The following is a 57,258-nucleotide window of genomic DNA, read 5'->3' as shown; positions in this document are numbered from 1 at the left end:
CGAGGCGTCATCGCGGATGCCGCCGGAGAGCTCGACCTTGATGTCCATGGTGCGCACGACCTCGGCGATCCGCTCACGGTTGTCGCCGGTGCCGAAGGCCGCGTCCAGGTCCACCAGGTGCAGCCACTCGGCGCCGGCCCGCTGCCAGGCGAGGGCGGCCTCCAGCGGGTCGCCGTAGGACGTCTCGGAGCCGGACTCGCCGTGGACCAGGCGTACGGCCTGGCCGTCGCGGACATCGACGGCGGGGAGGAGTTCGAGGCGGTGGGTGCTCATGGGAGACCTTACGGTGAGGTGCGGGCGGGTACGGGAAGGCCTGGCCAGGGCGGGGCGTGCCGCCGGTCAGAGCGTGTCGAGCCAGTTGCGCAGCAGCTGCGCTCCGGCGTCACCTGACTTCTCGGGGTGGAACTGGGTGGCCCACAGTGGTCCGTTCTCGACCGCGGCGACGAACGGCTCGCCGTGAGTGGCCCAGGTGACCTTGGGGGCGCGGATGTTCGGGTTGGTCACTTCGAGCTCCCAGGTGCGGACCGCGTAGGAGTGCACGAAGTAGAAGCGGGCGTCGTCGTCCAGGCCCGCGAAGAGCTGGGAGTCCTCGGGCGCCTCGACCGTGTTCCACCCCATGTGGGGGACGACGGGGGCCTTCAGCTGCTCGACGGTGCCGGGCCACTCGTCCAGGCCCTCGGCCTCGACGCCGTGCTCGATGCCGCGCCCGAAGAGGATCTGCATGCCCACGCAGATGCCCATGACCGGGCGCCCGCCGGACAGCCGGCGCCCCACGATCCAGTCGCCGCGGGCCTCGCGCAGCCCCTTCATACAGGCGGCGAAGGCGCCGACGCCGGGCACCAGGAGGCCGTCGGCGGCGGTGGCGCGGTCGTAGTCACGGGTGATCTCGACATCCGCGCCGACATGGGCGAGGGCCCGCTCGGCGGACCGTACGTTGCCGAAGCCGTAGTCGAAGACGACGACCTTCTTGGCGCCGGCCGTCAACTCCACACCTCCAGCCGAAGGATTCCGGCCGTGAGCGACATCGCCGCGCCGATGCCGAGCAGCACGATGACGCTCTTGGGCAGGCCCTGCTTGACGAAGGAGTAGACCCCGCCGAGCAGAAACAGACCGAGAACGATGAAGACAGTGGAAAGACCGCTCACAGGGCGCCCTTCGTGGAGGGGAGAATTCCGGCGGCCCGGGGGTCGCGCTCGCTCGCGTAGCGCAGCGCCCGCGCCAGCGCCTTGAACTGGCATTCGACGATGTGGTGGGCGTTCCGCCCGTACGGGACGTGGACGTGGAGGGCGATCTGCGCCTGCGCGACGAAGGACTCCAGGATGTGCCGGGTCATCGTCGTGTCATAGCTGCCGATCATCGGCGCCATGTTCTCCGGCTCGGTGTGCACCAGGTACGGGCGGCCCGAGAGGTCGACGGTCACCTGGGCCAGCGACTCGTCCAGCGGCACCGTGCAGTTGCCGAAGCGGTAGATCCCCACCTTGTCGCCGAGCGCCTGCTTGAAGGCGGCGCCGAGCGCGAGGGCGGTGTCCTCGATGGTGTGGTGGGAGTCGATGTGCAGGTCGCCCTCGGTCTTGACGGTGAGGTCGAAGAGACCGTGGCGGCCGAGCTGGTCGAGCATGTGGTCGTAGAAACCGACACCCGTCGATACGTCGACCTTGCCGGAGCCGTCGAGGTCGATCTCGACGACGACCGAGGTTTCCTTGGTGGTGCGCTCCACACGGCCCACGCGGGTCATGCGCTTCTCTCCTTCATCAGCTCGCGGACCGCGTCGAGGAACGCGTCGTTCTCGGCCGGGGTACCCGCGGTGACCCGCAGCCTGCCCGGCACTCCGTTGTCACGGACCAGAACCCCCCGGTCCAGCAGGGCCTGCCACGCCGTGTGGGCGTCCTCGAAGCGGCCGAACTGCACAAAGTTGGCGTCCGAATCGGTCACCTCGCAGCCGAGTGCGCGCAACTCGCTCACCAGCCGGTCCCGCTCGGCCTTGAGCGCCTCGACGTACCCGAGCAGGGTATCGGTGTGCTCGAGGGCGGCCAGCGCGGTGGCCTGGGTGACGGAGGACAGGTGGTAGGGCAGGCGGACCAGCTGGACGGCGTCCACCACCGCCGGGGCGGCGGCGAGATAGCCGAGGCGCAGCCCGGCAGCGCCGAAGGCCTTGGACATCGTCCGGGAGAGGACCAGCCGGGGCCGTCCCTCGATCAGCGGAAGCAGCGAGGGGCGGTGGCTGAACTCGCCGTACGCCTCGTCGATCACCACCAACGCCCCGGCCGCGTTCGCCCGCGCCGCCTGGGCCGCGTCGTGGAGGGCCAGGACGGTCTCGGCCTCGACGGCGGTGCCGGTCGGGTTGTTCGGCGAGGTGATGAAGACGACGTCGGGGCGGTGCTCGGCGATGGCCGCGCGGGCCGCGTCGACGTCGATGGTGAAGTCGGCGTTCCGCGGGCCGGAGATCCAGCGGGTGCCGGTGCCGCGTGAGATCAGCGCGTGCATCGAGTACGAGGGCTCGAAGCCGATGGCCGAGCGCCCGGGCCCGCCGAAGGTCTGGAGCAGCTGCTGAAGCACCTCGTTGGAGCCGTTGGCGGCCCACAGGTTGGCCACGCCGACCTCGTGCCCGGCGGTGCGGGTCAGATACTTCGCCAGCTCGGTGCGCAGCTCGATCGCGTCCCGGTCCGGGTAGCGGTTGAGGTGGCGGGCCGCCTCGGTGACCCGCTCGGCGATCCGGGCCACCAGCGCCTCGGGCAGCGGGTACGGATTCTCGTTGGTGTTCAGCCGTACGGGGACGTCCAGCTGAGGGGCGCCGTACGGGGACTTGCCGCGCAGCTCGTCCCTGATGGGGAGTTCGTCCCAGCGGGACGTAGAGGGGTTCCCGGTCACTTGTCCCCTGGCACCTTCCAGTCGAACCTTGCCTTCACCGCGGCGCCGTGGGCGGGCAGATCCTCCGCCTCGGCGAGCGTCACCACATGGCCGGCCACTTCCGCCAGCGCCTCCCGCGTGTAGTCCACGACATGGATGCCGCGCAGGAAGGACTGCACCGAGAGCCCCGAGGAGTGACAGGCGCAGCCGCCGGTGGGCAGCACATGGTTGGACCCCGCCGCGTAGTCGCCGAGGCTGACCGGCGCGTACGGGCCGACGAAGATCGCTCCGGCGTTCCGCACCCGGGCCGCGACCGCCGCCGCGTCCCTCGTCTGGATCTCCAGGTGCTCGGCGGCGTAGGCGTCCACGACCGCGAGCCCTTCGTCGACGCCGTCGACCAGCACGATGCCGGACTGGCGCCCGGACAGCGCCGGGCGGATCCGGTCCTCGACGTGTTTGGTGGCGGCGACCTGCGCGTCCAGCTGCTTCTCGACCGCCGAGGCCAGCTCCTCGGAGTCGGTGACCAGCACCGAGGCGGCCAGCGGGTCGTGCTCGGCCTGGCTGATCAGGTCGGCGGCGACATGGACCGGGTCGGCGGTGGCGTCGGCGAGGATCGCGATCTCGGTGGGGCCGGCCTCGGCGTCGATGCCGATGCGCCCCTTGAGCAGCCGCTTGGCGGCGGCCACAAAGATGTTCCCCGGCCCGGTGACCATGGAGACCGGGCGGCACTCCTCGGTGCCGTACGCGAACATGGCGACCGCCTGGGCGCCGCCCGCCGCGTACACCTCGTCCACGCCGAGCAGCGCGCAGGCCGCCAGGATGGTGGGGTGCGGCAGCCCGCCGAAGTCACGCTGGGGCGGCGAGGAGACGGCCATCGAGCCGACCCCGGCCTCCTGCGCGGGCACCACGTTCATCACTACGGAGGACGGGTAGACGGACCGCCCGCCCGGCACATAGAGCCCCACCCGCTCGACCGGCACCCAGCGCTCGGTGACCGTGCCGCCCGGCACGACCTGCGTGGTGTGGTCGGCGCGCCGCTGCTCGCGGTGGACCAGCCGGGCCCGGCGGATGGACTCCTCCAGGGCCGCCCGCACGGCGGGGTCCAGCTCCTCAAGGGCGCTGGTCAGCGCCTCCTGGGGGACCCGCACCCGCTCGATCGTCACACCGTCGAACCGCCGCGCGTAGTCGATCAGCGCCGCGGTGCCGCGATGGCGCACGTCGTCGCAGATCGGCCGCACCTTCTCCAGGGCGGCCTCGACGTCGAGCTCGGCACGGGGCAACAGGTCGCGGTCGATCCCGCCCTCCGGGAAGGCGGCACCGCGCAGATCGATACGGGAGATCACGCGATCAATTGTCTCAGACCCGCACCAGCGGCCCGCCCCCCGTATCAGTGAGTGATACGTACCGTTCCTCGACAGTGAGCGGAGTGCCCCCACACTGGCACGCCCCGAACGGTGCTGGGCGCTCCCCCAGCTACCGCTGGGAGGTGCCCCCTGGTCGTCCGCTTTCGCAACCGGGCGGCGACACGGATCCTGTCCGTGGTCCGATCCCGGAAGGGCGGAGTCCCTGACGACCTGGCCATGTGGATACAGCCAGAGGCGACGGGGAGGCCCTGAACCATCTCTCTGGTGGAGCAGGGGCCCCGCACGCTGGCACTGCACCCGGCGTCCCAGATCGCACAGCCAAGCTACCCCTGCCTGCCCCGAAGAGCACAAGCCCACAAGCAGCACATCACACGATCGAGCTAAGCCGATCCCATACTCCCCCACCCGAGTGAACATGTGCCGCCCCCTACAGTTTGGCTCTGACCGCAAGCGTTCAAGCGGTTACTCAGCGGGAATGGGGATCCGTACGGGGGTACGGAGAACAGGAGGGGACACGGCTGTGACCGAGCCACGCGATGGCGATCCACCCCCGGGGCTCGACCTGACCACCGCGGAGTGGGGCATGTGGCAGGCGTTCCGCAACGGCAGCACCCACGATCTGCGCACCGCCCACCCCCAGCGCAACGACCCCTCCGGCCCCTACGCCTGGGGACCCGAGCGCAGTGTGCGCGCCCGGGTCGTCGCCCTCCTGCTGCTCGACGGCCCTCCCCCGCAGCCGGGCCGGGTGGCCGCGCTCAAGCTCAACGGGGTGCACATCACGGGCCAGCTGGACCTGGCCGGCGGCTCCATCGAGCCGTATGTGGAGATGAAGAACTGCCGCTTCGAGCAGGAGGTGCTGCTCCCCGAATCCCACTTCACCACCCTCCGCCTGGTCGGCTGCGCCCTGCCGCGGCTGGAGGCGGCCCGGCTGCGCACCGAGGGCGATCTGCATCTGCCGCGGTGCATCGTGGAGCACGGCATCCGGCTCACCGACGCCCATATAGGCACGGATCTGCTGCTCAACCAGTTAGTGGTGCGCCGGGACCGCCGGGGCCAGTCGATCACCGCGGACGGGCTGACCGTAGGCCAGGATCTCCAGGCCGAGATGATCGAGTCGCACGGCGAGCTGAGCATGCGCGGCGCGCAGATCGGCGTGTCGCTCAGCCTGCGCGGCGCCCAGCTGCGCAATCCGTACGGCCGCCGGGCGCTGAACGCCCCGCAGCTGACCGTCGAGCGCAGCCTCTACCTGACCGCCGCCGGGGTGAGCAGCTACGGCAGCTCCACCCCGCCGTACGGCACCAGCAACACGCCGACGCGCGGGACGCGCATCCAGCGCTTCGAGTGCGAGGGCGGCATGCGCCTGGACGACGGGCGGTTCAACGACGCGGTCGACTTCGACCAGGCCCGCTTCATCATGGAGAACGACCAGGAGCTGTCGCTGCGCCGCATCCAGACGCCGGAGCTGCGGTTCGTCGGGGAGCGGCCGCAGCGCGGGCGGGTGATCCTCTCCGGCGCGCGGGTGGTCAACCTGGTCGACAAGTCGGTCAGCTGGCCGGGCCCCGGCGGGCTGGCCATGGCGGGCTTCTCCTACGAGTGTCTGATCCCGGTCGGCCACTTCCCGCTCTCCCGGCGGCTGGAGTGGGTGGCGGCCGCGACTCCGGAGTTCTCCCGGGGGCCGTACGAGACGCTCGCCACGGCCATGCGCACCAGCGGCGAGGACGCGGAGGCGCGCGAGGTGCTGCTCGCCAAGGAGCGGCGGCGGCGCGAGACGCTGCCGCCGGCCGGAAAACTCTGGGGATATCTCCAGGACTGGACCGTGGCCTACGGCTACCGCCCCGGCCGGGCGGCGGTGTGGATGGCGGTGCTGTGGGCGATCGGCTCGGTGTTCTTCGCCCACAACCGGCCGGATCCCATCAAGCCGGGCGAGTCGCCGAACTGGAACGCCTCGCTGTACACCCTCGACCTGCTGCTTCCGGTGATCGACCTGGGCCAGGACGGCTACTGGAAACCCGACGGCGCGGTGCAGTGGGCGGCCATCGTGATGGTCATGCTCGGCTGGATACTGGCCACCACGGTCGCCGCCGGCGCGTCCCGGCTGCTGCGCCGCCAGTGATCGGAGCGCGCGGGGCCATTAGGCTTAACGCCCGTGACCTCCGCGCGCCTTCCGCTCTTCCCGCTGAACACGGTGCTGTTCCCGGGGCTCGTCATGCCCCTGAACGTCTTCGAGCAGCGGTATCGCGCCATGATGCGCGATCTGTTGGCGCTCCCCGAGGACGCGCCGCGCCGCTTCGGCGTCATCGCCATCCGGGACGGCCGCGAGGTCGCGGCCACCGCGGTCGGCCTCCCGGACCCCACCGCCGAGCCCGAGCGCGGCGCGGCGGCCGGGTTCGGGCCCGACCCGATGAAGTCCTTCCACGCCGTCGGCTGTATCGCGGACGCGGCCACCATCCGGAAGCAGAAGGACGGCACCTTCGAGGTGCTCGCCACCGGCACCACCCGCTTCGAGCTGCGCTCGGTCGACTCCTCCGGCCCGTATCTGACGGCCGAGGTCGACGAGCTCGACGAGAAGCCGGGGGACGGCGCCGGGGCGCTGGCCTCGGGGGTCGTACGCGCCTTCCGCACCTACCAGAAGCGGCTCGCGGGGGCCCGCGAGCGCACCCTGGCCGCCCAGCAGGAGCTGCCGGGCGAGCCGTCCGTGCTCTCGTACCTGGTCGCGGCCGCCGCCGTGCTCGACACGCCCGCCAAGCAGCGGCTGCTCCAGGCTCCCGACACCGCCACCCGGCTGGCCGAGGAGCTGAAAATGCTGCGCGCGGAGAGCGCGGTCATCGGTAAGCTCCCGTCGCTGCCGGCGGTCGATCTGACCCGCCACCCCACCAGCCCCAACTGAGCACACCACCGGATATGGCCAAGAAGAAGTCCTCCGCCGGTACCCCGGCCACCACCGCCCTGACCGCGGCGGGCACCGACTTCACGGTGCACGCCTACGAGCACGACCCGGCGGCCCCCTCGTACGGCGAGGAGGCCGCGCAGGCCCTGGGCGTGGATCCCGCCCGGGTCTTCAAGACCCTGATCGCGAACGTCGACGGCGGCCTCACCGTCGCGGTGGTGCCCGTCTCCGCCACGCTCGACCTCAAGGCCCTGGCGGCGGCGGTGGGCGGCAAGCGCGCGGCGATGGCCGACCCGGCGGCGGCCGAGCGCAGCACGGGCTATGTGCTGGGCGGGATCTCCCCGCTCGGCCAGCGCAAGCGCCTGCCCACGGCCCTGGACGCGTCGGCGGCCACGTACGAGACGATCTGCGTCTCGGCGGGCCGCCGCGGGCTGGAGGTCGAGTTGTCGCCGGAGGATCTCGCCGCGCTCACGGACGCGGTGCTGGCGCCGATCGCGCGCTTCGACGCCCGGCACGCGCCGCCCGTGGCCTGAGACGCCGGACGGCACTCGCGTCAGGACGCGGGCGCCGTGCGCTTCACGTCCGCGGCGGTGGCCTCGACGCAGAACTTCTGCCACTTCGGGCTGCCGTCGGAGTCGTCGGGCTCGGCGCAGGCCTGGAGCCTGAAGTTCCCTTCGGCCGGGACCATCGAGGTGTGGTTGTCGTTCCCGGTGGCGATGACGTCCCGGGCCGGTTTGCCGCCCTCGGGCGTGATGACGACCTGGTCGCCCACCTCGCCGCTGGTGATCTTGGCCCAGGCCGCCGCACAGTCCGGGCTGTACTTGAGCTGGAGGACCACTGGCTGATCCTTTTGGCGCAGCACCTGGGCGTCGTCGTCGCAACCGGCCTCGGCGGGCTTCAGCATCCGGCACCGCTCGCCCCTGCACTCCTCGGCCTTACCGCCGGTCGGGCCGGCCGCCGAGGACGGTCGCGCCTGATCGTCGCCCCCGCTGTCGCTCTCGAACAGCCCGGACACCACAGCCGCGGCCATCGCGGCGACCACCGCGACGACCGTGGCACCCACGAGTGTCTGCGGTCCATGGCTGCTGATCCAGGATCCGATCCGCCGTAAACGGCTCCGCGCGCCTCCGCTGCCGCCGGGCGCCGGGTCCGGGGCGGGGTCCGGGGCGGGGTCCGGGGCCGGATCCGGTCCCGGGGCCGCCGGTGACTCGTCACGTCCCGGGGACGGAGAGGTGGACGCTCCACCGTTGTCCGATCCCATGGCCACCTCCCAGAGGGGTTCCACTACGCCAGACTGAATCACCCGAAGTATCCCAGCGATGACCGACAGTGAACAGAGCGCCTGTGCGCCACCGTCCCCGTCAGCCAGGTCTCAGCGGTGGTTCGTCGGCCACGGTCAGTGCCCGCACCACATGCCCGTCGCGGATCTCCACATCCAGCTCGGCGCCGACCCCGAGCGGGGTCCGTACGGCGAGCGCCGCCCCGGTCAGCCGCCCGCTCTGCCGCGTCCACTCCAGTCCGACCAGCACATCGGCGGCCAGTGCGCCGGGGTCGGGGCCGCTCGGCTGGGGTGGGCGCCACACGGGCGCCGGGCGCCCCCAGGGCTCGCTCACCCCCTCGATCCGGCTGAGATAGGCGCGCCTCGACCAGGCGGGCGAGGCGAGGTGGGCCAGGGCCGACCGGGCCGCCGCCGGGGTCTCCAGCACCACCTCGGCCCGGCCTTCCGCCAGCGCCGTCTCCAGCAGCGTCTCCGGCACGGCCCGGGGCCCGGCGCCGGTCGGGCCGACCTTCAGCACGACCCCCGCCCGCCGGTCGTCCGCCGGGGTCGCGAGCCGGCCGGAGGGCCGGCCGGCGTCCGGCGGGGCCGGGTCCGCCCCCGCCGCCAGGCGGCGTACCGCGGCGACGAGCGCCGTGAGGTCTTCGCAGGAGGTGACGGCGCCGGTCGGGCCGGTCACCAGCCAGCCCCCGCTCCCCGCCGTCACCCGCACCCCGGGCCGGGCGCCCGCGCGCAGCGCCGCGGCGGCCACGGCCCGACGGGCCGCGAGCCTGCTGGTCCACGGCCGCGCCCAGTCGAACGCGCCGCGCTCTCCGCACGCCCCGCACATCCCGCGTCTCCTTCCTCCCGACCGCGCCGACCGCACCGGCCGAACACGGCCTACGGCATGACGTCGCCGCTGTTGGGGCCGAGGGTCTGGCCGACGTACAGATTGCCACCGGGGTCGCTGGCGAGCAGGACGGCGGTCGGCGCGACCTCCTCGGGCCGGCCGAACCGGCCCAGCGGCAGCTCCGCCTGTTTGGCGGCCTTCCACTCCGGGGTGATCGCGGCGACCATCGGCGTCTCGATCGGCCCCGGCGCGATGGCGTTCACCAGGACGCCCCGCTCCGCGACCTCCAGCGCCAGCGACTTGGTCAGCCCGATGACCCCGGCCTTGGCCGCGGCGTAGTGGGCCAGCGAGCGGCCGCCCTTGATGCCCAGCTGCGAGGCGATGTTGATGACCCGCCCCCAGCCGCGCTCCGCCATCTGCGGGACGGCGTAGCGGCAGCAGAGGAAGACCCCGGTGAGGTCGACCGCGATGGTCTCGGACCACTGCCGCGGGTCCATCTCCAGCAGGGGCGCCTCGGTGAGGATGCCCGCGGCGTTGACCAGGATGTCGATGCCGCCGTACTCGCTCACCGCCGCCGACATCGCCGCCTCGACGACGGCCGCGTCGCTCACGTCCAGGGCCGTGTACCCGGCCGCGCCGCTCTCGGCGGCCACGGCCTTCGCGCGCTCCGCGTCGCGGTCGGCGACCACGACCCGGGCCCCTTCGGCCGCGTACGCCTCGACGACGGCCCGGCCGATGCCGCTGGCCCCGCCGGTGACGAGCGCGGTCCGTCCTGCCAGCACACCGCTCCCCATGTCCCGCCTCATGTCGCGCCCCGTGTCCTTCCTCGTGTCCTCCCTCATGCCGGCATCCTCACGGTGAGCCCGCCGTCCACGACCAGGCTCTGCCCCGTGATGTACGAGGCGTCGTCCGAGGTCAGATAGGCGATCGCGGACGCGATCTCCTCGGGCCGCCCGACCCGCCCCACCGGGATGCCCGCCGCGGCGCGGGAGAGCCCGGCGGGGCCCAGCGAGTTGACGGGGTCGGTGGACTGCGGGGTTTCGATGAGCCCGGGGATGAGGGAGTTGACCCGTATCCCCCGCGGGGCGAGTTCGACCGCGAGGCTGCGGCACAGCCCCAGCACCCCGGCCTTGGCGGCGGCGTAGTGGGCATGGTAGTCCCAGCCGTAGACCCCGCCCGCGATGGAGGACACCGCCACCATCGCGCCGGATCCGGCCATCCGCCGGGCGGCGGAGCGCAGGGTCCGCAGCACTCCGGTGAGGTCGACCGAGAGCATGTCGTCCCAGGCCTCGTCGGTGAGTTGGTCGAGCGGCGCCCGGCGCAGCACCCCGGCGTTGGCGACGGCGATGTCCAGGCGGCCGAAGACGGTCAGGGCGTGTTCCGCGAACGCCTCGACCTGCGCGGGGTCGCGGACGTCCACCTCGTGGCGGACGCACTCCCCGCCCGCCGCGCGCACCAGGCGCTCGGTCTCCCCGGGGTCGTGGGGGTCGCCGGGGTAGCTGCCGATGACGGTGCGCACCCCGCGGCGGGCGTACTCCACCGCGAGCGCGCGGCCGATGCCGCTGGCCGCGCCCGTGATGACGGCGACCGGCTGGTCGGACTGGTCTGTTCGTACCACTGTTGGTCTCCGGGTGGGTTCAGTCGTCGACGGTGTCGACGCTGCGGGCGGCGAACATCACGAAGCCGGACAGGAAGGTGCCGACCGCGCCGACGAGCAGTGCCGTCTGGTTCCAGTGCGCGCCGGAGGCGAGCATCGCGGTGGCGATCGCGCCGGCGGCGATGGCCCCGGGCTGGCTGAAGGCGTTGATGAACGAGGTGCCGGTGGCCCGGCACTGGGTGTCGTAGCACTCACCCATGTAGAAGAGCATCGCCGCGTACGGGCCGATCAGGAAGAACATCCCGAGCGAGTACAGGATCACCACGGAAACGGTGCCGTGGGCGACGGTCAGCATGAGGGCGAACAGGATCCCCGAGAGGATCCAGCCGAAGGCGATCACATTGCGGCGTCCGTAGCGGTCGCCGGCCCAGCCGTGGAAGAGGTATCCGGCGAAGCCGACGGCGTTGATGACGATGAACAGCACCAGGGAGTTGGCGAAGCTGATGCCCTTGGCCTTGGTGAGGACCGTGGTGCCCAGGACGCTGAAGATCTGGATGCCGAACCAGTTGACCAGCCAGGCGAAGCTCAGCACCAGGGTGTTGCGGCGGGCGCGGCCGCGGAAGATCTCCACCAGCGGGGCGGCGGGGGTCTCGTCCACGCCGTACTCGGCGGCGAGCTGCCGGGCCTCGTCGGCCTTGCCCTCCTGGCGCAGCTTGCGCAGTCGCCGCTGGAGCTCGAACTGCGGGGTCTCGGGCAGGCCGCGGCGCAGCAGGGCGATGGCGATGGCGGGGAAGGTGGCCAGCAGGAAGCAGCCGCGCCAGCCGACGAGCGGGAGGAATATGGCCACGAAGGCGGCGGCGACCAGGGTGCCGACCGGCCAGCCGGACTGCACCAGGCTGTAGACGAAGCCGCGGCGCTTCTTGATCGCCTCGTCTTCGGTGACGGCGTAGATCTCGTTCAGGTAGGTGGTGTTGACGGCCTGTTCGGACAGTCCGAGGCCGCCGAGGGAGCGGATGCCGACCAGGTAGGAGGCGTTCATGGTGCCGGCCGAGGCGGCGGAGGCCAGGGCGGTGCCGGACACCGTGAGGATCATGCCCTTGCGGCGGCCGAGCCGGTCGACGAGCGGGCCGACGCCGAGGACGACGACGGCCGTTCCGACCGAGATCAGGGTGGAGACGAGGGCGGCGTGTTCCTCGCTCCACCCGAAGCGGTCGGAGATCTCCGGCAGGAGGGTGCCGAACAGGATGTAGTCGTAGACGGCGAAGACCCAGGCGCAGAAGGCGATGGCCGTCGCTCGTCTGGTGGTGCGGACCCCGATGCGCGGCAGTCTGCGGGTGGGGGTGGTGGGTTCGGAGGAGACGGTGGTCATGACAGGTGCCCCTTGTCGGAAGCGGGGGTTCGCCGCGCCGTCGCGGCGAGAGCGGGAGGGTGAGGGGGTTGCTTCGGCCGGGGGTGGGGCCGGGAGCCCGGCGGCGTATCGCCTGTCGTCCGGGGAGGGGTACCGGGGAGGGGTACCGCGCCCGGACGCGGGGTGGCCGCGCCCGGGGGCTGGGTCGAGCGGGTGTCGGGCCCGGGGGAAGCGGGCCCTGGGGAAGCGGGCCTAAGGGCTCCGGGAAGGGAAGCGGGCCCTACGAAAGGGGGGTGCGGGTCTTGAAGTCGGTGGCGATCTCGTCGAACGTGGACCAGCGCACGCCCTCGTGACCGCTGATGTACTCGATGAGCCGCTCCAGCATGAGGAGCATCTGGGGCCGGCCGGAGACATCGGGATGGATCGTCATGGTGAACGCGGCGTAGTCCATCTCGCGGTACACCCAGTCGAACTGGTCGCGCCAGGTCTGCTCCAGGTCACGCGGGCTGACGAAGCCGTGGCTGTTCGCGCTCGCCTTGATGAACATCATGGGCGGCAGGTCGTCGAGGTACCAGTTGGCCGGGATCTCGATGAGCCCGGTCTCCTCCCCGCGCACCAGCGGCTTCATCCACTCCTCGGCCGGCCGCGAGTAGTCGATCTTCGTCCAGCTGTCCCCCACCCGGACGTGGTACGGCGTGAAGTCGTTGTGCATCAGCGAGTGGTCGTAGGTGATGCCGCGCTCGATCAGCAGCTCGTTGGTGACCGGCGAGAACTCCCACCAGGGGGCGACATAGCCGGTGGGGCGGCGGCCCGCGACCTTCTCGATGAGGTCGATGCTGCGGTCGAGTACGGCGCTCTCCTGGGCCCGGGTCATGGCGATGGGGTTCTCGTGCGAGTAGCCATGGGCGCCGATCTCATGGCCCGCGTCGACCACCTGGCGGGTCTGGTCGGGGAAGGTCTCCACGGAGTGGCCGGGGATGAACCAGGTGGTGCGCAGTTCCTTCCGCTGGAACAGGCGGAGCAGCCGGGGCACCCCGACCTCTCCGGCGAAGAGGCCGCGGGAGATGTCACAGGGCGAGTCCTCGCCACCGTAGCTGCCCAACCAGCCCGCCACCGCGTCGACATCCACGCCGAACGCCACAAAGATCTCTTTAGCCATGGTGGTTCCTCTCCAGTGAGTTGTTGAGTTCGGCCCGCACCCGCGCCGGGTCGCCGTAGCAGCCGAGCAGGGCGATGAGCAGGATCCGCGCCTGGGACGGGCGCAGTGTGCCGGTGGGTACGGCCCCGGCCCGCAGCAGATCGGCGCCGCCGCCGTTGCCGTACACCGCGGCGACGGGCCCCGCCTGCACCCGGGTGGACAGGGCGACCACGACGCCGGAGGCGGTGAGCCGGGCCACCTCCTCGGCCACCGCCGGGTTGGCGTTGCCCGCGCCGGTGGCTTCGAGCACCACCGCCCGGGCGCCGGCGTCGGCCACCGCGCGCAGCGCCCGGGTGTCGCAGCCGGGGTAGCAGGCGACGATGTCGGTGCGCACCCGGTCGGGGTCGGGGCGGAAGGCCGCGAGGTCGAGCGGCTTGGGGCGGACCGGCACCGCCGAGATCGCCACCTCGCCGTCGCCCACCCGCCCCAGCGGGCCGCCGTCGGGGGCGGCGAAGGCGGCGGGGGCGGTGGTGTGCGCCTTGCGGGTGCCCCGCGCCGGGTAGATCTGGCCGTCGAAGGAGACCAGCGCGCCCAGGTCGCGCGCTTCGGCGGCGGCCGCCACGGCGATGGCGTCCGCGAGGTTGCGCGGGCCGTCGCTGTCCGCGGCGTCCGCCGGGCGCATGGCTCCGGTGAACACCACGGGCCGCGGATCGTTGTGGAAAAGGTCCGTCAGATACGCGGTCTCCTCGAGGGTGTCGGTGCCGTGGGTGACGACGACCCCGCTCACCGCCTCGTCCGCCAGCGCCTCGCGGGCGGCCACGGCGACGCCGTGCATATCGGCCGGGGTCAGCAGATAGCTGCCCAGGCAGAACACGTCCTTCGCTTCGACCGCCACCCCCACGGGCCAGGGGAGCCGCTCCAGCAGAGCGTCCGCCGGATCGGCGGCGAGCCTGGTGCCCTGGGCGTCATGGCGCGTGGCAATGGTTCCGCCCGTCGACAGCACGACGATTCTGCGCACCCCTGCCTCCTCATCCACGGATAACTGCGGCCACGGAAAGCCGTGGCGCAAAAACGCGCCACTGTGGCTCGATTCATTGCCCAAACGTTTGGGGCAATCGTTTGGGTAGGATGTGCGTCACCGACGGCGGGTGTCAAGGGGTCCGCTGTTACCATCGCGCTAACTGGCTGTACCGAGGTCCGTGTACGGCAGTGGACAACCGGAGGCCGAGCCGAAGTGGGCACGCAGCGAGCACAACCGGTCACCCTGCGGACCATCGCCGACCAGCTCGGTCTGCATGTCTCCACGGTCTCGCGGGTGTTGCACGCCAAACCGGATGAAAGCCTGCGCGCCGCCTCCAGCACCACGGTCGAGCGCATCCGCCGGCTCGCCGACGAACTCGGCTACCAGCCCAACCCCCATGCGACCAGCCTGCGCACGCGGCGCAGCAATCTGGTCGGCGTGCTGGTCCCCCGGCTGTCCGACATCGTGCTCGCGACGATCTACGAGGGCGTCGAGGAGGCCGCCGCCGAACACGGTCTGTCGACCTTCGTCGCCAACACGGGCGACAACCCGGAGACCCAGCGCACCCGCACCAACATGGTCATCGGGCGGCGTGTCGACGGCATGATCTTCGGCGACGCGTATGTGGACGGGCGCTTCCTCGACGAGGTGGCCGGCCGGGACGTACCGTTCGTCCTCGTCAGCCGCACCGCGGCCGCCCACCCCTCGGTGACCTGCGACGACTACCTCGGCGGCCGTCTGGTCGCCGAGCATCTGCTGTCGCTCGGCCACCGTGATGTGGCCGTGGTCGCGGGCGAGCCGTACGCCAGCACGGGCATCGACCGCACGGCCGGGCTCGTGGACCGCTACCGCGAGGCGGGGTTCCCCGTTCCGGCGGACCGCATCACGCACTCCCGCTTCGACGTCTCCGGCGGCCACGAAGCGACCGCGCGGCTGCTGGACACCCCGGACCCGCCCACGGCGGTCTTCGCGGTCAACGACTTCGCGGCCATCGGCGCGATCGGCGCGCTGCGCAACCGGGGGCTACGGGCCGGAGCGGATGTGGCCGTCGTGGGCTTCAACGACACGCCTCTGGCGGCGGAGTTGCCGCTCCCGCTCACCACGGTCAGATCGCCCATGCTGGACATGGGCCGCCGGGGGCTGAGGCTTCTGGTCAGGCTGTTGGAGGGGGAGCCGGTGGAGTCCGAGCGCCTCGCCCCGGAGCTGATCGTCCGGGCCTCCAGCGTCCCGTCCTGAACGAAGCGGAACACACCGGCCCGGCGTACACCGGGCCGGGCACCCGCGCCCGGATTACTTCGGCCCCTGCGGACCCAACGGCCCCTGCGGACCGAGTTCCGCCGGCTCCTCGTCCCGCGGCCCGAACAGCGCGGTGAGCCCCAGATGTACCGCCATGGCCGCCAGCGACCAGGCCAGCAGCGCGCCCTTGGCCCCCAGCTTCAGCGGCGCGTCGAACGATACGCCCCGGCCCACCGCCCTGGCGTGGGCCTCGATGCTCGACTCGGGCCCGAGCCACACGCCGAGCCGCCAGGCGATCACGGAGGCCAGCACCCCGCCGATGGCGAGCCCCACGACCAGCGCGATCCCGCCCCGCCGGAAGAACCAGAAGACGACGGCCGCGGACACCGCGCCGAAGGCCAGCGCCCACAGGGCGAACACCGCGTCCGCCCCCATCGCCTGCTCGCCCTCCGCGTCCTTCGGGTAGTAGATCCCGTCGCCGATCCAGACCAGCGGCACCCGCGGCGCGAGCCACAGCCACACCAGCCCGAGCAGCACCCCGGACACCGCCACCCCGATCGCCACCAGCGCCGCCTGCACCAGCTCGGCGCGCAGCTCGGGGCCGGGCTCGGACTGGTCCGGAGCCGAGGGGCCCGGCCCGGAGTGGTCCGGGGCGGAGGGGTACGGCACAGCACCTCCATACGGAGCCTGATGCGGCTGATGCGGCTGTTGGGGCTGATCGTGCGGAGTCAACGGTGCGGTCACCCCGTCATGGTGCCAGGCGATGGGCGTACTGCGGTCGGCGGGAGGCCCGCCGTGGCGCGTCACCGCACGGCTGCCCGCCGATACGCCCAGGTCGCGGCGGTCAGCGAGATCACCGCCACGCCCGCGCACACCCCGAGGTCCACACAGACCACGAGCCAGTCGGGCCGTCCGTCGAAGGACCGCGCCAGTGCCTCCACACCGTACGTCGACGGCAGCAGATCGCGCAGGTACGACACCGGGGCAGGCATCCGCTCGGCGGGCAGCACGCCCAGCAGCAGCGCGGCCGACATGCCCAACTGCCCGCACAGCGTGGCCAGTTCCTGACGGGGCGCGAGCAGCCCGAGCGCCGCGCCCAGACCCGCGAGCGCCGCGCCGGACAGCGGGATCACCGCGACCAGCACCCACAGATGCGCCATCGGCAGCTGGAACAGCACGCTCCCCACCACCGCAGTGACCACCGTCCCGGGTGCGGTGAAGGAGGCGTACGCGGCAGCCGCGCCGAGCACGACGGCGGCGGGCGGCACCGGCAGGGTCGCGTAGTGGTCGAGCCCTCCGCTCGCCCGCAGCTGCCCGAAGTACTGCGCCAGCAGGTTCAGCGCGACGAACGCCACGACCAGCACGCTGGACCCGGCGACCACGGACCGCGCCTCCACCCCGCCGTCCACGACCCCGCGCATCAGGACCATGATCCCGACGGACTGGAACGTCGCCACGAACAGCAGCGGGATCCGGGCCACCCGGGCCCGGGACAGCTGCGCCCGGTAGACGGCGGCCAGCGCGGGCAGCAGCCGCGCCGGCGCCGCGAGCGGGGCGGGCGCGGCGTCGCCGCCGGGCCACGGCGCCCCGCCGGCCCCGGCCAGGGCGTCTTCGCCGGACACGGCCTCCGCGGGCACGACACTCACCTTGCGCTGCTCCTGTTCCCCGCGATGGCCGCGGCGCCTGTGGTCACCACGTCTGTGGTCCTCACGCCTGTGGTCGTCACGCCTTCACCAGCCCCTGCGCCCCCTCCGAGCGGCCGCCGAGCGCGAGATAGACGTCCTCCAGGCTAGGGGTCGTCAGCGTGAAGTCGTCGAGCGCGGCGAAGGCGGGGCCGCCGGTCACCGTGGCGATAGCCGCCCGCGCCTCGTCCGGGGCCATCCGCAGCGTCCAGCGCCGCCCGGAGGCCTCCGCGGCCTCCCGGAGCGCCGCGACCCCGGGCACGTCCAGCGGAGGCTCGTCGCGCCAGACGAGCTCCACCCGGACCTCGTCGGCGACCAGCGTCTTCAGCCCGGCCGGGGTGTCGCAGGCGATGACCCGGCCCCGGTCCAGCACCGCCACCCGGTCCAGCACGGTCTCCGCCTCGATCACATTGTGGGTGACCAGCAGCACCGTCGCCCCGCGCTCCGCGCGCCGCCGGTCGACCGCGGCCCACACCGCGCGCCGGGCGATGGGGTCCATCCCGGTGGTCGGCTCGTCCAGCACCAGCAGCGGCCGCTCCCCCACCAGCGCGGCGGCGAAGCAGGCCAGCCGCCGCTGCCCGCCGGAGAGCTTCTTGAGCGGGCGCCCGGCCAGCTCGCCGAGGTCCAGCTCCTCGATCACCGCGTCCCGCTCCGCGCGGGCCGCGCGCACGTCAAGACCGCGCAGCCGCCCCGTCGTCTCGGCGGCGAGCGCGACGGTCAGCTCGTCCAGCGCGGTCGAGTCCTGCCCCAGATAGCCGAGGAGGCGCGCCGCGCGCTCGGGGTGGCGTACGAGATCGTGGCCGAGCACCCGGACGCTGCCCTCGTCAGGGCGGAGCAGCCCGGTGAGCTGGCGCACCAGGGTGGACTTCCCGGCGCCGTTCGGGCCGAGCAGCCCGAACACCTCGCCGCGGCGCACGTCGAGGTCGATGCGGTCGCTCGCCCGGACGGCGGGCGCGGCGGGCACCCCTCGGCGGCCGCGCGCGGCGGGATAGGTCTTGACCAGACCGCGCACGGTGCACACCACATCGCCGCCCACAGCCTGTTTCGCGCCCGTCCTCACGAGCTATGAGAGTACGCGCCCAATCACCCGAGCCCGCCTTCGGGTCGCCCGCAGTCGGCCTCCGGGTGGGGCGCCCCCAGCCGGATGCCGGCCTCAGTCCGGCGCCGGGGCGTGCTCGGCGGCCGTGCGGGTGTCGATCTCGCGCCAGAACCCCGCCCGGATCGCATAGCGGTCGTGCTCGTCGATCTGGTCGTCCTTATGGGCGAGCAGCCCGAAGCGCGCGGCGTAGCGGAGCAGTTCCCCGTCGATGCGGTGGGGGATGCGGGGGTATTCGGTGGAGAGCTGCTGGAGGTGGCCCGGGGCGGAGAGCCGCTCGATCCAGCGGCGGGCGAAGACCTGGCCCACCTCGAAGGGGTCGCCGCTGACGGTGGTGATGTCCTCCTCCCGGTCGGCCCAGCGCTGCTCCGGGCTGGTGAGCTGGGCCAGCATGGGCAGCCCTGCGGTCTCCGGCGGCTCGCCGAGCCCGGTGCCCGGGCCGCGCTCGATCCAGCCCTTGTCGGAGGACCAGCGCAGCGTGGCGCTGGGGGCCGGGTGGGGGCCCGGGTGGCTCCCGGCGGGGCCGCGGCCGAGGTCCGCGAGGTCCTTGGGCGTGGGCACCCCTCTGCCGCCGGGGGCGGAGCCCGTATCCGTGGCGTCCGCCGGGTCGGTGGCCGTGGCGGGGCCGGCGGCGTCGGAGCCGCCCGCCGGGGACGCGTCGGCGGCGGGCCGCCCGGGGGCGTCCGCGGCGCGGCCGGGCCCGCCGCCGGGCCGCGCGGTGCCGTTGCGGCCGGGGGCCGGCTCGCCGGGGACGCCCGGAACCCCGGCGACCGCCCCGGTGGCGGCCGCCGCGGCGGTTTCGGGCAGCGGGGCGGAGAGGATGGCCGCGATCTCCGGCCGGGGCTCGGAGACGGGCGCGCAGACCCCGGTGAGGTCCTTGGCGCGGACGGCCCGGGTGATCCACGCGCGGTCCAGGACCCGCCGCTCGTCGGCCTCGGCGACGAGGTCCTCGGACTGGTTGTAGTCGCCGTCGGCGGCCTGCACGGCCCACAGGTGGACGGCCACGCCGTGTTCCTTCGCGGACATCAGGCCGGGCAGCAGGTCGCCGTCGCCGGTGACGAGCACGATGTCGGAGCAGGCGCGGTTGCGGGCCAGCTCGGTGAGCTCGGCGTGCATGGCGGCGTCCACGCCCTTCTGCGCCCAGCGGCCGTCGCTGCGGGTCAGGGCGCCCAGCCGGACGGTGACGCGGGGCATGACGCGCAGCCGCCGGTGCTCGGGCTGGGGGACGCGGTCGGGGGCTCCGTCGAACCAGTAGATGCGCAGCAGTGGTCGCTCGGTCTCGGCTTCGGCGCGCTCGCGCAGTCCCTGGATGAGGGTCGCGTGGTCGACTGAGATGCGGGACCGGGCTGGCTCCCCGGCGAGCAGGCTCGCGGCGGCGCCCAGCAGATAGCCGGCGTCCACCAGGACGACGCAGCGGTCCACGTTCCACCCTCTTTCCTGAAGTCCAGTCCTCTGTCGCCCCCCGTGCGCAGCCGTGCCTCAGATTCGCGTGTTCGGCCTTATCTGGAGTGTGCCCGACGATGCGGGGGTTATCAGTCCGAACTGGATCACTGGCGTGGCGGATACGGCCTACCCTCGAAGACCCTCCTTCTCACTCACCGTAATTGCCCGAAATGCAGCCTTCGCTCGGACGTGCCAGTGTTCTTCACGGAGGGCTCTTCCTCTGGGGGGGCGATCCCAACTGGAGGCACAGCACCATGGCTAAGAACAAGAACCGCGACCGCAAGCAGCAGCAACAGCAGCAGCGGCAGGGCCGCGGGATGGCCGAACGCCAGGGCGAGCAGTCCCAGGACTCGTCGATGGACGAGCAGTCGCAGGCCATGCGGTCGGAGGGCGGCCAGGCGGCCCCTTCGGCCACTGCCCGTAAGGACCGGCAGAAGAGCTTCGGCCACAATTGACAGCCGCCGGAAAGCGGTTGAGGGGCGCGCCCGGTGCGGGCGCGCCCCTCTCGCGAATGATGGTCCGTCAGCCCGCCAGGCAGGACGGGCCCAGCAGCACCTTGAGGTCGCCGAACAGCGCGGGGTCGGCGGTGACCCGGTGCCGGTCGAGCCGGAGGACCGTCGTCTTCCGCGCCCCCTGGAGCTTGATCCGCACCTCGGTGGAGCCCCGGTGGTGGGTGAGCACCTCGCCGAGCTTCTCGACCAGCGGCGGGGTGACCTTCACCGTGGGGATGGTGATCGTGACGGGCGCGTTGGCCCCGGCCTCGGAGAGGTCGGGGACCATGAGCTCCATGGCGACCAGCCGGGGCACGTCCTCGCGCTTGTCGAGGCGTCCCTTGACGAACACGACGGTGTCCTCGACGAGCTGGGTGGAGACCAGCTGGTAGGTGGCGGGGAAGAACATGCAGTCGATGGAGCCCGCCAGATCCTCGACGGTGGCGATGGCCCAGGCGTTGCCCTGCTTGGTCATCTTGCGCTGGAGGCCGGAGATGATGCCGCCGATGGTGACCACTGCCCCATCGGCATGCTCACCACCGGTGAGCTGGGCGATGGCGGCGTCGGCCTTGTCGTTGAGGACGTGCTCGATGCCGAAGAGCGGGTGGTCGGAGACGTACAGGCCGAGCATCTCGCGCTCCTGGGCCAGCAGATACGCCTTGTCCCACTCGATGTCGGAGAACTCGACGTCGAGCCCGAAGCCCGGCCCGTCGCCCCCGCCGTCGTCGCCGCCCATCCCGCCGAAGAGGTCGAACTGCCCCTCGGCCTCCTTGCGCTTCACCGCGACCACGTTGTCGATCATGGTCTCGTAGTGGGCCGTCAGCCCCTTGCGGGTATGGCCCATCTCGTCGAAGGCCCCGGCCTTGATCAGCGATTCGGTGGTGCGCTTGTTGCACACGACCGCCTCGACCTTGTCCAGGTAGTCCGGGAAGGAGGCGTACTTCCCCTTCGACTTACGGCCCCGGATGATCGCCTCGACGACGTTGGCGCCCACGTTCCGGACCGCGGTGAGACCGAAGAGGATCACATCGTCACCCTGGGCGGCGAAGTTCGCCTCGGACTCGTTGACGTTCGGCGTGAGCACCTTGATGCCCATGCGCCGGCACTCGTTGAGGTAGATCGCCGACTTGTCCTTGTCGTCGCGCACCGAGGTGAGCAGCGCGGCCATGTACTCGGCGGGGTAGTTGGCCTTCAGATACGCGGTCCAGTACGTGACCAGGCCGTACGCGGAGGAGTGGGCCTTGTTGAAGGCGTAGCCGGCGAACGGGACCAGCACGTCCCACACCGCCTGGATGGCCGCGTCGGAGTAGCCGCGCTCACGGCAGCCCTTCTGGAAGGGCACGAACTCCTTGTCGAGGACCTCCTTCTTCTTCTTGCCCATCGCGCGCCGCAGCAGGTCGGCCTGGCCGAGCGAGTAGCCCGCGAGCACCTGGGCGGCCTTCTGCACCTGCTCCTGGTAGACGACCAGGCCGTAGGTGATGCCGAGGACCTCCTTGAGCGGCTCCTCCAGCTCCGGGTGGATCGGGGTGATCTCCTGCTGGGCGTTCTTCCGCAGCGCGTAGTTGATGTGCGAGTTCATGCCCATCGGGCCCGGCCGGTAGAGGGCCGAGACGGCGGAGATGTCCTCGAAGTTGTCGGGCTTCATCATGCGCAGCAGGGAGCGCATGGGGCCGCCGTCGAACTGGAAGACGCCGAGCGTGTCACCCCGGCACAGCAGCTCATAGGTCTTGGGGTCGTCCAGCGGCAGCTCGAGCAGCTTGAGATCGACGCCCTTGTTCTGGCGCACCATCTTGACCGCGTCATCCATGATGGTCAGGTTGCGCAGGCCGAGGAAGTCCATCTTCAGCAGGCCGAGCGACTCACAGGTGGGGTAGTCCCACTGGGTCACGACCTGGCCGTCGTTCTTCGGCGAGAAGACCGGCACATGCTCGGTCACGGTCTCGCTGGACATGATCACGCCCGCGGCGTGCACACCCATCTGCCGCACCAGGCCCTCGATGCCGCGAGCGGTGTCGATGACCTTCTTGACGTCCGCCTCGTTCTCGTACATCCCGCGCACCTCGGCCGCCTCGCTGTAGCGGGGGTGCTTCTCGTCGGTGATGCCGGACAGCGGGATGCCCTTGCCGAGCACATCGGCGGGCATGGCCTTGGTGATCCGGTCGCCCATCGCGTACGGGTAGCCGAGCACCCGGGCCGAGTCCTTGATCGCGTTCTTGGCCTTGATGGTGCCGTACGTGCCGATCTGGGCGACCTTGTCGGCGCCGTATTTCTCGGTGACGTACCTGATCACCTCGCCGCGCCTGCGCTCGTCGAAGTCGATGTCGACATCGGGCATGGACACGCGCTCGGGGTTCAGGAACCGCTCGAAGATCAGGCCGTGGTCGATCGGGTCGAGGTCGGTGATGCCCATCGCGTACGCGACGATCGAGCCGGCCGCGGAGCCACGGCCGGGCCCCACCGCGATGCCGTTGTTCTTCGCCCACATGATGAAGTCGGCGACCACGAGGAAGTAGCCCGGGAACCCCATCTGGATGATGACGTCCATCTCGTACTCGGCCTGCTTCTGGCGGTCATCCGGGACTCCGGCCGGGTACCGGCGCTCCATGCCGCGCTTGACCTCCTCCTGGAACCAGGAGACCTCCGTGTAGCCCTCGGGCACGTCGAAGCGCGGCATCAGGTCGCGCTTGTCGAACCACCCGGTGGCGTCGATCTGCTCGGCGACCAGCAGGGTGTTGCGGCACCCCTCCTGCCAGGCGTCGGAGGAGTCGATGGCGTACATCTCGTCCGTCGACTTCAGGTAGTAGCCGGTGCCGTCGAAGCGGAAGCGGTCGGGGTCGGAGAGGTTCTTGCCGGTCTGGACGCACAGCAGCGCGTCATGGGCCACGGACTCACGGGAATAGGTGTAGTGCGAGTCGTTGGTGACCAGCGGGGGGATGCCGAGCTTCTTGCCGATCTCCAGCAGGCCGTCCCGGACCCGGTGCTCGATCTCGATGCCGTGGTCCATCAGCTCCAGGAAGTACCGGTCCTTGCCGAAGATGTCCTGGTACTCCGAGGCGGCCTTGAGGGCCTCGTCGAACTGGCCGAGCCGCAGCCGGGTCTGCAACTCGCCGGACGGGCAGCCCGTGGAGGCGATCAGGCCCTCCGACCACTGGGCGATGGTCTCCTTGTCCATCCGGGGCCACTTGACGAAATAGCCCTCCATATAGGCGTCCGAGGAGAGCCGGAAGAGGTTGTGCAGACCGGCCTTGTTGGAGGCCCACATCGTCTTGTGGGTGTAACCGCCGGAGCCGGAGACGTCGTCCCGCTTCTGGTGCGGCTGACCCCACTGGACCCGTCGTTTGTAGCGCCGCGACTCGGGGGCGACATACGCCTCGATCCCGATGATCGGCGTGATGCCCGCGCCGGTCGCCTGCTGGTAGAAGTCGTACGCGCCGTGGAGGTTGCCATGGTCGGTCATGGCGATGTGCGTCATGCCCATTTCCTGGCAGGCGTTGAACATGTCCTTGAGCCGCGCCGCACCGTCCAGCAGCGAGTACTGGGTGTGGACATGCAGGTGCGTGAAGGGCGGCTTGGTCACGGTGGCAGACCTCCGGCGAACGGTCGATGAAGGGTGTGCGGAACAGCTCCGAAGGTTACCCCTCCGGACTGACAGCGGACGGGCACCCACGAGTAGCCTCAGGCGTTGGGACGGACGGACGGGCCGTCCCGTTCGCGATCTTCGTCATGCTCTTCTTCGCGTACTCACGTACTTTCTCCACGACACCAGGAGGCGCCCCGCGATGCCGACCCAGCAGACCCTGGCGGGACAGCGCGGCGAGCACATCCTCGCCGTTTTCGACACCGCCTTCGGCGAGCTGCTCGCCGCCGACCCGGCCGCCTTCCGTGTGAAGTTCCGCAAGATGGCCGCCTCGGCCTTCGCGTTCTACCGCGGCACGGCCTCGCTGTTCTACGCCGATGTGGAGCAGGAGCGCGACGGCGGCCCCTACCTGGACGAGCGCACGGGCCGGGTATGGATCCATGGTGACCTCCACGCCGAGAACTTCGGCACCTATATGGACGCCAACGGCCGTCTGATCTTCAATGTGAACGACTTCGACGAGGCGTATGTCGGCCCCTTCACCTGGGACCTGAAGCGCTTCGCGGCCTCTGTCGCGCTGATCGGCTACACCAAGGCGCTCAGCGACGAGAAGATCAGCGAGCTGGTGCGCATCTACGCCGCCGCCTACCGCGAGCGTATCCACGCGCTGGCCGTCGGCGCCAAGAACGACGAGGTGCCGCCGTTCACCCTGGAGACCGCCGAGGGCCCGCTGCTGGACGCGCTGCGTGACGCCCGCTCGCTGACCCGTTTCGGGCTGCTGGACTCGATGACCTCGATCCGCGACTTCGAGCGGCGCTTCTCGGCCGGCGGCGGCTCGGTCGAGCTGGACGCGGCGACCCGCTACAAGGTCCTGGCCTCGTTCGACGGCTATCTGGAGACGCTGCCCGAGTCCAGCCTGTCCCGGCCGGACTCCTACCGCGTCAAGGACGTCGTCGGCCGCCGCGGCATCGGCATCGGCAGCGCCGGGCTGCCCTCGTACAACATCCTCCTGGAGGGCAACAGCGACGCCCTCGAGAACGATGTGGTGATCTACATGAAGCAGGCGCAGACCCCGGCGGTCTCCCGGCACATCCTGGACGAGCGGGTGCGCTCGTACTTCCACCACGAGGGCCACCGCACGGTCATCTCGCAGCGCGCCCTCCAGGCGCACGCCGACCCGTGGCTGGGCTGGACCGAGCTGGACGGCACGGGGCAGCTGGTCGCCGAGGTCTCCCCGTACGCGGTGGATCTCGACTGGTCCGACATCGACGACCCGGCCGAGATCGCGGCGGTCGTCGCCGACCTGGGGCGGGCGACGGCCACCATGCACGCGGCCGCCGACGACCAGAGCGGCCACTCCCTGGTGCCCTTCTCCACCGAGCGGGCCATCGACGCGGTGATCGCGGCGGACGAGGGCGGCTTCGCGGAGTTGCTGGTGGACTTCGCGCACTCCTACGGGGCGCGGGCGCGGGCCGACCACCAGATCTTCGTGGACCTCTTCCGGAACGGCCGCATTCCCGGCCTGTAGGACCCTGCTCAAAGCAATAGGTGGTCCGGGCGGGGAGTGATCCCCGCCCACGATCTTGACGCCGCCCCTACAGCCGGCCGTGTGACAATCGATGCTTATGGACGGTACGGGACCACTGCTGAGGGCACTGCGCGCCGCGCTGTTCACAGCGCTGTGCGTCACGCTGTCCTCGGGCGCCCACGTTCTGCTGTCGCGCACACCGCTGCCGCTGTCGACCGTGGCGGTGCTGTCCGCCGTCGTCTTCGTGATCGCGTACGCCCTGGCGGGCCGGGAGCGCGGCTACTGGAGCATCGCCGCCCTCCTGGTCCCCCTGGAGCTCGCCGCCGACACGGTGTTCACCACCGGCCAGAGCGCCTGTTACGGGCCCTCCGGCGGCCCCGTGGCGGGCTCCCTGCGCTCCCTGGGCGTGGACCTCCTGTGCGGCAGTGGCGGCATCGGCTCCCCGCTGGCCCGGATCACCGGGCCGGACGGGAGCGGAGCGCTCACGTCCGTCGTGGGCTCCGCCACCCCCTGGCTGCTGCTCGCCGCCCATGTCGCGGTCGGGCTGCTCGCCGCGGCCTGGCTGCGGCGCGGCGAGGCCGCCGTGGCCCGGCTGCTGACCTCGCTCGCCGCCTTCGCCTTCCGCCCGCTGCTGCTGGCCGTCGCGGTCGTCACCGCGGCCTTCGCGCCCCGGCACCCGGCCCCGCGGCCGGAGCGCTCCGCGAGTGCGGTCCCGGCGCTCCCCCTCCTCGTGCACTCCGTCGTGCGGCGTGGTCCGCCGTGCTCAGCCACCGCCTGAGCACAGCGATTCCCACCCTTTCGCAGACCTTCACACGACGGAGACCGATCCATCATGAGCAACCGCAACAACCACCAGAACAAGCAGGCCGCACGCGAGCGGATGCGCGCCGAGCGCGAGCGCCAGGCCAAGAAGGACCGGGCGCGCCGCCAGCTGATCGTCGGCGGCGCGGTCGTCGGCATCCTGGCGATAGCGGGCGGCATAGGCTACGCCGTCACCCAGATGAACGGCGGCGGAAACGCCAGCCAGGAGTGGAAGACGGCCGCGGAGAAGAAGGCCCTGGTCAAGCCCGCCCACACCACCGGCCCCCAGGGCACGACCGTGATCATCGGCAACAAGAGCGCCAAGAACACCCTGCATGTCTACGAGGACATGCGCTGCCCGATCTGCGCCCAGTTCGAGCAGTACACGGGCACGACCCTGGCGAAGGACATCAAGAACGGCACCTTCAAGGCGCAGTACACGATGGGCACCTTCCTGGACGACAAGAAGGAAATCAACGGGTCCGGCTCGAAGAACGCCCTGAGCGCCCTGGGCGCGGCCCTCAACGTCAGCCCCGACGCCTTCCTGGAGTACAAGTCGGCCCTCTACTCGGCCAAGAACCACCCCACGGAGAGCGACGACGCCTTCGCGAGCGACCAGAAGCTGATCGCCATCGCCCAGCAGGTCAAGGAGCTCAAGGGCAACACGACCTTCGAGAAGGCCGTGACCAACGGCACCTACGACCGGTGGGCGCTGGCCATGTCGAAGACGTTCGACGACACCAAGGACGTGACCGGCACCCCGACCTTCAAGCTGAACGGCAAGATCCTGACGACGGACCAGGGGGGCGTCCCGCTCACCCCGGACCAGTTCACCCCGCTGGTCCAGCAGAACCTCAAGAAGTAGGGCCGAGGGGCGCGCGTGGCTCAGGGGCTTACCCCTCCGCCACCTCCGAGAGGAAGCCGAGCGCCACCTTCCAGGTGGCCTCGGCGGCCTCCTCGTCGTAGTCCGGCAGCTCCGGGTCGGTGAACACGTGCCCGGCGCCCGGGTAGCGGTAGATCTCCACATCGGCCCCGGCCCGGCCCATCCGCAGGTACCACGCGTTCAGCCAGTCGTGCGGCTCGAAGGGGTCCGGGTCCGCGACGTGCAGCTGCACCGGCAGGCCGTCCGTCGCCGCGTCGTCGGGAAGGTCCGAGGTGCCGTGCAGAAGCAGCAGCCCGCGCGCCTTCTCGTCGCCCAGCGCGAGGTTCTGGGCGATCGACCCGCCGAGCGAGAACCCCGCGTACACCACGCCGCGGTCCGACAGCGGAGCGGCGGCGATCACGGCCCGCCGCAGCAGTTCGTCCCCGCCGATCTCCTCCTTGAGCGCCATGCCCTCCTCGGCGCTGTCGGCCGTCCGCCCCTCGAACAGATCGGGCACATGCACCTCGTGCCCGGCGGCGCGCAGCCGGTCGGCGGCCGCGTGCACGGCGGGCCGCAGCCCGTACATCGAATGGAGAAGCAGGATCGGGGAACGGGTCACTTCGTCACTTCCTTGTCGCACGGGGAGGATCAGGATAAGTGTCCATGGAGGACGTACTGCGTCCGCTCGCCGTCATCGGCGGCTCGCTCGCCATCACTCTGAGCGTCGGCTGGGCGGTCGACCGCCTGCTGCGGCGCACCGACGCCCGCCACGCGGAGACGCCGCTGTGGGGTCTGCTGCGCCGCTGCCGGTTTCCGCTCCAGGTGACGGTGTGCACGGCGCTGCTGCGCGGCTCGTACGACCAGACGCACGCCCGGGTGGTCCGGGAGCACGCCTCGGGTGTCGCCCAGTTCCTGGCGCTGGTGCTGATCGCGGCCACGGCGTGGCTCGCGGTGCGGGTCTCGGCGGCGGTGGTGGAGTCCTCGTACTACCGCTATGCCGCCAGCGCGCACGACCCGGCGCGGGTGCGCCGGGTGCGCACCCAGGTGACGCTGATCCAGCGGGTGGTGACCGCGGTCGTCGGGGTGGTCGCGGCCTCGGCGATGCTGCTGACGTTTCCCGCGATGCGCACGGTGGGCGCCTCCGTGCTGGCCTCCGCCGGGATCCTGGGCATCGTCGCCGGTGTCGCCGCGCAGTCGACGCTGGGCAATCTCTTCGCCGGGCTGCAGATCGCCTTCGGCGACATGGTGCGGATCGGCGACACGGTGGTGGTGGACGGCGAGTGGGGCACGGTCGAGGAGATCACGCTGACCTTCCTGTCGGTGCGGACCTGGGACGAGCGCCGGATCACCATGCCGGTGTCGTACTTCACGGCCAAGCCGTTCGAGAACTGGTCGCGCGGCGGGGCGCAGAAGACCGGCTCGGTCCTGTTCCACCTCGACCACTCGGCGCCGGTCGCGGCGATGCGGGTGAAGCTGGGCGAGATCGTGCGGATGTCCCCGGCGTGGGACGGCCGGGACTGGACCCTCGCGGTCACGGACACCACGCCGTCCACGATGGTGGTGCGGGCGCTGGTCACGGCGCGGGACGCGGACGACGCGTGGACCGTGCGCTGTGAGGTGCGGGAGCAGATGATCACGTGGCTGCGGGAGCACCATCCGTACGCGCTGCCGCGCATCACCACGGCCACGGTCCAGCCGCCCCGGACCTCGCCCGAGTCCGAGGACCGCCGCCTCACCCGCCTCGACGACGACCTGAGCAAGGACGGCACGCGCCAGGGCTAGAGGGCCCTGCGCATGGCTCGGTGCGGGATGCCGCTGCCCTCGTCGAACTCCGGACCGTACGCGGCGTAGCCGAGCCGCTCGTAGAAGCCGAGGGCGTGGGTCTGGGCCTCCAGGTAGACCTCGGCCAGCCCGCGCCGCCGCGCCTCCGCCTCGACCGCGCGGACGAGCTCCGCGCCGAGCCCGGTGCCGCGCGCGGTCCGCAGGACCGCGAGCCGGCCGAGGACCGCGGTCGTGGCGCCGTCCACGCCCGCGCCGCCGTACTTCTTGTCCGCGGCCGCCCCGTGCAGAAAGCGGACGGTGCCCACCGGGCCCCCTGGGCCGGTGGCCAGGAGGTGGACGGCGTGCGCGTCGTACTCGTCCATCTCCTCCGGCTCCGGAATCCGCTGCTCGACGACGAAGACCTCGCGGCGGACGTCATGGCAGGCCGCGAGGGCGTCCGCGGCCACGACCTCGATCCGGTAGGTCACGCGCTGTCCGCGCGCACGGTGTCCAGCGCGTTCTGGAGGTCGTCCGGGTAGCGGCTCTCGAATTCCACCCAGCCGACGCCCCCGGGGTGCTCGAAGCCCAGGCGCACGGCGTGCAGCCACTGCCGGGTCAGCTTCAGCCGCTTGGCGAGCGTGGGGTCGGCGCCGTACGTCAGGTCGCCGACGCACGGGTGGCGGTGGGCCGCCATGTGGACGCGGATCTGGTGGGTGCGCCCCGTCTCCAGCTTGATGTCGAGGAGGCTGGCGGCGCGGAACGCCTCGATGAGGTCGTAGTGGGTGACGCTGGGCTTGCCCTCGGCGGTCACGGCCCACTTGTAGTCGTGCTGCGGATGGCGGCCGATCGGCGCGTCGATGGTGCCGCTCAGCGGGTCGGGGTGGCCCTGGACGAGGGCCTGGTAGCGCTTGTCGACCGTGCGCTCACGGAACTGCTGCTTGAGCAGGGTGTAGGCGCGCTCGGACTTGGCGACGACCATGAGGCCGGAGGTGCCGACGTCCAGCCGGTGCACGATGCCCTGCCGCTCGGCCGCCCCGGAGGTCGAGATCCGGAAGCCCGCGGCGGCCAGGCCGCCGATCACGGTCGGGCCGGTCCAGCCGGGGCTGGGGTGCGCGGCGACCCCGACCGGCTTGTCGATCACCACGACGTGCTCGTCGTCGTGCACGATCTCCATGCCCTCGACGGGCTCCGCGACGATCCGTACGGGCGGCGCGGCCTGCGGCATCTCCACCTCGAGCCAGGCGCCGCCGGAGACCCGGTCGGACTTGCCCGCGACGCTGCCGTCGACCTGTACCTTTCCCGCGGCGGCCAGCTCCGCCGCCTTGGTCCGAGAGAAGCCGAACATGCGCGCGATCGCGGCGTCGACACGCTCGCCTTCGAGGCCGTCGGGTACGGGGAGGGTGCGGATCTCGGGAATCGTACTCACCCGTCGAGTATGCCGGACCGCGCACCCCGGTTCGTACGTCAGTCCTTGTGGACGGTCCCGTCCGGGTCCAGGCCGCGGAAGGACAGGATGACGATCAGGATGCCGCCGCAGACGATGGCCGAGTCGGCGAGGTTGAAGACCGCGTAGTGGCGGGGCGCGATGAAGTCCACCACCGCGCCCTGGAGCCCGCCGGGGGCGCGGAAGATGCGGTCGGTGAGGTTGCCGAAGGCGCCGCCCAGCAGCAGCCCGAGCGCCGTTGCCCAGGGCAGGCTGTAGAGCTTGCGGGCCAGCCGGGCGATCACCACGATGACGCCGGTCGCGATCACCGTGAAGGCGATGGTGTAGGCCTCGCCGAAGCCGAAGGCCGCGCCCTTGTTGCGGACCACCTCGAACTGGAGCCAGGTGCCGATCACCTCGATCGGTTCGCGGTGCTCCAGCTTGGCGACCACCAGCAGCTTGCTGCCCAGGTCGAGCAGGTAGGCCAGCGCGGCGACCGCGAGCAGCACCCCGACGCGCCGCGTGCGCCCGGCCCCCGCGCCGTCAGCGCCCGCGACAGCGCCTTCCTCGGCCTTCCCCGCTTCTGGCGTACCGATGGCCTGCTCCGCCTCTGTCACGTGAGTCCCTCAAACATCGTCCGGGGCCAGTCTCCCCCTGGCTGAGGACGAGGGTACGGCACTTCCGGCAAGCGGTCAGCGCCGCTCCTGCCGCTGCTTGCACTCCACGCAGAGAGTGGCCCTGGGAAACGCCTGCATCCGGGCCTTGCCGATGGGGTTGCCGCAGTTCTCGCACAGCCCGTACGTCCCGGCGTCCAGCCGCTCCACGGCGCGCTCGGTCTGGTGCAGCATCTCGCGGGCGTTGCCGGCCAGGGCCAGCTCGTGCTCGCGGGTGATGTTCTTGGTGCCGGTGTCGGCCTGGTCGTCGCCGGCGCCGTCCCCGGAGTCCCGCATCAGCCCGCTGATCGCCTCCTCGGAGGCGAGGATCTCGGTGCGCAGCCGTCCGGCCTCGGTCAGCAGCTCGGCGCGCGCCTCGGCCACCTCCTCCGGCGACCAGGGCTCCTCGCCCGGGCGTACGGCGAGGTCGGTGGCGGCCACGGCGCCGGCGCGGGCCTTGGGGACGGCGCCGGGCGCCTCGGGGGCCTGCTTCGCGGCCGGCGCACCGCTCGGAGTCTTCTTAGCAACCACTTTCCTGGCTCCCGTCTTCTTCGCGGGCACCGCCTGTTCGGCCGGTGCGGCCTTCTTGGCTGTGGCTTTGGCCGTGGTCCTGGCTGTGCTCTTCTTCGCCGCGGCCCCGCGGGCCTCGGTCCCGGCGGCGGTCTTCTTGGCGGCGGTCTTCTTGGTCGCGCCCTTCTTGGTGTCCGCTTTGCTGGCGTCGGCCTTCCTGACGTCCTTCTTCGCGTCGGCCTTCTTGGCGTCGGTCTTCTTCCCCACCGGACTCTTCGCGGCCTTCTCGGCCGCCGTGGCGGCGGTCGCGGCCTTCGTCGCCTTCGCCGTGCTCTTCTTCACGGCGGTCTTCCTAGCCACCATGGCCGCGGCCCCTTCACATATTGTGATCTTGCACGCGAATCGTTCCGGAACGATAAATCGACTCCAGCCACGGGGCAACGGGGCACGCCGCCCGATTCGCCCGGCTTGCCCGCGGGACAAGCCGGTCTCATCGGTTGTGCCCCACCGCCCGCCCGGTAATCCGGCCATGAACCGGTACCGCGTGGTGACGCCCCGGCCGGGCGGACTCCGGCACCCGGCGTATCGCCATTCGGGTCACCGCCCGGGCGGCCCGTACCTCAGTCGGCGCAGCCCGGAAACCGGTCGGCCCGACACCGCCCGGACCCGTACACTGGGCGAAGCGAAAGGCGTGGAAGGGGACGAGTAGCGTCGTACGCAGCCATGAGCGACCCGGGGACGGTGCGAGCCCGGGGGCGAGCGCGATGTGAAGGATCACCCCGGAGCCGCCGGAAGAACGCCCGCCCAGGGCCAGTAGAACCGGCGTCGCGACCCCAATGAGGGGGCCAGGAGCTTCAAGGCGCTCCCGGCCAAGGAGGGTGGTACCGCGGGAGCGCGAGCTCTCGTCCCTCCGACGGAACGCAACCAGCACGTGTCCGCCGGAGGAAGAATCCGATGACGCAGTACCGCCAGGTGCCCGCCCAGGTCGACCTGCCCGCTCTCGAACACGCCGTGCTCGACTTCTGGCGGGAGAACAAGATCTTCGCCCGGAGCCTCGAGCAGTCGGCGGGGCGGCCGGAGTGGATCTACTACGAGGGCCCCCCGACCGCCAACGGCATGCCGGGCGCCCACCACATCGAGGCCCGCGTCTTCAAGGACGTCTTCCCGCGCTTCCGCACCATGCGCGGCTATCACGTCGAGCGCAAGGCGGGCTGGGACTGCCACGGCCTGCCGGTCGAGCTGGCCGTCGAGAAGGAGCTCGGCTTCAGCGGCAAGCAGGACATCGAGGCGTACGGCATCGCCGAGTTCAACGACAAGTGCCGCGAGTCGGTCGGCCGGCACATCGACGCCTTCGCCGAGCTCACCAAGCGCATGGGGTTCTGGACCGACCTCGACGGCGCGTACTGGACCATGAACCCCGAGTACATCGAGTCGGTGTGGTGGTCGCTGAAGGAGATCTTCAACAAGGGGCTGCTGGTCCAGGACCACCGGGTCGCCCCCTGGTGTCCGCGCTGCGGTACCGGCCTGTCCGACCACGAGCTGGCGCAGGGCTATGAGACGGTCGTCGACCCCTCGGTCTTCGTGCGCTTCCCGCTGACCTCCGGACCGCTGGCGGGCGAGGCCGCGCTGCTGGTGTGGACGACCACGCCCTGGACGCTGGTGTCCAACACCGCCGTGGCCGCGCACCCCGAGGTCCGGTACGTGGTCGCCACGAACGGCGAGGAGAAGCTGGTCGTCGCCGAGCCGCTGCTGGAGAAGGCGCTCGGGGAGGGCTGGACCGCGACCGGTCAGGCCTTCACCGGCGCCGAGATGGAGCGCTGGACGTATCAGCGCCCCTTCTCTCTCGTGAACTTCGAGAGCGACGCGCACTTCGTGGTCAACGCCCACTACGTGACCACCGAGGACGGCACCGGCCTGGTCCACCAGGCCCCCGCGTTCGGCGAGGACGACCTGCTGACCTGCCGCGCGTACGGCCTGCCGGTGGTCAACCCGGTCCGCCCGGACGGCACCTTCGAGGAAGGCCTGGAGCTTGTCGGCGGCCAGTTCTTCAAGAAGGCCGACGAGGCGCTGACGGCCGATCTGGACGCCCGCGGCCTGCTGTTCCGGCATGTGCCGTACGAGCACAGCTACCCGCACTGCTGGCGCTGCCACACCGCGCTGCTCTACTACGCCCAGCCGTCCTGGTACATCCGCACCACCGCGATCAAGGACGCGCTGCTGCGCGAGAACGAGCGGACGAACTGGTTCCCCGACTCGGTCAAGCACGGCCGCTACGGCGACTGGCTGAACAACAACATCGACTGGGCCCTGTCCCGCAACCGCTACTGGGGCACGCCGCTGCCCATCTGGCGCTGCCAGGAGAACCACCTCACCGTCGTCGGCTCCCGCGCCGAGCTCTCCGAGCTCACCGGCGCCGACCAGAGCGGACTGGACCCGCACCGGCCGTTCATCGACGAGATCACCTTCACCTGCACCGCCGAGGGCTGCGAGCTGGAGGCCACTCGGGTCCCCGAGGTCATCGACGCCTGGTACGACTCGGGCTCGATGCCCTTCGCCCAGTGGGGCTACCCGTACCGCAACAAGGAGATCTTCGAGAAGCGCTACCCGGCGCAGTTCATCTCCGAGGCCATCGACCAGACCCGTGGCTGGTTCTACACCCTGATGGCGGTCGGCACGCTCGTCTTCGACAAGTCGAGCTACGAGAACGTGGTCTGCCTCGGACACATCCTGGCCGAGGACGGCCGGAAGATGTCCAAGCACCTGGGCAACATCCTGGAGCCGATCCCGCTCATGGACCAGCACGGCGCGGACGCCGTCCGCTGGTTCATGGCCGCCGGCGGCTCGCCCTGGGCCGCGCGCCGGGTGGGCCACGGCACCATCCAGGAGGTCGTCCGCAAGACGCTGCTCACCTACTGGAACACGGTCGCCTTCCAGGCCCTGTACGCCCGCACCTCGGGCTGGGCCCCGAGCGCGGCCGACCCGGCCCCGGCCGACCGGCCGCTGCTCGACCGCTGGCTGCTGAGCGAGCTGGGCGTGCTGACCGACCAGGTGACGCAGGCTCTGGAGGCGTTCGACACCCAGCGCGCCGGCAAGCTGCTGTCGGGCTTCGTCGACGACCTGTCCAACTGGTACGTCCGCCGCTCCCGTCGCCGCTTCTGGCAGGGCGACGCGGCCGCGCTGCGCACGCTGCACGACGTGATCGAGACGGTCACCCGGCTCATGGCCCCGCTCGTCCCCTTCATCACCGAGCGGGTCTGGCAGGACCTGATCGTCCCGGTCGTCCCGGACGCCCCGGAGTCCGTGCACCTCGCCTCGTGGCCGGAGGTCGCCGAGGGCCAGGTCGACCCCGCCCTCTCGACGCACATGACGCTGGTGCGCCGGCTGGTCGAGCTGGGCCGCGCGACCCGCGCCGAGTCCGGGGTCAAGACCCGCCAGCCGCTGTCGCGCGCGCTGGTCGCGGCGTCCGGTTTCGAGTCGCTCTCCGCGGAGCTGCGCACGCAGATCGAGGAGGAGCTGAACGTCTCCTCGCTGGCCTCGCTGAGCGAGGTCGGCGGCTCGCTTGTCGACACCACGGCGAAGGCCAACTTCCGTGCCCTCGGCAAGCGCTTCGGCAAGGGCACCCAGCCGGTCGCCAAGGCGATCGCCGAGGCGGACGCGGCCGCGCTGTCGGTGGCGCTGCGCGAGGGGACGGCGTCGGTGGTCGTGGACGGCGAGACGGTCGCGCTGTCCCCGGACGAGGTGATCATCACCGAGACGCCGCGCGAGGGTTGGTCGGTCGCCTCCGACTCGGGCGCCACGGTGGCCCTCGACCTGGAGATCACCCCGGAGCTGCGGCGCGCGGGGCTCGCCCGTGACGCGATCCGGCTGATCCAGGAGGCCCGCAAGAACAGCGGCCTCGACGTGGCCGACCGGATCGCGCTGCGCTGGAGCACGGCCGACGAAGAGGTTCGTACGGCGCTGACCGACCACGCGGCGCTGATCGCGGACGAGGTCCTCGCGACGGACTTCGCATCCGGTGACGGCGACTCCGGCTACGGCGAGGAGTTCGCCGACGCGGCGCTGGGCCTCACGTTCCGCCTCCGCAAGGCGTAGCCCCCTTTTGCGCCTGAACCGGCGCCGCTCTCGCGGACCTGGTTGCTCGCCGTATGGGTTACGCAATTGATGGTTGCGTCTTCGGCGCGGACATCGTGGTGGGGCCGGGGCTTCGGCCCCCACCATGCGGCGGAGCCGCGTGCATACGGTTACGCACCCCAGTCCGCGAGAGCGGCGCCGGTTCAGGCGCACGACACGGGTCGGGCCCGGGAGCATCGCTCCCGGGCCCGACCCGTCTGATTGCCGACCCTTACGCGCTGCGCGCTACGCCGCGCGCCGCCGCGTCAGTTGTCGTCCTCGTCGATGAGGAACCCGCGCATGGGGCTCGGCGCCTGCTGCATCGGCTGCGGGCTCTGCGGCCGCACCGGTGCCATCGGCTGGGTCATCGCGGGGGACATCTGCTGCTGGCCGCCGTAGGACGGCGCGCCGCCGCCCTGGGTGTGGCCGCCCATGGGCTGGTTGCCGCCCATGGTGTGGCCGCCCATCGCACTCGCGCCGGCCGAGGCCATGGAGCCCGTCATGGACGGGGACGGCGGCAGGGAGGCGGTCGCCGGGGTGCGCGGCGGGGCCAGCGAGTCGTCGGCCTGGTTCTCCAACTGGCGCAGCTGGCTCTCCAGGTACGACTTCAGCCGGGTGCGGTACTCGCGCTCGAAGCCGCGCAGGTCCTCGACCTTGCGCTCCAGCGTGGCGCGCGCGGACTCCAGCGAGCCCATCGCGACGCGGTGCTTCTCCTGCGCGTCCCGCTCCAGCGCGTCGGCCTTGGCGCGGGCGTCGCGCTCCAGGCCCTCGGCGCGGCTGCGGGCCTCACCGACGATCTTGTTGGCCTCGGAACGGGCCTCCGCGATCGCCTGGTCGGCGGTCTGCTGTGCGAGCGAGAGCACGCGCGCGGCGCTGTCGCCGCCCGGGCCCTGGCCCGGCTGCGGCAGCTGCGGGCCGCCGGGGCCGCCCATCGGACCACCCATGGGGCCACCGGGGCCCATCGGACCGCCCTGGCCCATCGGACCGGGGCCGCCCTGACCCATCGGGCCGCCCTGGCCCATCGGCCCACCCTGACCCATCGGACCACCCTGGCCCATAGGCCCACCCTGGACCATGGGACCGCCCTGACCCATCGGGCCGCCCTGGCCCATCGGGCCGGGACCACCCGGACCCATCGGACCCGGTCCGCCCTGGCCCATGGGGCCCGCCGGCAGCTGCGGGGCACCGCCCGGAAGTTGGGGCGGGCCACCCATCTGCTGCTGGCCGGGCGGCACGGGCTGCGGTCCGGATATGGCGGCGGGGACGGGGGCGCCGGGTCGCTCCTGCTGTTCCGGCGGTTTACGCATGTTCTGTTGCTGACTCTGCGCGGCGGCCCGGGTCGCGGCGGCCAGTTTGGCCCGCAGATCCTCGTTTTCGCGCAGCAGACGGGTCAGTTCGGCTTCGACCTCGTCGAGGAAGGCATCGACCTCGTCCTCGTCATAGCCTTCTCGGAGGCGGACGGTCGTGAACTGCTTGTTCCGCACGTCCTCGGGGGTCAACGGCATCTCTAACTCACCTCAACGTAGTCGTCGGCAATCGGCAAGACCGTATCGTTCACACGCTGCTCGCAAAATTGCGCACGACGTTGATCAGGATCCAGACGATGATCATCAGAACGAAGAAGGACAGGTCGAGCGCCACACCCCCGAGCTTCAGCGGCTTGATGAACCGCCGCAAGAGCTTCAGTGGCGGATCGGTGACAGTGTAGGTGGCCTCCAGGATGACCACCATCGCCTTGCCGGGTTGCCATGAGCGGGCGAACTGGAAGACGTAGTCCATCACCAGCCGGAAGATCAGCACGATCAGGAAGCAATACAGCGCGATGTAGATCACCTGCAGTGCGATGTCCATCCCGCCGGTCCCTCTCCCCTTGTTCGTGCCCGGCCGTACGGCCTGTGGATGACTCGGTGTTGCCGTGTTGCGTCTCAGCTTTGGTTGAAGAACCCGCCCTCTGCGATACGGGCCTTGTCCTCCGCCGTGACATCGACGTTAGCAGGAGACAACAGGAACACCTTCTGAGTCACCCGCTCAATGCTCCCATGGAGGCCGAAGACGAGTCCGGCCGCAAAGTCGACAAGTCGCTTCGCGTCCGTATCGTCCATCTCCGTCAGATTCATGATCACCGGAGTGCCCTCACGGAAGTGTTCCCCGATAGTACGGGCCTCGTTGTAGGTCCTGGGGTGCAGCGTGGTGATGCGGTACGGCTCTCGCTCGGACACGACCTTGGGCATGATCACCGGCGCGTTCTTCTCCAAGTTCTGGCGTTCAGGTGTGATGGATGCCACGGGGGCGATTCGCGCGGGTCGTCCGGTTTCCACTGTGAGCGGGGCGGGTTCACGCTGCGCCGGAGGATGGACGACTCGTACAGATTCGCTCCTCTCCGGCCTCGGCTCGGTTTCCGCCACCTGATGCCTGCGACGATCCCGATCGGGCTCCGGTTCGGGCTCGAACTCGTCGTCGGGGTCGAATCCCCGGCCGTCGTACCCATCGTCCTCCACGAGGCCGAGGTAGACCGCCATCTTGCGCATCGCGCCGGCCATTCTCTGCGTCCTCCGCTCTGTGGTGGATCGGCTCCGCCACCGGATGCCTTGGATCCACGCGGCCTGCCCGCCTTTTGGCGGGAATGACCATATTTTCTGCTGTGGTCCAACTTCTTCGCGACGTTACCGGAGCCTGGGTCGGACTCCGAGCACCGCCGTGCCGACGCGCACATGTGTCGCTCCGGCCGCAACCGCGTCCTCGAGATCCGAGCTCATCCCCGCCGAGACCATGTTCGCAGCAGGATGGGCCACGCGCAGGCTGGATGAGATTTCCATCAGCCGATCGAAGGCGGCCCGAGGCCGCCCCTCGTACGGTCCGGCCAGCGGGGCCACCGTCATCAGCCCGTCCAGCCGCAGCCCCTGAGCCTCCGCCACCGCCTCGGCGAGCGCCTCCACTCCGTCCGGGGCGACACCTCCCCGCTCTCCCTGTTGCCCCGACTCGGCGTCGAGGGCCACCTGAATCAGACAGCCGAGTTCACGGCCAGCCCCCGCCGCCGCGCGTGACAGCGCGCCGACCAGCCGCTTGCGGTCGACAGATTGCACCATATCGGCATAACTGGCCACCGATCGCACCTTATTGGTCTGCAATTGCCCGACAAAGTGCCAAATCAGCGGAAGGTCGGCGCATTCGGCCGCTTTCGGGGCGGCATCCTGGTCGCGGTTCTCCGCCACATGATGAACGCCGAGTTCCGCGAGCAGCCGGACATCGCTCGCCGGGTAGGTCTTGGTCACCACAATCAACGTGACTTCTTCACGTTTGCGGTTGGCAGCCGCACAAGCCGCGGAGATACGTTCCTCCACGCGTGCGAGATTTTCGGCCAGTTCCGTTCTGCGGTCCGTCACAGCTCAGCCGTCCAACCAGACATAACTCGCGAGCCGCCCCGTGGTGCGCTCGCGCCGGTACGAGAAGTGGTCCGCGGATTCCAGCGTGCAGATATGGGGGTGATCTCCCACCGGCACGCCCGCGCGCACGAGTTGGGAGCGCGCTCCGGCGGGCACATCCACCGCCGGAGTGCCCCAACTGGTCTCGGCCCACGCCCCGGGCACCGCCTCGGCGACCTCGGCGCGCATCTCCGCCGGGACCTCGTAGCAGCGGCCGCAGACCGAGGGGCCGGTGCGGGCGAGAATGCGGGCGGGGTCCGCGCCCAGTTCGGTCATCACACGGACCACGGCGGGCACGACCCCGGCGACCAGGCCCGGCCGCCCGGCGTGCGCCGCCCCGGCGACCCCGGCCACCGGATCGGCCAGCAGCACCGGGGTGCAGTCGGCGGTGAGGACGGCGAGTGCGAGCCCCCGACGCGCCGTCACCACCGCGTCGACCGCCGGAACCTCGCGGTCACCCCACGGCCCGTCGACCACGGCCACATCCCGGCCGTGCACCTGGTTCATCCACACGACCTCGGCCGGGTCCAGGCCCAGTGCCTTCGCCGCCAGCTCGCGGTTGGTCCGGACGGCCGCGGGGTCGTCGCCGACCGCGCCGCCGAGGTTGAGCTCGTCATACGGAGCGGCGCTCACCCCGCCCCACCGGTCGGTGAAGGCGAAGTGCGCGCCGCTCGCGTCGTGCTGTTGCGCTATCACTTCTGGATCGCTTCAGGATCGCCGTGGAGCCATGTCGGCACGGCTCACTTGAGGAAGTCCGGCACGTCCAGCTCCTCGGCCTGGCTGTCCGAGTACGGACGGGCCGGCGGGACCTGGTGGGTGGGCATCGGGGCCGGCGGGACCTCGGCGACGGGGGCCGGCTCGGGCGCGGACTCCTCCTCGCGCGGGGTGACGCTGCCGAGCCCGCCGAAGGACGGCCGGCTGCCGGTGTCGGAGGACGAGCGGCCGACGCTGGAGCCGACCGAGCCGAGGCCCTCGTCACGGCTGCCGCCGCCGTAGGAACCGAGCACCTTGTCGCGGTTCTTGGCCGGCGGCTGACCGCCGTCGAAGCCCGCCGCGATGACGGTGACCCGGACCTCGTCGCCGAGCGCGTCGTCGATCACCGCGCCGAAGATGATGTTGGCCTCGGGGTGCGCGGCCTCGCTCACCAGCTGGGCGGCCTCGTTGATCTCGAACAGGCCGAGGTCGGAGCCGCCGGAGATGGAGAGCAGCACGCCGCGCGCGCCGTCGATGGAGGCCTCGAGCAGCGGCGAGGAGATCGCCATCTCGGCGGCGGCCACCGCGCGGTCGTCGCCGCGGGCCGAGCCGATGCCCATGAGCGCCGAGCCGGCCTCGGACATCACCGACTTGACGTCCGCGAAGTCGAGGTTGATCAGGCCCGGGGTGGTGATCAGGTCGGTGATGCCCTGGACGCCCGACAGCAGCACCTGGTCCGCGGACTTGAACGCGTCGAGCACGCTCACCTGACGGTCCGAAATGGACAGCAGCCGGTCGTTCGGAATCACGATGAGGGTGTCGACCTCGTCGCGCAGCCCGGCGATGCCGTCCTCGGCCTGATTGGCGCGGCGACGGCCCTCGAAGGTGAACGGACGGGTGACCACGCCGATCGTCAGTGCGCCCAGCGAGCGGGCGATGTTGGCGACGACGGGGGCGCCGCCGGTGCCGGTGCCGCCGCCCTCGCCCGCGGTGACGAAGACCATGTCGGCCCCCTTGAGGACCTCCTCGATCTCCTCGCGGTGGTCCTCGGCGGCCTTGCGGCCGACGTCGGGATTGGCGCCGGCGCCGAGGCCGCGGGTGAGCTCACGGCCGACGTCGAGTTTGACGTCCGCGTCACTCATCAGCAGGGCCTGCGCATCGGTGTTGATCGCGATGAACTCGACGCCCTTGAGCCCGACCTCGATCATCCGGTTGATGGCATTCACGCCACCGCCGCCGATGCCGACGACCTTGATGACTGCGAGGTAGTTCTGCGGTGCTGCCACGTCGAAGGCCTCTCGCCTCGAGTTACGTGTCGTCACCCCGCTGTTGCCGCGGTGCGCCGACTGATGCCGAATGGGACGGTTCTGATCGCCGACCCCAACCCTAACGCTGAAGTTTAGGGTTACCAGTGCCTCTGTTTCCTGGAGTCTTCGGAACAGGACACTAAGTCGACAAGTGGCGCGCGTTCAACGAACACGCCGAACCTCCCGTTTTTCTTTTCACCCTATGTGATCACCCAGCGGGCAAGCGAACCAGGGTCCTGGCCTGCCGCTATGTACGTCAACTATGCGACACGGCGGGAGCCGTCGGCGCCTGGACGTCGTAGCGCTCCGCGTCCGGCACCGCCTTCATGAGCGCGGTCAGCGTCTTGGCCTTCGCAGCCCCGCGCTCGGAGCTCCCCCAGGCGACCGTGCGGCCCCGGGTCAGCCCCAGCGTGATCGAGTCATAGGACCTGACGCGCACGGTGAGCGTGTCCGCCCGGACCGTCTCGGGCAGTTGAGCGAGCACGCCGACCGCCTCGCGGCGCAGCCTGGTCGCCCCGAAATGGCGCGAACTCGGCGACCGGTCCGCCTCCACTTCCAGCAGCGGAACGCCCTTCACGGCCTGTGGGACGGTCGCGAACAGCACGCCCTCCTCGTCCACTTCGACGTACTTGCCGCTTTTCTCGACCAGCGCCTCGGGCCGGCGCTCGGTCACCCGTACGGCGATGGTGTGCGGCCAGGAGCGCGATACGTCCACCTCCGCTATCCGCGGCAGCCGCTCGCGCAGCCTGCGCTCGGTGGCGTCGGTGTCCACCGCGGCCAGGGGCTCGCCCAGCGGGACGGAGGCGGCCCGGCGCACCTCTTCCGGGGTCAGCGCGGCCGTGCCGCTGACGTTCACCTGCTCGACCCGCAGCCAGCTCGACCCGTACAGCAGCCAGGTGACCCCGGAGCCGAGGAGCGCGACCGCCACCGCCGTCACCAGCAGGGTGCGGCGGCGGGGCAGCCGGAGACGGCGGCGCGCCTTGATGACGGGCGGGGGCGGGCCGGGCGGCGGCGTCCGTCGGGCACCGCTCCTGGCGGTCGTCGCTCCGGCCACGCTTCGCGCCTTTCTCTCCGGTTGCCCCCGGCCCCACCTCTCCGGCCGAGGGCCCCGGAGGTCACCCTCCGGGGCGGCCCCGCGTACGCCCTAGCGGCGTGCCGCGATCGCCTCGTACACCATGCCGACCAGCAGCTCGTCGGCGTCCCTGCGGCCGAACTCGGCGGCGCGCCGGGACATCTCGTACAGCCGGTGCGGGTCGCCGAGCACCGGGAGCACATTGCCCTGCACCCACTCGGGGGTCAGCTCCGCGTCGTCGACCAGCAGCCCGCCGCCGGCCTTGACCAGTGGCTGGGCGTTGAGCCGCTGTTCGCCGTTGCCGATGGGCAGCGGGACATAGGCGGCCGGCAGCCCGACGGCGGACAGCTCGGCGACGGTCATCGCGCCCGCGCGGCAGAGCATCATGTCCGCCGCGGCGTACGCGAGGTCCATCCGGTCCACGTACGGTACCGGGACATAGGGCGGCATACCGGGCATGTTGTCCACGCGCGGCAGTTCGTTTTTCGGTCCGACCGCGTGCAGGATCTGGATTCCGGCCCGCTGGAGGAACGGGGCGACCGACTGGACCACCTCGTTGAGCCGGCGGGCACCCTGCGAGCCGCCGGAGACCAGCAGCGTCGGCAGGTTCTGGTCGAGCCCGAAGGCGGCGCGCGCCTCGGGGCGGACCGCCGCCCGGTCGAGGGTGGCGATGGTGCGGCGCAGCGGGATGCCGACGTAGCGGGCGCCGCGCAGCTTGCTGTCCGGGGTGGAGACCGCGACAAACTTGGCGTAGCGGGAGCCGATCTTGTTGGCGAGGCCCGGCCGGGCGTTGGCCTCGTGGACGATGATGGGCACGCCGAGCCGCTTCGCGGCCAGATAGCCGGGCAGCGCCACATAGCCGCCGAAGCCGACCACGCAGTCGGCCTTGGTGCGCTCCAGGATCTGCTCGGCGGCCTTGATCGTGCCGCGCAGCCGCCCGGGGACGGTGATCAGCTCGGGGGTCGGCTTGCGCGGCAGCGGTACGGCGGGGATCAGCCCCAGTTCGTAACCCCGCTCGGGCACAAGCCGGGTCTCGAGCCCCCGCTCCGTGCCGAGCGCTGTGATCCCCACGGTCGGATCCTGCCTGCGCAGGGCGTCCGCGAGGGCGAGCGCGGGCTCGATGTGGCCGGCGGTCCCCCCACCGGCGAGTACGACATGCACCGAAATTCACCGCTCTCCGGACGGCCGCTTCTTGACGCGCCGTCTCATCGTCTTCCGTCTCACCCGAGCCAGCTTCTTCCACAAAGCAGGCTGCCGCATGGCCAGTGCCGCCCGCGCGCTCGGCTCCGCTCGCGCGAAGGCGATCAGCAGGCCGATCGCGAACATGGTCGGCAGCAGGGCGGACCCTCCGTAGGAGAACAGCGGGAGCGGGACCCCGGCGATCGGCAGCAGACCGAGCACCGCACCGATGTTGACCACGGCCTGGGCCGTGATCCAGGTGGTCACGCCTCCCGCGGCATACCTCACGAAGTGGTCCTCCGTGCGTCCGGCCACGCGGATACCCGCATAGCCTAGAGCCGCGAAGAGGACGAGGACCGACAGCGTCCCCGCAAGACCGAGTTCCTCCCCGGTAATGGCGAAGATGAAGTCGGTGTGCGGTTCGGGTAGTTCGCCCCATTTTTCCATACTTGCTCCGAGTCCGGAGCCGAACCAGCCGCCATTGGCCAGGGCGTAGATCCCGTGCACCGCCTGCCAGCACTGATCATTATGACCGGGCTCGGTGGCCCCGATGCAGGCGAGCCGGGACATCCGGTTGGCGCTGGTCTTGATCAGCAGCACGCCGATCGCCACGGCGAAGGCGAGCACCCCGCCGAACAGCCGGGTGGGGGCGCCGGCCAGCCACAGCAGGCCGAAGAGGATCGCGGTGAGGATGATCGCGGTGCCCATGTCCCCGCCCAGCATGATCAGGCCGAGCAGAATGGCCGCCGCGGGCACCAGCGGGACCAGCAGATGCTTCCACTGGCCCAGCAGCCGCTTGTCCTGCTTGCGGGCCAGCAGATCGGCCCCCCACAGCACGAGCGCGAGCTTGCCGAACTCGCTGGGCTGGAGCATGAACGGGCCGCCGAAGGAGATCCAGTTCTGGTTGCCGCCCACCGCCACCCCTATCCCCGGCACCTGGACCAGGCACATCAGGAAGACCGACACCGCGAGGAGGGGGTAGGCGAAGGCGCGGTGCAGCTTGATGGGCATGCGCACGGCGAGCAACAGCAGCACGCCGCCCAGCGCGGCGGCGAACAGCTGCTTGCGGAAGAAGTAGGAGGGGGCAAGACCCGACTGGAGCGCCTTGATCTGGGAGGCGGAGTAGACCATCACCAGGCCCAGCACGAGGATCAGCAGGCTGCCGCCCATGATCAGGTAGTAGGCCGTCAGCGGCCGGTCCCAGGCCCTTCTGACCCGCGTCTGCGCCCCGCGCACCGCCTCCAGCACGCTTGCGCGGGTGGGGCGGCGGGACGGGCGGGGGGCGCCCGGCCCGCGCCGGGGGCGGGTGAGGCGCATGGCCCGCTCGCGGGTGGCCGACCGGGCCCGGGGGGCCGCCCCCTTGCTCGCCGCCGTCCCCTCGCGCGCTGCCACGCCCTGACGCGCGGCGGTGCTCTTACTGGCGGCGGAGTTCTTACTGGCGGTCGCGCCCTTACGCGCGGCCGTGCTTTTACTCACGGCCGTGCTCTTGCGCGCCGAGTCGCCCTGGCGCGCTCCCGCCCGCGCCCGCGTGCCCGCGCGCTCCCGCGGATCGGCCTGGGCCCGCGGGGCCGCCTGGGCGCGTGGCGCGCCACGGCCGGTGCCCGGGCGGCCGGGCCTCCAGGGTCGCGGCGCGGCCGGCTGGTCAGCCGTCATGTCGTATCCCCTCCAAGGTCCCCGCGCGAGCGGTCCGCGCGGGGGACCGGCGGGTTACTGATCGTCCGGACCCTGGCCGGAGGCCAGGTCGCGAACCGCCGTGGCGAAGGCGTCGCCCCGCTTGTTGTAGTTGACGAACATGTCCATCGAGGCGCAGGCCGGGGCCAACAGGACCGTATCGCCCGGCCGGGCGAGCCGGGCCGCTTCCCGGACAGCCGCCGCCATCGCCCCAGTGTCGGTCCGGTCGAGGTCCACAACCGGGACATCTGCCGCGTGTCGCGCGAGCGCTTGCCGGATCAGGGCACGGTCCGCGCCGATCAGCACGACCCCGCGCAGCCGCTTCGCCGAGGCCACCACCAGCTCGTCGAAGGTGGCGCCCTTGGCCAGGCCGCCGGCGATCCACACGATGTGCTCGAAGCTGTCCAACGACGCCTGCGCCGCGTGGGTGTTGGTGGCCTTGGAGTCGTCCACATAGGCCACGCCCGCCACCTCCGCCACATGCTCGACGCGGTGCGGGTCGGGCCGGAACGCGCGCAGCCCGTCCCGTACGGCCGCGGGCGGCACGCCGTAGGCGCGGGCCAGGGCCGCCGCCGCGAGGGCGTTGGCGATGTTGTGCGGGGCCGGCGGGTTCACATCGGAGACCTCGGCGAGCTCCTGGGCCTGCTTCTGCCGGTTCTCCACGAAGGCCCGGTCGACCAGGATGTTCTCGACGACGCCGAGCTGTGACGGGCCGGGCGTGCCGAGGGTGAAGCCGATCGCGCGGCAGCCCTCCTCGACGTCGGCCGCGCGCACCAGGTCCTCGGTGGCCGGGTCGGCCACGTTGTAGACGCAGGCGACCTTGTTGCCCTCGTAGATCCGGCCCTTGTCGGCCGCGTACGCCGCCATCGAGCCGTGCCAGTCCAGGTGGTCCGGCGCGAGGTTGAGCACCGCGCCGGAGTGGGCGCGCAGCGACGGCGCCCAGTGCAGCTGGTAGCTGGAGAGCTCGACGGCCAGCACGTCGTACGGCTCCTCGCCGAGGACCACGTCCAGCAGTGAGACGCCGATGTTGCCGACCGCGGCGGTGCGCAGCCCGGCCGCCTCCAGGATGGCGGCCAGCATGCGCACGGTGGTGGTCTTGCCGTTGGTGCCGGTGACCGCGAGCCAGGGCGGCGCGTCAGGAGCCCTCAGCCGCCAGGCCAGCTCCACATCGCCCCACACCGGCACCCCGGCCTCGGCGGCCGCCTGGAACAGCGGGCTGCTCGGCTTCCAGCCGGGCGTGGTGACGATCAGGTCCGTGCCCTGGGGCAACGTGTCCCCGTCGCCGAGCCGGACCGTGACCCCCAGCGCCTCCAGCTCGGCCGCCTCGGCGCGCTGCCGCTCGCCGTCGACGCCGTTGACCACGGTCACCGCGGCCCCGAGGCCCCGCAGCGCACGCGCCGCGGGGACCCCGGAGACGCCGAGTCCGGCGACGGTGACATGCCGCCCGGCGAGGTCGGAGACGTCCAGTGTCACTGGGCTCGCCATCCCCCGTAGAAGAGGCCGAGTCCGACGATCACGCACATGCCCTGGATGATCCAGAACCGGACCACCACAAGGACCTCGCTCCACCCCTTGAGTTCGAAGTGGTGCTGTAGTGGAGCCATCCTGAAGACGCGCCGGCCGGTGAGCCGGAACGAGCCGACCTGGATGACCACGGACATGGTGATCAGGACGAACAGACCGCCGAGGATGGCGATCAGCAGCTCGGTGCGGGAGCAGATGGCCAGACCCGCGAGCGCGCCGCCGAGTGCGAGGGAGCCGGTGTCACCCATGAAGATCTTCGCGGGCGAGGTGTTCCACCACAGGAAGCCGAAGCAGGCGCCCATCAGCGCGGAGGCGACGACCGCGAGGTCGAGCGGGTCGCGGACCTCGAAACAGGACGCGGGGTTGGTGAGCGTCTGCGCGTTGGCGCAGGACTCCTGGTACTGCCAGACGCCGATGAAGGTGTAGGCGCCGAAGACCATCACGGAGGCGCCGGTGGCCAGACCGTCGAGGCCGTCGGTGAGGTTCACGCCGTTCGACATCGCCAGGATCATGAACAGCGCCCAGATCGCGAAGATCACCGGGCCGAAGGACCAGCCGAAGTCCTGGACGAAGGAGAGCCGGTCGGAGGCCGGGGTCTGCTGCCGGGAGTCGGCGAAGTTCAGCGAGAGGATCGCGAAGGCGACACCGACGATCAGCTGACCGAGCATCTTGGCCTTGGCGCGCAGCCCCAGGCTCCGCTGCTTGACGATCTTGATGTAGTCGTCCAGGAAGCCGACCAGGCCCATGCCCGCGAACAGGAACAGCACCAGCACGCCGGAGAAGGTGGGCTCGCTGCCGGTGATCACCTTCGTCAGGGCGTAGGCGATCAGCGTGGCCAGGATGAAGGAGATACCGCCCATGGTGGGCGTGCCCTTCTTGCTGCCGTGGCTGCGCGGGCCGTCGTCCCGGATGAACTGGCCGTAGCCCTTGCGCGCCAACAGCTTGATCAGCAGCGGGGTGCCGATCAGGGTCAGAAAGAGCCCGATGGCTCCCGAGAAGAGGATCTGCCTCATGCCACCCATCAGCGGACGCCCTCACCCTCGCCCTCGAGCAGAGCCTGCGCGACCCGCTCCAGCCCCACCGACCTGGATGCCTTCACCAACACGACGTCCCCCGGTCGCAGCTCGCTGCGCAACAGATCGACCGCCGCCCGCACGTCGGACACGTGCACCGACTCCTCACCCCACGAACCCTCGTTCTTGGCGCCCATGTCGAGCCAGGCGGCCTCCTGGCCACCGACCGCCACGAGCTTGCTGACGTTGAGCCTGACGGCCAGCCGCCCGACCGCGTCATGCTCGGCCAGTGACTCCTCGCCGAGCTCGGCCATCGGACCCAGCACCGCCCACGTGCGCCCCCCTTCCGCCTCCCCGGCCTTGCCCATCGCGACCAGCGCGCGCAGCGCGGCTCGCATGGACTCGGGGTTCGCGTTGTAGGCGTCGTTGACGACCGTCACGCCGTCCGGGCGCTCGGTGACCTCCATCCGCCAGCGGGAGAGCTGCCCCGCCTCGGAGAGCGCTGTGGCGATCTCGTCGACGGACATGCCCAACTCATGGGCGACGGCGGCCGCGGCAAGCGCGTTCGGCACGTGGTGCTCACCGTACAGGCGCATGGTCACTTCGCTGCACCCGGTGGGGGTGTGAAGGGTGAAGGCGGGCCGACCGCCGTCCGCGAGCCGGACATTCTCGGCACGGACGTCGGCGTCGGCGGCCTCCCCGAACAGCACCGTACGGGCCTTGGTGCGCGTCGCCATGGCGCGGACCAGGGGGTCGTCGGCGTTGAGCACCGCGACCCCGCCCTCCGCGGCGGCGGGCAGCGCCTCGACCAGCTCACCCTTGGCCTCGGCGATCGCCTCGCGGCCGCCGAACTCGCCGATGTGGGCCGTGCCGACGTTGAGGACCAGGCCGACCCGGGGTGGGGTGAGGTCGGTCAGGTACCGGATGTGGCCCTTGCCGCGGGCGCCCATCTCCAGCACCAGATGGCGGGTCGTCTCGTCGGCGGTCATCGCGGTCAGCGGCAGGCCGAGCTCGTTGTTGAGCGAGCCCGGCGTCCACACGGTGGGGCCGTGCCGCCGCAGCAGCTGCGCGATCAGGTCCTTGGTGCTGGTCTTGCCCGCCGAGCCGGTGAGCGCGACCACGGTGGCGTCCAGCCGCTGCACCACGGCACGGGCCAGCGCCCCCAGGGCGGCCTGGACGTCGGGCACGACGATCGCCGGTACGGGCGCGTCCGCGTCGGCAGGTGAGATGGGGCGGGCGGCCAGCACCGCCACCGCGCCCGCCTCGACCGCGCCGCGCGCGAAGTCGTGCCCGTCCACGCGCTCACCGGGGAGCGCCACGAAGAGGCCGCCGGGGCGCACCTCGCGGGAGTCGATCACGACGGGGCCGGTGACCTTCCGGTCCGTGTCCGGTATGTCGTGCGGCTGTCCGCCGACGATGCCGATGATCTCGGCGAGGGACAGAGCGATCACTGATCACCTCCGGCCGTGCGGGGAAGCTGCCGGGAGGGGGCTGGTGCGCGCATGGCGATCTGTCATCCCTGGTTGTCTTGGCGTTTGATGGCGAGCTCGATGGCTTCGCGCAGTACCTGGCGGTCGTCGAAGGGGCGGACCACCCCGGCGATGTCCTGGCCCAGCTCATGGCCCTTGCCCGCGACCAGAACGGTGTCGCCGGGCTCGGCGCGGGCCACGGCGGCGGCGATGGCGCGCGCCCGGTCGGCGTCGACCAGCACTTCGCCGCGTTCGTGGGCGGGCACCTCGGCGGCGCCCGCGAGCATGGTGGCCAGGATCGCCAGCGGGTCCTCGGAGCGGGGGTTGTCGGAGGTCAGTACGGCGGTGTCGGAGTAGCGGGCGACGGCGGCGCCCATAGGGCCGCGCTTTTGCTGGTCGCGGTCGCCGCCGCAGCCGAGAACGGCGTGCAGCCTGCCCTCGGTGACCTTGCGCAGGGCGCGCAGCACCGACTCGACGGCGTCGGTCTTGTGGGCGTAGTCGACGACCGCGAGATAGGGCTGCCCGGCGTCCACGCGCTCGAGCCGGCCGGGCACCCCGGGGACGGCCGCGACGCCGTCGGCGGCGGTCTGCGGGTCGATCCCGGCGACGGCGAGCGTCACGACGGCGGCGAGCGCGTTGGCGACGTTGAAGGGGCCCGGGAGCGGCGCGGCGGCGGCCACGGACTCGCCATTCGGGCCGAGGACGGTGAACTCGGAGCCGAGCGGGCCCACGGTCACGTCGGCCGCGCGCCAGTGGGCGTCGGGGTGGCCCTCGGCGGAGAAGGTGGTGACCGGGACCTCGGACAGGTCCGCCAGGCGTTTGCCGTACTCGTCGTCGTAGTTGATCACCGCGGCGCGGCTGCGCGCCTTGGTGAACAGCTGGGCCTTGGCCTGGAAGTAGTCCTCCATGTCGGAGTGGAACTCCATGTGCTCCGGGCTGAGGTTGTTGAAGACGGCGACGTCGAAGACGCAGCCGTCGACCCGGCCGAGCACCAGGGCGTGGCTGGAGACCTCCATGGCCAGCGAGCGGACCCCGCGTTCGCGCATCACCGCGAAGAGGGCCTGGAGATCGGTGGCCTCGGGGGTGGTGCGCTCGGACTTGATCCGCTCGTCGCCGATCCGCGTCTCGACGGTGCCGATGAGGCCGGTGAGCGAGCCGTCGCCCTTGGCCGCGGCCGCCTTCAGCCCGCCCTCGATGAGATACGCGGTCGTGGTCTTGCCCGAGGTGCCGGTGATGCCGATCTGGAGCAGGTCCCGGCCCGGCTCGCCGTAGATCGTGGCGGCCAGCGCGCCCATCCGGCCGCGCGGGTTCTCGACGGCCAGGACGGGCAGCCCGGTGGCCGCGGCGCGGTCGGCGCCGGCCGGGTCGGTGAGCACAGCGACCGCGCCGAGGTCGGCGGCCTGAGCGGCGAAGTCGGCGCCGTGGAGACGGGCGCCGGGCAGGGCCGCGTAGACATCGCCGGGGCGCACGGCCCGCGAGTCATGAGTGATGCCCGTGACGACGGCCTCCTCCGGGACCTTCGGGGCGTCGATGCCCAGCTGACCGACCAGCTCCCCGAGCGGGGTGGGATCGACCTTCAGAGGCCGGGGCGCTCCCGGGTAGGTCGAAGGAGCACCCTTCTGAGAGAGCTGAGAGGGCTGAGAGGTTTGAGACTGATCAGCGTGGGGCACGGCGTGAGCGTACCCGCCGCACCCGCTCCCCCGCTAAATGAGGGGGGTCCGTGCGCGGAAGCGGAGTGATCGGTGTCATGGCTTGACGATCACGGGCTGGGGTCGTAGCTGACCGGCAGCCGCGCCGCCCGCTTCCCGGACGGGGCCACCTGGAGCGTCTTCAGCGAGAACTCCATGACCTGCTTGAAGACCGGCCCGCAGACCTGGCCGCCGAAATAGCTGCCCTTGGTCGGATTCTGAACGGCGCAGTACACGGTCACGCGCGGCTGATCGGCGGGTGCGAAGCCCGCGAAGGAGGCGGTGTAGCCGCGGTAGCGGCCGGTCTTGGGGTCCACCCGGTTGGACGTGCCGGTCTTGCCCGCGACGCGGTAGCCGGGGATCTTCGCCCTCGTCCCGGTGCCCTGCTGGTTGTCGACGACGGATTCGAGCATGGCGGCCAGCGTCTTCGCGGTCTTCTCGCTGACCACCCGGGTCCGCTTGGGGTCCGGCGTGGCCGTGAAGCGCCCTCCGGAGTCCTTGGTGCCGCGCACCAGGGAGGGCTGGACGCGCTCGCCGCCGTTGGCGATGGTGGAGTACACGGAGGCCGCCTGGACGGCGTTGAGCGACAGCCCCTGGCCGAAGGGGATCGTGTACTGCTGCGAGGCGCTCCACTTCTCCGGCCGGGCGAGGATGCCCCGGGTCTCGCCGGGGAAGCCGAGCCCGGTGTAGCTGCCGAGCCCGAACTTCCGCAGATAGGAGTAAAGAATCCGGTCGGCTTCCTTCTGGTTCTTCCCCAGCTGCTCGGTGGCGAGGATGGTGCCGATGTTGCTGGACTTGGCGAGCACCCCGTTGAGGGTGAGGTACCAGGTGGGGTGGTCGATGTCGTCCGCGAAGGCGCGGTCGGCGCGCGGCAGCCGGTTGGGGACCACCACATGGGTGTCCCAGGTCGCGGCGCCCTCCTCCAGGACGGCGGCCATCGACATCAGCTTGCTGACGCTGCCCGGCTCGTACGCGTCCGAGAGCGCGGCGTTGCCCAGGACGTCCGCGTTGGCGTCCGAGATGTCGTTCGGGTCGAACCCCGGGGCGTTGGCCAGGGCCAGGATCTGCCCGGTGCGGGTGTCCTGGACGATCACATAGCCGCGGTCCGCCCTGGACTTCTTCACCTGCTCGCTGATGGCGCTCTGGGCGGCCCACTGGATGTCGCGGTCGATGGTCAGCTCGACGTCGCTGCCGGGCACCGCCGGCTGTTCCTTGACGTCGCCGGTGGGCACCTGGCGGCCGCCGGACTGGGCGTAGACCCGCTTTCCGTCCTTGCCCGCGAGCTGCTTGTTCAGCTCCCGCTCGATTCCGGCGGCGCCGTGGCCCTCGGCGTCCACGAAGCCGAGCACCCCGGCGGCGAGGTCCCCGTTCGGGTAGACGCGCTTGCTGTGCGCCTCGCGGTTGACCCCGGCCAGGACGTTGACACCCTTGCCCTTGGCCGCCGCGTCGCTCAGGGCGCTCTTGAGGTCCTTGATCTGATTCCACACCTGCGGGCTCTGCTGGCGGGCCAGGACCACGTACTGCGACTTCGGGTTGGCCGTGAGCTTGCGCTCCAGGGCCGCCTGGTCCTCGCCGAGGATCGGCGCGAGCAGCGCGGCGGCCTGGCGCGGGGCGTCGTCGACCTTGGCCGTCTTGGGGGTGAGGAGGTCGGGGGCGGCGGTGATGTCGTACGCGTCCACGGTGGTGGCCAGGTCGACGCCGTCGCGGTCGGTGATCGAGCCGCGCTCGGCGGCCAGGGTGACCGGGATGTAGCGGTTCACATTGGCCTTGGCCGCGTAGGCGTCGGCGTCGACGGCCTGCACCTGGAGCAGCCGTACGACGAAGATCAGCATGACCAGGGTGAGGCCGAGGCTGATCAGCCGAAGCCGGGGGCGCGGGCTGCCCAGCCGCAGCGGCTGGGCGGCGTTGCCCGGGCGGCGGGGCTGCCCCGGGCGGGCGGCCGCGGACCGGCGCGGGGCGGGGCGCGCGTCGCCCGTGCGGCGCGGGGCGCCCTGGCGCGGGCGGCCGTCGCCCCGCGGGCCCGCGGGGCCGGGCAGCCGGCGGGGGTCGCGGTCGCGCGGGGCGGTCACGCGGCCGTTCCCGGTCCGGGCTGGGTGCGGGCAGAGGGTCGCGTCACCGTGTCACCTACCGGGGGGCGGGGTGGAGTTCGCGGAAGTGGAGTTCGCGGAAGCGGAGGGAGCGGCGGCGGACGGCGCCGCCGAGGCGGCGGCCCTCGGGCCGGGCGCGGCCGACGACGGCGGCGCGGCCGTGGGGGCGGGGGTCGCGGCGGGCAGCGACCGCAGGGGCGGCGCGGGGGCCCGGGCCACCGAGGGCGCGCCGGACTCGGAGCCGGGCACGCCGCTGACGCTGCCGTCCGGGTTCAGGAACGCCGGGCTGCCGCCGGGCACCATGCCCAGCCTCCGGGCCTGCCGCTCCAGCGCGTCAGGGGCCGAGAGCCGGTCGACCTCCTGCTGGAGCGCCTGGCGCTCGTCGGAGAGCTCGGTGGTCTGCTTCTCGAGCCTGCTGAGCTCGAACGAGCCCTGGTTGAGGGAGGAGTTGAGCAGCAGCAGCGCGATCAGGCCGGAGCCCAGCAGCACGACGACCAGCAGCACGAACGGCGTCCGCCGTGCCGCCCGCGGCCCGGCGGCCATCATGGGGCGACCTCCTCGCGGATGCGTTCCGCGCCCCGCAGCCGCGCGGGGGCGGCACGGCGGTTCTCGGCGATCTCCTCTTCCGTGGGGAGTTCGGCGCCGCGGGTCAGAAGCTTGAGGCGGGGCTGGTAGCGCTCGGGGACGACCGGCAGGCCGGGCGGCGCGGTGGTCTCGGCGCCGGCCGCGAGCACGTGCTTGACCAGGCGGTCCTCAAGCGAGTGGTAGGAGAGGACGGCGATCCGGCCGCCGACCGCGAGGGCCGCCACGGCCGCCGGGATCGCGCGCTCCAGGACCGCGAGCTCGCCGTTGACCTCGATCCGCAGCGCCTGGAAGGTGCGCTTGGCGGGGTTGCCGCCGGTGCGCTTGGCCGCCTGCGGCAGGGCCTCGCGGATCAGCTCCACCAGCCGGGCGCTGTTGCGGAACGGCTCCTTCGCACGCTCGCGCACCACCGCGTCCACGATCTTCCGGGCGAACTTCTCCTCGCCGTACGTCCGCAGGATCCGCACCAGGTCGCCCGGCGGATAGGTGTTGAGCACCTCGGCCGCGCTGATCCCGGTGGTCTGGTCCATCCGCATGTCCAGCGGCGCGTCCTGCGCGTAAGCGAAGCCGCGCTCGGCCTCGTCCAGCTGCATGGAGGACACGCCGAGGTCGAAGAGGATCCCCTGGACGCGGGGGACGCCGAGCCGGGCGAGGACCTCGGGGAGCTCGTCGTAGACCGCGTGCACGAGCGTCGCCCGATCGCCGTAAGGGGCCAGCCGTTCGCCGGAGAGCTTGAGCGCCGCCGGGTCGCGGTCCAGCGCGATCAGCCTGGCCTCGGGGAAGGTGCGCAGCAATGCCTCGCTGTGCCCGCCGAGGCCGAGGGTGCAGTCCACCACGACCGCTCCGGGCCGCGCGAGGGCGGGGGCGAGCATGTCCAGGCAGCGCTGGAGCATGACGGGGACGTGGAGGGCGTTGCTGCTCATGCGCTGCTCGTGCGCCCTTCTGAGGGTAGGGCGAGGAGGGCACGCACCGCCGGGTCCCCGCCCGCTCTGAAGGGGAAGTGGCCTACTGGCGCCGGGGAAGTGACGTCAGGCGGCCGGAGCGGGAGGAGGCCGAGTGGTACGTACGCACCGCGCTCACGCGAAAATCCGGGATCCTAGGGGAGCGTCGGGCCTCCCACTTCGCGTCACTTTAGTCCACTCGTCCCTTCGGTCAATCAACCGGCCAACGTGCCCGGCGCGGGTGTCGAACACCCCGAACGGGCGCAAGGTAGAGGAAGCGTCACCCGTGTGGACTCCCTCACACCGAGTGTCGCGCGCCTGTCGATGCCCCTCTATGCCCTATCTAAAGAAAAGACAAAATCCGCTGGTGGAAGGTAGTGTCCTAGCCATGTCGATATCCGCGCCGCAGCCGCTGCCCCCGTCCGCCGACAGCGCCGCCCGCACGGGAGGTACGGTCACCGATCGCCTCGTGGAGGCCAACCGGAGTTACGCCGCCGAGTTCCAGGACCCCGGCATGGACGCCCGTCCCGTGCTGCGCGTCGCCGTGGTCGCCTGCATGGACGCGCGTCTGGACCTGCACAAGGCGCTCGGCCTCGAGCTCGGCGACTGCCACACCATCCGGAACGCGGGCGGTGTGGTCACCGACGACGTCATCCGCTCCCTGACGATCAGCCAGCGCGCGCTGGGCACCCGCAGCGTCGCGCTCATCCACCACACCGGCTGCGGCCTGCTGAACCTGACCGAGGACTTCCGGCACGAGCTGGAGGACGAGGTCGGCCAGCGGCCGTCGTGGGCGGTCGAGGCGTTCAAGGACCTCGACAACGACGTACGCCAGTCGATGCAGCGGGTGCGCACCTCTCCGTTCCTGCTCCACACGGATGATGTGCGTGGCTTCGTCTTCGACGTGACGACCGGTCTGCTCCGCGAGGTCATGCCCCGCGGGTGAGCCCGTTTTAAGTCCCCAAAGCCCTCCACTCCCGACAAATCACTCCGGGTTATCCACAGCCGAGTGACGAGATGAGGCAGGGACCGCAAGAATGCGTATGTGACATCGCCTCCCGCGGCTTGCGGGGGGCCGATGTCAGCGTGTTGCGGTGGGCCGGTCCGTTCCGAGGGCAGCGGCCCGAGATCGGGCCGAGGAGGGCCGGGTGACGACCTATGACGAGCGAGCGAGCCTCAGCGATCTGACCACCACAGCGGAGCGTGTCCGCAGGTCGGTGGAGGGTGTGATCGAGGGCAAGCCCGAGGTCGTGCGGCTTTCGCTGACCGTGCTGCTCGCTGAAGGACATCTGCTGCTGGAGGATGTCCCGGGCGTGGGGAAGACCATGCTCGCCAAGGCGCTGGCGAAGTCCATCGACTGCTCCGTGCGCCGGATCCAGTTCACTCCCGACCTGCTGCCGTCGGACATCACCGGTGTGAGCGTCTACGACCAGCAGCAGAAGGACTTCGAGTTCAAGCCGGGCGCGATCTTTTCCCAGATCGTGATCGGTGACGAGATCAACCGGGCCTCGCCCAAGACCCAGTCGGCGCTGCTGGAGTCGATGGAGGAGCGGCAGGTCACCATCGACGGGCAGACGTACGAGCTGCCGACCCCGTTCATGGTGGTGGCCACGCAGAACCCGATCGAGATGGAGGGCACCTACCCGCTGCCCGAGGCGCAGCGCGACCGCTTCATGGCGCGCGTCTCGATCGGCTATCCGAGCCCGCAGGCCGAGCTCCAGATGCTGGATGTCCACGGCGGTGTCTCCCCGCTGGACGATCTCCAGCCGGTGGCCCATGCCCATGAGATCGCCAAGCTCGTCGAGACGGTCCGCGAGGTCCATGTAGCCGAGGCGGTCCGGCGGTACACGGTCGACCTGGTCGCCGCCACCCGCAACCACCCCGATCTGCGGCTGGGCGCGTCCCCCCGGGCGACGCTGCATCTGCTGCGGGCGGCCAAGGCGTCCGCGGCGCTGGCCGGCCGGGACTTCTGCCTGCCCGACGATGTGCAGTCGCTGGCCGTCGCGGTGCTGGCCCACCGGCTGCTGCCCACCGCGCAGGCCCAGCTGAACCGGCGCACCTCGGAGCAGGTGATCTCGGAGATCCTCCAGCGCACCCCGGTGCCCAGCGCCGCGCCCCGCGGCGCGGGCCCGGTGCCGCCCGGCCCGGTGCCGCCCGGCGCGGCCCCGATGCCGCCCCATGGGGCCCCGATGCCACCCGGCGCCGGTCCGATGCCGCCCGTGCCGCCCGCGCCCCCGGTTGAGTACGGCCAGCAGCCGCCGGGCGCGCGGAGGCTGTGATGACGGCAGGGGGGGCACCCATGGCCCCCGGCTACGACGACGGGTACCGCGAGGGCGATCGCGAGGGTGATCGTGAGGGCAAAGAGGACAAGCGGGGGGTGCGTTCGGCGCTGGCCGGCCTGACCACCCGCGGCCGCTCCTTCCTGGCCGCCGGTGTGGCGGCCGCGGTGTGCAGCTATGTCCTGGGGCAGGCCGATCTGCTGCGGGTCGGGCTGCTGCTCGCGGCGCTGCCGCTGGTGTGCGTGGCCGTGGTCTACCGCACCCGCTACCGGGTGGCGGGCAGCAGACGGCTCGCGCCCGCGCGGGTCCCGGCGGGCTCCGAGGCCCGGGTGCATCTGCGGATCGACAATGTCTCGCGGCTGCCCACCGGTCTGCTGATGCTCCAGGACCGCGTGCCGTATGTGCTCGGGCCCCGCCCCCGCTTCGTGCTGGACCGGGTGGAGCCGGGCGGCCGGCGCGAGGTGTCCTACCGGGTCCGCTCCGATCTGCGCGGCCGCTATCCGCTCGGTCCGCTACAGCTGCGGCTGAACGACCCGTTCGGGATGTGCGAGCTCACCCGCTCCTTCAGCGCGTACGACACGCTGACGGTCGTGCCACGGGTCGAGCCGCTGCCCCTGGTGCGCTTCGCGGGTGAGGCCGCGGGGTACGGCGACGGGCGGCATCGCTCGCTCGCGCTCGCCGGCGAGGACGACGTGATTCCGCGCGGCTACCGCCACGGCGACGACCTGCGCCGGATCCACTGGCGGTCCACCGCCCGCTACGGCGAGCTGATGGTCCGCCGGGAGGAGCAGCCACAGCGCGCCAGCTGCACGGTGCTGCTGGACACCCGGCTGGTGGCCCACCAGGGATCG

At 71.6% G+C, this 57,258-nt stretch carries 52 protein-coding genes (2 of these 52 running past the window's edge); 13 read left to right on the top strand and 39 right to left on the bottom strand.

Going from position 1 to position 57,258, the window contains the following annotated elements; genetic code table 11:
- The 6 genes from priA to hisD form a co-directional block, all read right to left on the bottom strand.
- Nucleotides 1–273: the 5' portion of a bifunctional 1-(5-phosphoribosyl)-5-((5-phosphoribosylamino)methylideneamino)imidazole-4-carboxamide isomerase/phosphoribosylanthranilate isomerase PriA gene (gene priA, locus ACH4S9_RS06600; protein WP_311724785.1), read on the bottom strand. 459 nt of this gene lie to the left of the window's left edge; the window shows 273 of its 732 coding nt (coding positions 1–273); its start codon is at nt 271–273; the stop codon falls past the left edge of the window.
- Nucleotides 274–339: 66 nt separating this feature from the next.
- Nucleotides 340–984, bottom strand: a complete 645-nt coding sequence (gene hisH, locus ACH4S9_RS06595) for an imidazole glycerol phosphate synthase subunit HisH (RefSeq protein ID WP_311725047.1) — start codon at nt 982–984, stop codon at nt 340–342.
- The gene (locus ACH4S9_RS06590) at nt 981–1,145 is read right to left on the bottom strand and encodes a hypothetical protein (RefSeq protein WP_311724784.1); all 165 of its coding nucleotides are present in this window, start codon (nt 1,143–1,145) and stop codon (nt 981–983) included. Before ACH4S9_RS06590 ends, hisH begins: the two co-directional genes overlap by 4 nt.
- Nucleotides 1,142–1,735 carry an imidazoleglycerol-phosphate dehydratase HisB gene (hisB, locus tag ACH4S9_RS06585; RefSeq protein WP_358848625.1) on the bottom strand — a complete coding sequence of 198 codons (594 nt, stop codon included), beginning with the start codon at nt 1,733–1,735 and terminating at the stop codon, nt 1,142–1,144. The genes ACH4S9_RS06590 and hisB overlap by 4 nt, the downstream gene beginning before the upstream one ends.
- The gene (locus ACH4S9_RS06580; protein WP_398370177.1) at nt 1,732–2,868 is read right to left on the bottom strand and encodes a histidinol-phosphate transaminase; all 1,137 of its coding nucleotides are present in this window, start codon (nt 2,866–2,868) and stop codon (nt 1,732–1,734) included. The genes hisB and ACH4S9_RS06580 overlap by 4 nt, the downstream gene beginning before the upstream one ends.
- Nucleotides 2,865–4,190, bottom strand: coding sequence for a histidinol dehydrogenase (gene hisD / locus ACH4S9_RS06575; protein WP_311724780.1), 1,326 nt, complete (start codon nt 4,188–4,190; stop codon nt 2,865–2,867). The genes ACH4S9_RS06580 and hisD overlap by 4 nt, the downstream gene beginning before the upstream one ends.
- Before the next feature lie 541 nt (nt 4,191–4,731).
- Here hisD and ACH4S9_RS06570 point away from each other — a divergent pair.
- The 3 genes from ACH4S9_RS06570 to ybaK are packed head-to-tail and all read left to right on the top strand — an operon-like array spanning nt 4,732 to nt 7,631.
- Nucleotides 4,732–6,324 (top strand): oxidoreductase, encoded by a 1,593-nt coding sequence (locus ACH4S9_RS06570; RefSeq protein WP_311724779.1) that lies wholly within the window; start codon nt 4,732–4,734, stop codon nt 6,322–6,324.
- Between the two features lie 33 nt (nt 6,325–6,357).
- Entirely contained in the window at nt 6,358–7,098 is a 741-nt protein-coding gene (locus tag ACH4S9_RS06565) for an LON peptidase substrate-binding domain-containing protein (protein ID WP_311724778.1), read from the top strand.
- 14 nt (nt 7,099–7,112) lie between these two features.
- Nucleotides 7,113–7,631, top strand: a complete 519-nt coding sequence (ybaK, locus tag ACH4S9_RS06560) for a Cys-tRNA(Pro) deacylase (RefSeq protein ID WP_398370174.1) — start codon at nt 7,113–7,115, stop codon at nt 7,629–7,631.
- 20 nt (nt 7,632–7,651) lie between these two features.
- Here ybaK and ACH4S9_RS06555 read toward each other — a convergent pair whose 3' ends face one another.
- The 7 genes from ACH4S9_RS06555 to ACH4S9_RS06525 form a co-directional block, all read right to left on the bottom strand.
- The gene (locus ACH4S9_RS06555; protein WP_311724776.1) at nt 7,652–8,161 is read right to left on the bottom strand and encodes a DUF2690 domain-containing protein; all 510 of its coding nucleotides are present in this window, start codon (nt 8,159–8,161) and stop codon (nt 7,652–7,654) included.
- Between the two features lie 298 nt (nt 8,162–8,459).
- Entirely contained in the window at nt 8,460–9,203 is a 744-nt protein-coding gene (locus ACH4S9_RS06550; protein ID WP_398370171.1) for a hypothetical protein, read from the bottom strand.
- Between the two features lie 50 nt (nt 9,204–9,253).
- Nucleotides 9,254–10,045 carry an SDR family NAD(P)-dependent oxidoreductase gene (locus tag ACH4S9_RS06545; protein ID WP_311724774.1) on the bottom strand — a complete coding sequence of 264 codons (792 nt, stop codon included), beginning with the start codon at nt 10,043–10,045 and terminating at the stop codon, nt 9,254–9,256.
- Nucleotides 10,042–10,821, bottom strand: a complete 780-nt coding sequence (locus ACH4S9_RS06540; protein WP_311724773.1) for an SDR family NAD(P)-dependent oxidoreductase — start codon at nt 10,819–10,821, stop codon at nt 10,042–10,044. The genes ACH4S9_RS06545 and ACH4S9_RS06540 overlap by 4 nt, the downstream gene beginning before the upstream one ends.
- 19 nt (nt 10,822–10,840) lie before the next feature.
- The gene (locus tag ACH4S9_RS06535; RefSeq protein ID WP_311724772.1) at nt 10,841–12,169 is read right to left on the bottom strand and encodes an MFS transporter; all 1,329 of its coding nucleotides are present in this window, start codon (nt 12,167–12,169) and stop codon (nt 10,841–10,843) included.
- Between the two features lie 259 nt (nt 12,170–12,428).
- Nucleotides 12,429–13,307, bottom strand: coding sequence for a polysaccharide deacetylase (locus tag ACH4S9_RS06530; protein WP_311724771.1), 879 nt, complete (start codon nt 13,305–13,307; stop codon nt 12,429–12,431).
- The gene (locus ACH4S9_RS06525) at nt 13,300–14,304 is read right to left on the bottom strand and encodes an asparaginase (protein WP_398370168.1); all 1,005 of its coding nucleotides are present in this window, start codon (nt 14,302–14,304) and stop codon (nt 13,300–13,302) included. Before ACH4S9_RS06525 ends, ACH4S9_RS06530 begins: the two co-directional genes overlap by 8 nt.
- Before the next feature lie 216 nt (nt 14,305–14,520).
- On the opposite strand from ACH4S9_RS06525, the gene ACH4S9_RS06520 reads away from it, so the two are divergent.
- On the top strand, nt 14,521–15,543 hold the full coding sequence (locus ACH4S9_RS06520; protein ID WP_385351017.1) for a LacI family DNA-binding transcriptional regulator: 1,023 nt from the start codon (nt 14,521–14,523) through the stop codon (nt 15,541–15,543).
- Between the two features lie 54 nt (nt 15,544–15,597).
- Here ACH4S9_RS06520 and ACH4S9_RS06515 read toward each other — a convergent pair whose 3' ends face one another.
- The 4 genes from ACH4S9_RS06515 to ACH4S9_RS06500 all read right to left on the bottom strand — a co-directional run bounded on the left by ACH4S9_RS06515 (nt 15,598) and on the right by ACH4S9_RS06500 (nt 19,743).
- Nucleotides 15,598–16,212 carry a DUF2567 domain-containing protein gene (locus tag ACH4S9_RS06515; protein ID WP_385351013.1) on the bottom strand — a complete coding sequence of 205 codons (615 nt, stop codon included), beginning with the start codon at nt 16,210–16,212 and terminating at the stop codon, nt 15,598–15,600.
- Between the two features lie 134 nt (nt 16,213–16,346).
- Nucleotides 16,347–17,180, bottom strand: a complete 834-nt coding sequence (locus ACH4S9_RS06510) for an ABC transporter permease (protein WP_385351051.1) — start codon at nt 17,178–17,180, stop codon at nt 16,347–16,349.
- A gap of 85 nt (nt 17,181–17,265) precedes the next feature.
- Nucleotides 17,266–18,285 carry an ABC transporter ATP-binding protein gene (locus tag ACH4S9_RS06505; protein WP_385351010.1) on the bottom strand — a complete coding sequence of 340 codons (1,020 nt, stop codon included), beginning with the start codon at nt 18,283–18,285 and terminating at the stop codon, nt 17,266–17,268.
- 93 nt (nt 18,286–18,378) lie between these two features.
- Nucleotides 18,379–19,743, bottom strand: coding sequence for an NYN domain-containing protein (locus ACH4S9_RS06500; RefSeq protein ID WP_398370165.1), 1,365 nt, complete (start codon nt 19,741–19,743; stop codon nt 18,379–18,381).
- Nucleotides 19,744–20,018: 275 nt separating this feature from the next.
- Between ACH4S9_RS06500 and ACH4S9_RS06495 the strand changes: the two genes are divergently transcribed.
- Nucleotides 20,019–20,219: a hypothetical protein gene (locus tag ACH4S9_RS06495; RefSeq protein ID WP_358848612.1), complete on the top strand. Its 201-nt coding sequence runs from the start codon at nt 20,019–20,021 to the stop codon at nt 20,217–20,219.
- Nucleotides 20,220–20,286: 67 nt separating this feature from the next.
- On the opposite strand, the gene dnaE is transcribed toward ACH4S9_RS06495, so the two are convergent.
- Entirely contained in the window at nt 20,287–23,832 is a 3,546-nt protein-coding gene (gene dnaE / locus ACH4S9_RS06490) for a DNA polymerase III subunit alpha (protein WP_311724764.1), read from the bottom strand.
- Nucleotides 23,833–24,034: 202 nt separating this feature from the next.
- On the opposite strand from dnaE, the gene ACH4S9_RS06485 reads away from it, so the two are divergent.
- From ACH4S9_RS06485 to ACH4S9_RS06475, 3 genes are all read left to right on the top strand, one after another.
- Nucleotides 24,035–25,360, top strand: a complete 1,326-nt coding sequence (locus ACH4S9_RS06485) for a DUF2252 domain-containing protein (RefSeq protein WP_385350489.1) — start codon at nt 24,035–24,037, stop codon at nt 25,358–25,360.
- 97 nt (nt 25,361–25,457) lie between these two features.
- On the top strand, nt 25,458–26,138 hold the full coding sequence (locus ACH4S9_RS06480; RefSeq protein WP_385350484.1) for a hypothetical protein: 681 nt from the start codon (nt 25,458–25,460) through the stop codon (nt 26,136–26,138).
- Nucleotides 26,139–26,192: 54 nt separating this feature from the next.
- Entirely contained in the window at nt 26,193–27,026 is an 834-nt protein-coding gene (locus ACH4S9_RS06475; protein ID WP_311724761.1) for a thioredoxin domain-containing protein, read from the top strand.
- A gap of 28 nt (nt 27,027–27,054) precedes the next feature.
- Here the strand turns inward: ACH4S9_RS06475 and ACH4S9_RS06470 are convergent, their stop codons facing one another.
- Nucleotides 27,055–27,642 (bottom strand): dienelactone hydrolase family protein, encoded by a 588-nt coding sequence (locus ACH4S9_RS06470; RefSeq protein ID WP_385350480.1) that lies wholly within the window; start codon nt 27,640–27,642, stop codon nt 27,055–27,057.
- A 44-nt stretch (nt 27,643–27,686) separates the two neighbouring features.
- Between ACH4S9_RS06470 and ACH4S9_RS06465 the strand changes: the two genes are divergently transcribed.
- Complete coding sequence (locus ACH4S9_RS06465) at nt 27,687–28,805, top strand: mechanosensitive ion channel family protein (protein ID WP_398370161.1); 1,119 nt, start codon at nt 27,687–27,689, stop codon at nt 28,803–28,805.
- Here ACH4S9_RS06465 and ACH4S9_RS06460 read toward each other — a convergent pair.
- The 4 genes from ACH4S9_RS06460 to ACH4S9_RS06445 all read right to left on the bottom strand — a co-directional run bounded on the left by ACH4S9_RS06460 (nt 28,802) and on the right by ACH4S9_RS06445 (nt 31,733).
- Complete coding sequence (locus ACH4S9_RS06460) at nt 28,802–29,272, bottom strand: GNAT family N-acetyltransferase (RefSeq protein ID WP_311724757.1); 471 nt, start codon at nt 29,270–29,272, stop codon at nt 28,802–28,804. The two genes, ACH4S9_RS06465 and ACH4S9_RS06460, sit on opposite strands and share 4 nt — an antisense overlap.
- A complete protein-coding gene (locus ACH4S9_RS06455) occupies nt 29,269–30,210 on the bottom strand; it encodes an RluA family pseudouridine synthase (protein ID WP_311724755.1) in 942 nt (313 codons plus the stop codon). The genes ACH4S9_RS06460 and ACH4S9_RS06455 overlap by 4 nt, the downstream gene beginning before the upstream one ends.
- A gap of 38 nt (nt 30,211–30,248) precedes the next feature.
- A complete protein-coding gene (gene lspA, locus ACH4S9_RS06450; RefSeq protein WP_311724753.1) occupies nt 30,249–30,824 on the bottom strand; it encodes a signal peptidase II in 576 nt (191 codons plus the stop codon).
- A gap of 75 nt (nt 30,825–30,899) precedes the next feature.
- Entirely contained in the window at nt 30,900–31,733 is an 834-nt protein-coding gene (locus ACH4S9_RS06445; protein ID WP_398370157.1) for a TraR/DksA family transcriptional regulator, read from the bottom strand.
- A 591-nt stretch (nt 31,734–32,324) separates the two neighbouring features.
- Between ACH4S9_RS06445 and ileS the strand changes: the two genes are divergently transcribed.
- Nucleotides 32,325–35,462, top strand: a complete 3,138-nt coding sequence (gene ileS, locus ACH4S9_RS06440; RefSeq protein WP_398370155.1) for an isoleucine--tRNA ligase — start codon at nt 32,325–32,327, stop codon at nt 35,460–35,462.
- 284 nt (nt 35,463–35,746) lie between these two features.
- Here ileS and ACH4S9_RS06435 read toward each other — a convergent pair whose 3' ends face one another.
- The 16 genes from ACH4S9_RS06435 to rsmH form a co-directional block, all read right to left on the bottom strand.
- Nucleotides 35,747–36,985, bottom strand: a complete 1,239-nt coding sequence (locus ACH4S9_RS06435; RefSeq protein ID WP_361191141.1) for a DivIVA domain-containing protein — start codon at nt 36,983–36,985, stop codon at nt 35,747–35,749.
- 49 nt (nt 36,986–37,034) lie between these two features.
- Nucleotides 37,035–37,331, bottom strand: coding sequence for a YggT family protein (locus tag ACH4S9_RS06430; RefSeq protein ID WP_311724749.1), 297 nt, complete (start codon nt 37,329–37,331; stop codon nt 37,035–37,037).
- A gap of 74 nt (nt 37,332–37,405) precedes the next feature.
- A complete protein-coding gene (locus ACH4S9_RS06425; protein ID WP_311724748.1) occupies nt 37,406–38,020 on the bottom strand; it encodes a cell division protein SepF in 615 nt (204 codons plus the stop codon).
- A 123-nt stretch (nt 38,021–38,143) separates the two neighbouring features.
- The gene (locus ACH4S9_RS06420) at nt 38,144–38,863 is read right to left on the bottom strand and encodes a YggS family pyridoxal phosphate-dependent enzyme (protein WP_398370152.1); all 720 of its coding nucleotides are present in this window, start codon (nt 38,861–38,863) and stop codon (nt 38,144–38,146) included.
- 3 nt (nt 38,864–38,866) lie between these two features.
- Nucleotides 38,867–39,598 carry a peptidoglycan editing factor PgeF gene (pgeF, locus tag ACH4S9_RS06415; RefSeq protein WP_398370150.1) on the bottom strand — a complete coding sequence of 244 codons (732 nt, stop codon included), beginning with the start codon at nt 39,596–39,598 and terminating at the stop codon, nt 38,867–38,869.
- Nucleotides 39,599–39,642: 44 nt separating this feature from the next.
- On the bottom strand, nt 39,643–40,881 hold the full coding sequence (gene ftsZ / locus ACH4S9_RS06410) for a cell division protein FtsZ (protein WP_311724745.1): 1,239 nt from the start codon (nt 40,879–40,881) through the stop codon (nt 39,643–39,645).
- A 277-nt stretch (nt 40,882–41,158) separates the two neighbouring features.
- The gene (locus tag ACH4S9_RS06405; protein WP_311724744.1) at nt 41,159–41,956 is read right to left on the bottom strand and encodes an FtsQ-type POTRA domain-containing protein; all 798 of its coding nucleotides are present in this window, start codon (nt 41,954–41,956) and stop codon (nt 41,159–41,161) included.
- Nucleotides 41,957–42,046: 90 nt separating this feature from the next.
- On the bottom strand, nt 42,047–43,135 hold the full coding sequence (gene murG, locus ACH4S9_RS06400; protein ID WP_311724743.1) for an undecaprenyldiphospho-muramoylpentapeptide beta-N-acetylglucosaminyltransferase: 1,089 nt from the start codon (nt 43,133–43,135) through the stop codon (nt 42,047–42,049).
- Between the two features lie 6 nt (nt 43,136–43,141).
- A complete protein-coding gene (ftsW, locus tag ACH4S9_RS06395; protein ID WP_394816766.1) occupies nt 43,142–44,470 on the bottom strand; it encodes a putative lipid II flippase FtsW in 1,329 nt (442 codons plus the stop codon).
- Between the two features lie 390 nt (nt 44,471–44,860).
- Nucleotides 44,861–46,309, bottom strand: coding sequence for a UDP-N-acetylmuramoyl-L-alanine--D-glutamate ligase (gene murD, locus ACH4S9_RS06390; RefSeq protein ID WP_398370147.1), 1,449 nt, complete (start codon nt 46,307–46,309; stop codon nt 44,861–44,863).
- Entirely contained in the window at nt 46,294–47,361 is a 1,068-nt protein-coding gene (gene mraY / locus ACH4S9_RS06385; protein ID WP_311724739.1) for a phospho-N-acetylmuramoyl-pentapeptide-transferase, read from the bottom strand. Before mraY ends, murD begins: the two co-directional genes overlap by 16 nt.
- A gap of 8 nt (nt 47,362–47,369) precedes the next feature.
- Complete coding sequence (gene murF, locus ACH4S9_RS06380; RefSeq protein WP_358848713.1) at nt 47,370–48,812, bottom strand: UDP-N-acetylmuramoyl-tripeptide--D-alanyl-D-alanine ligase; 1,443 nt, start codon at nt 48,810–48,812, stop codon at nt 47,370–47,372.
- A gap of 62 nt (nt 48,813–48,874) precedes the next feature.
- Nucleotides 48,875–50,500: a UDP-N-acetylmuramoyl-L-alanyl-D-glutamate--2,6-diaminopimelate ligase gene (locus ACH4S9_RS06375; protein WP_398370144.1), complete on the bottom strand. Its 1,626-nt coding sequence runs from the start codon at nt 50,498–50,500 to the stop codon at nt 48,875–48,877.
- An 89-nt stretch (nt 50,501–50,589) separates the two neighbouring features.
- Entirely contained in the window at nt 50,590–52,587 is a 1,998-nt protein-coding gene (locus tag ACH4S9_RS06370) for a peptidoglycan D,D-transpeptidase FtsI family protein (RefSeq protein WP_398370142.1), read from the bottom strand.
- A gap of 51 nt (nt 52,588–52,638) precedes the next feature.
- Nucleotides 52,639–53,148 (bottom strand): septum formation initiator family protein, encoded by a 510-nt coding sequence (locus ACH4S9_RS06365; protein WP_398370533.1) that lies wholly within the window; start codon nt 53,146–53,148, stop codon nt 52,639–52,641.
- Nucleotides 53,148–54,110 carry a 16S rRNA (cytosine(1402)-N(4))-methyltransferase RsmH gene (gene rsmH, locus ACH4S9_RS06360; protein WP_311724734.1) on the bottom strand — a complete coding sequence of 321 codons (963 nt, stop codon included), beginning with the start codon at nt 54,108–54,110 and terminating at the stop codon, nt 53,148–53,150. The genes ACH4S9_RS06365 and rsmH overlap by 1 nt, the downstream gene beginning before the upstream one ends.
- 406 nt (nt 54,111–54,516) lie before the next feature.
- On the opposite strand from rsmH, the gene ACH4S9_RS06355 reads away from it, so the two are divergent.
- The 3 genes from ACH4S9_RS06355 to ACH4S9_RS06345 form a co-directional block, all read left to right on the top strand.
- Entirely contained in the window at nt 54,517–55,074 is a 558-nt protein-coding gene (locus ACH4S9_RS06355; protein ID WP_311724733.1) for a carbonic anhydrase, read from the top strand.
- A gap of 202 nt (nt 55,075–55,276) precedes the next feature.
- Nucleotides 55,277–56,407 (top strand): AAA family ATPase, encoded by a 1,131-nt coding sequence (locus ACH4S9_RS06350; RefSeq protein ID WP_385351780.1) that lies wholly within the window; start codon nt 55,277–55,279, stop codon nt 56,405–56,407.
- On the top strand, nt 56,407–57,258 hold the 5' portion of the coding sequence (locus ACH4S9_RS06345; RefSeq protein WP_398370139.1) for a DUF58 domain-containing protein. The gene runs 576 nt beyond the window's last position; 852 of the gene's 1,428 nt are visible here — the first part of the coding sequence; it begins with the start codon at nt 56,407–56,409; its stop codon lies beyond the right edge, outside the window. Before ACH4S9_RS06350 ends, ACH4S9_RS06345 begins: the two co-directional genes overlap by 1 nt.

It is taken from the genome of Streptomyces sp. NPDC021225 (assembly GCF_044332865.1).
In the GTDB taxonomy this organism is placed as follows: Bacteria; Actinomycetota; Actinomycetes; order Streptomycetales; family Streptomycetaceae; genus Streptomyces.
Note: the sequence above shows the minus strand (reverse complement) of the source record. Positions and strands in the feature narration are given on the sequence as shown.

Excerpts from the sequence above, each read along its gene's own strand:
- hisB (WP_358848625.1), bottom strand. The coding sequence starts at position 1,735 with ATGACCCGCGTGGGCCGTGTGGAGCGCACCACCAAGGAAACCTCGGTC.
- ybaK (WP_398370174.1), top strand. The coding sequence starts at position 7,113 with ATGGCCAAGAAGAAGTCCTCCGCCGGTACCCCGGCCACCACCGCCCTG.
- ACH4S9_RS06550 (WP_398370171.1), bottom strand. The coding sequence starts at position 9,203 with ATGTGCGGGGCGTGCGGAGAGCGCGGCGCGTTCGACTGGGCGCGGCCG.
- ACH4S9_RS06545 (WP_311724774.1), bottom strand. The coding sequence starts at position 10,045 with ATGAGGGAGGACACGAGGAAGGACACGGGGCGCGACATGAGGCGGGAC.
- ACH4S9_RS06535 (WP_311724772.1), bottom strand. The coding sequence starts at position 12,169 with ATGACCACCGTCTCCTCCGAACCCACCACCCCCACCCGCAGACTGCCG.
- ACH4S9_RS06530 (WP_311724771.1), bottom strand. The coding sequence starts at position 13,307 with ATGGCTAAAGAGATCTTTGTGGCGTTCGGCGTGGATGTCGACGCGGTG.
- ACH4S9_RS06495 (WP_358848612.1), top strand. The coding sequence starts at position 20,019 with ATGGCTAAGAACAAGAACCGCGACCGCAAGCAGCAGCAACAGCAGCAG.
- ACH4S9_RS06485 (WP_385350489.1), top strand. The coding sequence starts at position 24,035 with ATGCCGACCCAGCAGACCCTGGCGGGACAGCGCGGCGAGCACATCCTC.
- ACH4S9_RS06480 (WP_385350484.1), top strand. The coding sequence starts at position 25,458 with ATGGACGGTACGGGACCACTGCTGAGGGCACTGCGCGCCGCGCTGTTC.
- ACH4S9_RS06475 (WP_311724761.1), top strand. The coding sequence starts at position 26,193 with ATGAGCAACCGCAACAACCACCAGAACAAGCAGGCCGCACGCGAGCGG.
- ACH4S9_RS06465 (WP_398370161.1), top strand. The coding sequence starts at position 27,687 with ATGGAGGACGTACTGCGTCCGCTCGCCGTCATCGGCGGCTCGCTCGCC.
- ACH4S9_RS06445 (WP_398370157.1), bottom strand. The coding sequence starts at position 31,733 with ATGGTGGCTAGGAAGACCGCCGTGAAGAAGAGCACGGCGAAGGCGACG.
- ileS (WP_398370155.1), top strand. The coding sequence starts at position 32,325 with ATGACGCAGTACCGCCAGGTGCCCGCCCAGGTCGACCTGCCCGCTCTC.
- ACH4S9_RS06435 (WP_361191141.1), bottom strand. The coding sequence starts at position 36,985 with ATGCCGTTGACCCCCGAGGACGTGCGGAACAAGCAGTTCACGACCGTC.
- ACH4S9_RS06430 (WP_311724749.1), bottom strand. The coding sequence starts at position 37,331 with ATGGACATCGCACTGCAGGTGATCTACATCGCGCTGTATTGCTTCCTG.
- ACH4S9_RS06425 (WP_311724748.1), bottom strand. The coding sequence starts at position 38,020 with ATGGCCGGCGCGATGCGCAAGATGGCGGTCTACCTCGGCCTCGTGGAG.
- ftsW (WP_394816766.1), bottom strand. The coding sequence starts at position 44,470 with ATGCGCCTCACCCGCCCCCGGCGCGGGCCGGGCGCCCCCCGCCCGTCC.
- murD (WP_398370147.1), bottom strand. The coding sequence starts at position 46,309 with ATGGCGAGCCCAGTGACACTGGACGTCTCCGACCTCGCCGGGCGGCAT.
- mraY (WP_311724739.1), bottom strand. The coding sequence starts at position 47,361 with ATGAGGCAGATCCTCTTCTCGGGAGCCATCGGGCTCTTTCTGACCCTG.
- ACH4S9_RS06365 (WP_398370533.1), bottom strand. The coding sequence starts at position 53,148 with ATGGCCGCCGGGCCGCGGGCGGCACGGCGGACGCCGTTCGTGCTGCTG.
- rsmH (WP_311724734.1), bottom strand. The coding sequence starts at position 54,110 with ATGAGCAGCAACGCCCTCCACGTCCCCGTCATGCTCCAGCGCTGCCTG.
- ACH4S9_RS06355 (WP_311724733.1), top strand. The coding sequence starts at position 54,517 with ATGTCGATATCCGCGCCGCAGCCGCTGCCCCCGTCCGCCGACAGCGCC.